Raw genomic sequence first — 56,176 nt, forward strand, 5'->3', positions numbered from 1 at the left:
CCGCACCGATGACCCGCCGCCCGTTGACCGTGGTGCCGTTGGTCGAACCGAGGTCGCGCAGCACCCACATGCCGCCCTGGCGGACGAGTTCGGCGTGCACGCGGGAGACCGTCTCGTGGGACAGCCGCAGCCCGTTCGCCGGGTCACGCCCTATGCGCAGCGGATGACCGGTGCCGGGGTGCGGCAGCAGCAGCTTGGGCAGCCGCTCGGCCTGCCAGGCCCGGCGCAGCCGGACGCCGAAACCGGACACCGCCTCGACGGTGCCGAACACCAGGCGCGAGACCCTGCCCTCCGTGGACAGGTCGGCGGTGAGCGCGGCGAGTTCGTGGGAGTGGTGGGCCACCAGCGCCAGTTCCATGCGGCGCATGAAGGTGTCGTGCGACAGGCGGCCCAGGGCGACGCCGTCCCGGAGCGCCTTCAACGCCTTGTCGCGCTCCGCGTCGGACAACCGCGCGGGGGGTGTGGGGAACTCGAAGGACGACGTCACGCAGGTGATTGTCGGTCAGCCGGGTCGGAGTGTCCAGAAAACCGGGAAAGGCCGCCGCACGGGCGCGGGTCGCACGACACCCGTCGCGAACGGTGGTGTTCCCCGGCGGATCGATCACTTTTGCAGGACCATGGACGGGCTACGTCACGGTGAGCAGACGAAGGGGAACCGTCCGTGCAGTTCGAGGTGTGGGCACCGCAGGCCGGCCGCGTGACACTGACGTGCGACGGCGTCACGCGCGCGATGGAGCGCGATCCGGAGCGGCGGGGGTGGTGGTGCGGCCGGGCCGAGGCGCGCGAGGGCTCGCGCTACGGCTTCGCGGTGGACGACGGGCCGGTGCTGCCGGACCCGCGCTCACGGCGTCAGCCGGACGGTCCGGACGGGCTGAGCGCGGTCGTCGACCACGGGCGCCACGCGTGGCGCGCCGAGTGGGCCGGACGCCCGCTGCCCGGCGCGGTGCTGTACGAGCTGCACGTGGGCACGTACACGCGCGAGGGCACCCTCGACGCCGCCGCCGAACGGCTCGACCACCTGGCGGAACTGGGCGTCACACACGTCGAGTTGATGCCGCTGTGCCCCTTCCCCGGCCGGCACGGCTGGGGGTACGAGGGCGTGTCGCCGTGGGCGGTGCACGAGCCGTACGGCGGACCGGACGCGCTGAAGCGGTTCGTCGACCGGGCCCACGGACTCGGCCTGGGTGTCGTCCTGGACGTGGTGCACAACCACCTGGGACCGTCCGGCAACCACCTGCCCGCCTTCGGCCCGTACTTCACGGACACCCACCACACGCCCTGGGGCGCCGCGATCAACCTGGACGCGCCCGGCTCCGACGAGGTGCGGGCGTATCTGGTGGACAGCGCGCTGGCCTGGCTGCGCGACTACCGGCTCGACGGCCTGCGCCTGGACGCGGTGCACGCCCTGGCCGACACGCGCGCGTGCCACTTCCTGGAGCAACTGTCGGCGGCGGTGGACGACCTGTCCGCCGACCTGGGCCGGCCGCTGTTCCTGATCGCCGAGTCCGACCTGAACGACCCGCGGATCATCACCCCGCGCGCGGAGGGCGGCCTCGGCGTGCACGCGCAGTGGAACGACGACTTCCACCACGCCGTGCACACCGCGCTGACCGGGGAGTCGCAGGGCTACTACGCCGACTTCGCGCGCGACCCGCTGGCGGCGCTCGCCAAGACGCTCACACGGGGTTACTTCCACGACGGCACCTACTCCAGCTTCCGGGGCCGCGGTCACGGCCGGCCCCTGGACCGGCAGCGCACGGCGGCGCACCGGCTGACCGGGTACAGCCAGACCCACGACCAGGTCGGCAACCGCGCCCGGGGGGACCGGCTGTCGTCCCTGGTCTCCCCCGGCCTGGCGGCCTGCGCGGCCACGCTGACGCTGACGGCGCCGTTCACGCCGATGCTGTTCATGGGCGAGGAGTGGGCGGCGGGTACGCCGTGGCAGTTCTTCACCGACCACACCGACCCCGACCTCGCGGAGGCGGTGCGCAGCGGCAGGCGGCGGGAGTTCGCCGCGCACGGCTGGAAGGAGGAGGACGTGCCCGACCCGCAGGACCCGGCGACGCGGGACCGCTCCTGCCTCGACTGGTCGGAGCCCGGGCGCGAGCCGCACGCGCGCGTGCTGGCCTGGTACCGCCGGCTGATCGCCCTGCGGCACGAGCAGCCGGACCTGACCGACCCCGACCTCGGCGACATCAGGGTGGCCCACGACCGCGAGGCGCGGTGGCTGGCCTTCCGGCGCGGCGACATCCGGGTGGCCGTCAACCTGGGCGCCGAAGAGGCGGCGATCCCGCTGGGCTCCCGTCCCGCGCGCGTGCTCGCGGCGTGGGAGCCCGTGCAGGGGCCGGGCGGGGACGGGGTACTGCGCGTGCCGGGCGAGTCGAGCGTGGTGCTCGTCCAGGAGTGACGTGCCGGCGGAGTCTCCTCAGACGGCGTCGCCCGTGTCTTCCGTGCCGTCCGGGCCGTCCTCGCGGAACTCCGTCACCCGTTCCAGCAGGATCGGCTCCCAGGCGCGGCGCAGCCGGGTGCGCAGCAGGGGCAGGGGCGTGTCCGACCGGCCGGCGAGGGCGTCGGCGAGCTGGACGACCGTGTCGCAGCGGGCCAGCCACAGGCCGCGCAGGCAGGGCCGGGCGCCGTAACCGGCGAGGGTGGCGGCGCGCACGGCGGCGGGAGAGCCGACGGAGAGCGCGAGTCCGGCGATGTCCTCGGCCGGATCGCCGAGGACCGCGTCGGTCCAGCCGAGGACCCCGCGCACCCGTCCGTCGGCGCCGACCACGAGGTGCTCGCCCGCCAGGCCGTGGTGGACGAGGACCGCGGCACCGGGCTGGGCGCCGAGCTGGGCCGTCGCCGCCGCCGTGAGCCGTTCCGGCCGGGCCGGGTCGAACTCGTCGGCCTCGGCGAGACGCCGGGCGGCGCGCTCGGCGGCCCGGCGCAGCGTCTCCAGGGGCCGCGGGGCGGTCCGCGGCACGCCGAGGGTCTCGGCCTGGCGGAGGGGCACTTCGCGCAGCCCGGTGAGCAGCGCCGCCAGGTCGGCCTCGCCGACGGCGGACACGGCGTGCTGCTCGCCCGACCCGCCGGGCACCTTGGCGTCCAGCGTGTACGTCAGCCCCGGCGCCCACTCGCCGTGCGCCACGCTCGTCGGCACCGCGACGGGCAGGTGCGGCCGGACCAGGTCGCGCAGGCGCAGCTCGCGGCGCTGGCGCACGGCGGCCCCGCGGTCGGGGGCCAGCCGCAGCACGTGGCGGGTGCCGACCCACCAGGTGGCGGGCTCGGCGCTCTCCTCGACGGGCCGGACGTCCGGTGCCGCGCCCTCGCTGAGCAGGGTACGGACCAGTCGGCGGACCGTGTCCGCGGTGGGTGTCGGTGCCTGGGCCATGGTCGCGCCGTCGTCTTCCGGGTCTTCGTCTTCCGGGTCTTCGTCTTCTGCGGTTTCGTCTTCTGCGGTTTCCAGGTCGTCCGGCGGAGCCCGGGGCCGTGCGGAGCGGCTCATTCCACCACGACCATCTCCCGGGTCGTGTCGTTGAGGCGCCGGCCGCCGTCCTCGGTGACCGTGACGATGTCCTCGATGCGCACCCCGAACCGGCCGGGCAGGTAGACACCGGGCTCGACGGAGAAGCACATGCCGGGCACGAGGGGCTGTTCCTCGCCCTCGATCATGTAGGGCGGCTCGTGCGTGGTGACGCCGATGCCGTGCCCGGTGCGGTGGATGAAGTACTCCCCGTACCCGGCGTCGGCGATGACGGAGCGCGCGGCCCGGTCGACGTCCTGGCAGGCCGCGCCGGGCCGTACCGCCCGGAAACCGGCCTCCTGCGCCTCGCGCACCAGGTCGTGCACCCGGCGCTCCTCGTCGGTGGGCTCGCCGACGTGGACGGTGCGGGAGGTGTCGGAGCCGTAGCCGTCCTTCAGCCCGCCGAAGTCGAGGACGACCATGTCGCCGTCCTCGATGACGCGGTCGCCGACCTCGTGGTGGGGGTTGGCGCCGTTCGGGCCGGAGGCGACGATCGTGAAGTCGACCTGGGAGTGGCCGAATCGCCGCAGCAGGGCGGCGAGGTCCGCAGCGACGTCGGACTCCCGGCGTCCGCCGAACCGGACCGTGCGGATCTCCTCGAACGCCGCGTCCGCCGCCGCGCCGGCCGCCGCGAGCAGCTCCAGCTCCGCCGCGTCCTTCACGGCGCGCAGCATCGGCAGCGCCTCGGTGAGGGAGGCGTACGAGGTGCCGGGCAGCGTCCTCTGGAGGCCGAGCAGGTGCATCGCCCAGGCGTTGTCGCTGACCCCGAACCGCCCCGAGTCGTCGAGGAGCGCGGCGGTGACGGCGTAGGGGTCCTTGCCGTCGGTCCAGTCGCGCAGGGTCAGGGCGGGCGCGCCGACGGCCTTCTCGGCGTCGGGGGCCTCCAGCGTCGGCACGACGAGGACGGGGTCCCGGTCCGCGGCGAGGACGAGCAGGGTGAGGCGTTCGGTGGCCGCGGTGGGCGCGTAGCCGGTGAGCCACACGAGGTCGGGGCCCGGCGCCACCAGCAGCCCGGCCAGTCCGGCGTCGGCGGCCGTCCGCGCGGCGCGCTCCATGCGGGCCCTGTAGTCGTCGGCGGTGAAGGAAGCAGCGGGCGTGGTGCCGGTCATCCGGGCCTCCTGGGCGGGCGAAGGGTACGGGCAGCATCCTGCCCGGGGCGCGGGGACGACGCGAGCCGGTCGGCGGGCCACTCCGGAGGGCTCGCCCCCCACCGGCACCGATCCTAGTCGCCACACACCGGCCGACCGTTGTTCCGGCCGCCTCCGGGTGGTCACGTGACGACCCCCGGCACGGCCGTCAGCTGCTGGTGGCCCCCGCTCTCGTGGCGCACGGTCAGCTCGACCTCCTCGCCCGGCCGGGCGCGGGCGACGGCGCGGGCGAGGTCGGCGGCCGAGTCGACGCGGGTGGTGCCGAACGCCAGGAGCACGTCGCCCCTGACCAGGCCCGCCGTGTATCCGGGGCCGGGCACGTGGACGCCCACGACCAAGGCGCCCGGCTCCTCGTGGTCCACGGCCTCCACGCCCAGGGTCGCGCCCGCCCGCGCCGGGGACGGGCCGGGGGTGGCCGCCGGGTGCGCGGGGGCGGTCCGGCTGCCGGGCGGTCCTGCCGCTCCCGGCGCGTCGGCCTGGCGTTGCGGGTCGGCGAGTCCGCTCATGCCGATCGCGGTGGCACCCACCGCGCCGAGCCCGATCCCCGCCAGGAGCAGGACCGCGGCGGCGAACAGACCGCACAGCAGGGTGGTGAGCCTCCGGCGGCGCCCGCGCGCGGCGTGCGGGCACCGTACCGGGCCGGGTGTGGTGCCGGCCCCGGGTTCCCGGCCGGGCATCGGCTTGGGTCGCAGCGCAGTCTGTTCCATGGTTCGCCTCCGGGCAGTGCTCTACCCGGCGCTCCGGCCCACGACGAGCCACGAACGAGTGAGACTGACCGGCGGCCGACGCACCCCCCGGTTTTTCTGTCGTGTCCCTGTCCAACATGAATGATCACCGCAGTGCAGGACCACACGGGGAGAACCTCATGCGCAACCGGCGAGCGCTCGCCATCGGCATCACCCTCGGCGCACTCGGCGCACTCGGCGCACTCGGCGCGTGCGGGAACGGCGACGGAGACGGCCACGACGCCCCCGCCGCTGGCAGCAGCAGCAGCAGCCATGATGCTGCCGGGAGCGGCGCGGCCGAGGGAGCCGAGGGGTCCGAGGGGACCGGAGGAGGGCAGCCGGCCGCGTTGAAGGACGGCCACGCCTCGTTCTACGTCGGCCAGGACTTCGCGGTCGTCCCGGTGGGCGACGAAACGGTCCGGGACCTCGAACCGTCCGACCTCGCGTTCCTGTCCTGCGACCCGGACTTCACCGTGCCGAGCGGCTACGGGACGAGGCCCTGGGCCGTCGAGGGCTGCGTGCTGACCGACTACGTGCCGTCCGACTGACCGCTCTCTCTCCCCCCCGGCCGGGTCAGCGGAGCGCGGGAAGCGCGGCGCTCCGCGGGACGGGCACGGCCGGGGGCCGGTCCGGCAGGAAGCCGTGGGTGCGTCCGGCCAGGTACTCCGCCTTGTAACGGTCGACGTTCCGGTGCCAGTTGAGGATGCCGGCCATCCAGTTCTGCAGGTCCGTCACATAGCCCCGCATGATGGCCCGCGCCTCGTCTGACAGCTGGAAGTCGTCGTAGACGACCGGTAGTTCGTGCGCGACGACGTGTTCGAACTGGCGCATCCGCTGGTTCATCAGGTCCTGCACGACGGGGAGCGCGGTCGGATAGTCGATGCCGAAGAAGTTCTGGACGACGAGGACCGCGTTGTGGATCTCCCCCTCGTACTCGATCTCCTTCTGGTACGAGAAGACGTCGTTGAGCAGGCAGGCGTAGTCGATCGCCGCGTTCTCCAGGGAGCGGACGGGACCGCTGCGGTAGACCTCGGGTGGAACCGCCGGTCCGTGTCCGGCGCGGCACAGGCCCAGGGTGAGGTCCGAGCCGAAGGTGGCGCGGCGCATCTCCAGGTAGTCCACCGGGTCGGGGACGCGGTGGTGGATCTGGTTGGCCAGCTCCCACACCCAGGCCTCGGTCATCTTGTCCACGGCCGACTTCAGCGGGCGCCGCTGCTCGGGCGTCATGCCGGCCGTGGTGCGAGCCCACAGGTCGATCAGGGAGCGCTCCATGGCGTTGGCGGGCGGCGGGACCGGTTCGCCGTCGAGCGGCATGCAGGCCGACAGCCGGGCCGTGGTCAGCCGGGCGGCGGCCAGGTCGCGGCGGTGGCCGTGGACGAGCGGGTAGTAGTCGTCGCCGTAGGTGCCGAAGGCCAGCCAGTCGGAGGCGAGGTCGAGCTGGTCCTGGGTGGCGTCCGGGTCCAGGCCCGCGGCGCACAGGGGGAGGTCGCAGCTCGCGAGCTTGTCCTCGTCCCAGACGCCCTCGCCGAGCATGCCCATCCGGTGCGACCACTCGAGGAGGTGCCGCCGGGAACCCTCCAGCGCGGGGCTCAGCTCCAGCGGGAACGGCATGCGGATGTCGGGGATGATCGAGGGCCCGACCTTCCGGAAGGGCACGTGCGTGTGGGGGCGGGTCCGCTCGGCGGCCGCGGCGGCTAGCAGCGCGCCGACGTCCGCGGCGGAGGTGCCGGGGCCGGCCAGTGCCTGCCAACCGGCGGCGGGCCGCGCGCCCTTGTTCATGTACCGGCTGGAGCGCATGTGCCACTCGTGGCCTCCGGACTGCCAGTCCTGGAGGCCCTTCGCGTACAGCCCGACGGCGGCGACCTCGGACGGGGTGAGCCCGTTCTCCAGGGCCACCGCGGGCACCTCGGTGAATGCGGTGTGCTCGAACTGGTGGAGCCGGGAGGTGAGGACGTCGTTGACCATGTCGGCGGCCTGCTGGGTGGTGCAGTCGAAGAACGTCTCCAGGACGAGCACGCCGTTGCTGAGTTCGCCCTCGTCCTCGACCTCCCGCTGGTACGAGAACAGGTCGTTGCGCAGGTGCACGGCGTCGGAGAACGTCTCCATCAGGACCCGCAGCGGCCTGGTCCCGGCGACGGCGGCGGGCACCTCGGCGGTCGCGTACTCCACCAGCCCGGCGGACCAGGGGGCGCCGCCCACCTTGCGGCGCATCTCGATGTACTCGACGGGGTTGGCGATCCGCCCCTCGTTGATGTTGGACAGCTCCCACAGCGACTCGTTGAGGAGGTGTTCGGTGGCGACGGCGAAACGGCGGCGCCAGTCGGCCGACATGGCGGGCACCGTGCGCGTCCACAGGTCGGCGAGGCCGGCCTCGACCGGATTCTCGGGCTCGGGCGTCCCGGCGGCCGGGTCGAGCGGCATGAACAGGGGCAGCCGGTCCAGGTGGGCCTTGCCGGCGACGCGGTCCTGGCTGCGCTTGAACTTCTCCAGGAAGTGGTCGTCGAAGAAGAAGACCCACACGTACCAGTCGGTGATGAGGGAGAGCGCGGGTCCGTCGCAGTCGGGGTGGGTGTAGGCGCAGAGCAGACCGTAGTCGTGAGCGTCGAGGTCGGACTGCTCCCAGACCCCGGAGCCCTCCAGCATGCCCATCTCGCGCGCCCACGCCGTCGAGTGGGCGCGGGCCTCGTCGAGATGCGGGTTGAGCCGCGCGGGATGCGGCATGTAGAAGTGCGGGAGTTCGAAGGGCTGTCGCGTCATGGCCGGGCCCTACCCAGGGGTCCGTGGAAGCATCCACGGGCCGGGACATGATCACACCATCGCGTGAACGGGGGCGGAACGGGGGACCTTCCGCCGCTGCCCTGTCCCGTGGCCGGCGTGCTGCGCCGACGCCCCGGGGGGCTCAGCTCCTGACCTGGATCAGCGCGTGCGTCCCGCTGGTCCGCCACCGCTGCCCCTCGCTCGCCGCCAGGGCGGCCTCCGTGTCCGCGTCCAGCCCGGTGACCACGTCGGACTTCAGGGTGCGCAGCGCGGCGACCGGGCCGGGGAAGTACGCGGTGACGTCCGCGAAGGGCGTCGTCGGGGGCCACCACCGGTCGCCCACCAGGCGGCGGTAGTTCAGGTCGCCCTTGAGGACGGTGACCGTGGCCGCGGCGAAGTCTGCGCGCAGGTCCTCGGGCATGTCCGCGTAGGGCAGCGGGGCGCCGGAGAACGGGTGGGCGCGGACGGTGACGCGGCCGTCGGTCAGCGCGGACCACAGGGTGCGGCCGTACTCCTCCGCCGCCCCGCCCGCCGTGATCAGCCGCCGCAGCGCGTCGAGCACGTCGGCGGTCGTGGCGTCGGAGACGTAGTACGGGTACGGCTTGACGTGCAGGACGGCCCGGCCGATGCGGCCGTGTCCGAGGAGGTGGGCGACGAGGAGCAGGTCGGGGACCAGCTCGCGGCCGGCGTTGTCGGCGACGAGGCAGAGGGTCGCCGCGCTCCCTCCGGTGGGCGGCAGCAGGGACAGGAGCGCGTCACCGTCGTCGGCGACCAGCGCCCGTACCGTGCCTCCGGCACCGGCGCCGGTCGTGGAGAGGCGGAAGCCGAGGTCGGCGCGGTTGCCCCAGAGGGAGCCGTGCAGCAGCGCCCGGAGCTGTTCGTCGGCGGGCCGGGCGGCGAGGCGGTCGAGGGCGGCGAGTTCCTCGGTCGTCCCGGGCGCGTCGAGCTCGGCGAGCTTGGCGGGTCGGAAGGGGTCGATGCCCTGCCAGGCGCCGGGGGCGAAGTAGCCGACGGCGTCGAGGAGCCGACGGTAGAAGTGGCTCTCGGCCCACAGCCAGGGCACGTCGAACCAGGAGCGGCCGACGTACTCGGTCAGGCCCCAGGCCGCCCAGCGGTCCCGGTCGTGGGCGTCGGCGGGCAGGGGCTCGATGACGCCACCGGTGCAGTTCGCCAGCAGCGCGTCCAGGGCACGGTGCCGGTCGGGGCCGTAGGGGAACGCCTCCCGGACCTGCCGGACGATGGCGGGATGCCGGTCGGCCAGCACACCGTGGGGGAAGGACCCGGGCTCGTCACCGAGGATGACGGGAGCGGTCTCGGAGGGGGTGTCGGGCATGCGCCTCACCGTAGCGTCCGGACCGGGCGGCTCCACCGGGACGCGGGCCGGGCCCGCGGGGGTGTCGCGCCGCGGGCGCCCGCTCCTCGCCGTTCACCGGTTCCCCCCGCCGCCCGGCGGGTCCGCGCCGCACGCGCCGTCCGCCCGGTGGGGTCACGTCGTGCTCGCCTCGCGTTCCAGGCGGGCGGCGAGGCTGAGGTAGCGGGCGCGGCGGGTCACCGGCACCATGCCGCGGATCAGGACGTGCCACATCTCCGCCATCCGGCGGGGCTGCCGGGCGGCCGGTTCGAGGGTGAGCCCGACGACACGGGACCCCACGAAGGAGCAGACGATGGTGTGGGCGACCGACTGGACGTCTATCTCCGGATGGAGGTCGCCCTGTCCGACCGCGTCGAGGAGCCGGGACGAGGCGATGTCCACCCACTCGGTGAAGGGGTGCGGCAGCGGCGGCCGTATCGGCGTTCCCGCGGTGGCGAGCCGCAGCCCGGCCCGCAGGACCGGCCCCTCGGCGGACAGCCGGGCCATGACGAACGTCAGGCGCATCAGGGCTTCCAGGGCGGTGTAGCCCCGGCCGTCCAGCTCCGTGGCGAGTCGGCGCCACATTTTGGACTGGAGTTCCATGATGGCGTGGGCCAGGTCTTCCTTCGCCGCGAAGTGGAAGTACAGGGCGCCTTTGGTGACGCCGGCGTGTTCGACGATCTCGGCCAGGCTGGTCGCTTCGTAACCGTGACGGTCGAACAGGTCGGCGGCGGCCTGGAGGATGGTCGCGCGGGTCTGTTCGGCGCGTAGCTGCCTCGCCATCGGTTGAACTCTCCTGGGCTGGAACTCGACGGGTCATGCCGTCTGCGTTAACCCCCAGTACACGATAACTCACGGGCCCGCGCCCGCTCTTCGCCCCCCGTGGAACGGGGCGCACCGCCGCACGGCGGCGGGCCGGCCGGCACACCCGGGCGCACCGGTCGGCCCGCCGCGTCACGGCGTGCGCCCGCTCAGTTGACGAAGACCGTCGCGCCCCCGTCGGTGACCGGGGCGTAGGTGGCGGTGAAGTACCCGTTGGCGAAGCAGAGGCCGGAACCGGACACCTTGGTGAAGTGCTGGTCGGTGAAGGCGATCGCGTTGTCCGCGTTGCTCGCCGTGCCGGACAGGCCGGGCGTCTCGTAGACGCAGTTGACGCTGCCGAGGAGGGTGCGCAGCGTGACCGTGGTGCGGACGGCGGAGCCGCTGGGCGGGGTGACGGAGACGGTTCCGTCGGAGGAGACGGTGGTGGTGTACGGCAGGTTGGCGACCTTGACGCCTGTGACGCCGAGGACGCCCACGACGTTGCTGGTGCAGCTGCCGCTGTCGAAGGTGTGGGCGGTGAGCGACTCGGTGGCCGTGCCGGGGGCGGTCGGGTTGTCGGTGACCGAGACGGTGAACTGCGAGGCCGTGCAGGAGACTCCGCTGCTGCCGGTGGCGCTGGAGTGGAACGTGGCGCTGGTGCCGCTCGCCAGCGAGGCGGTGAGGGTGTCGCCGACGGCGACGGGCGTACCGCCGGTGGCGCCCGTGGTCAGGACGGGCGTGTCGGCCGCGGCGGCGGGCAGCGCCGTGGGGAGGGTCAGCGCGGCGACGGCTGCGGTGAGCGTGAGCAGAGTACGAGTACGCATGCGGCTACCTCTTCTCGGAAGTGGGGTTCGGTGAAGCAGGGGTGGGCCGGCCGCGGGGACACGGCCGGGCCGATGCGACGAGATTCCGGGGCTGCGCCCGGGAGGTGCGGTGATGCCCTGTGAGGGCCGGGAACGCGGACGGTGCCGCGGGAACGGATCCGGCGCCACGGATCCGGGAAACACTTCCGTTTGTAGGGCTGATGCCTCGTCAGCGTCAAGTGTCCGTACGGCGTCCGGTTCCTGCGGAGACGACGGCACACGGTCTCCGCTCTTTACTCACAACGTGCTTGACCCCTGCGTGTAACCACCGGTAACTTCCCGAATGGCTACTGGTGCGTAACGTGAAGTCCCTTGCAGCCGCCGGGAGTTGCCGGGAGGCGTGCGCACCAGCCGCTGTCCGCGCCAGGACAACGTGCCGCTGGAGCCCGTTCCGCATTGACTATGCCTCTGGGAGCAGACATGGCCTCGTCCCCGGACGTCACCCCGTCCGCCGGCAACACCCCCGAACCCGACAGCAGACCGGAAGGCGGTTCCGCGCCCCGGGGCGCGGACGGCACGAGACGCGGACGGGTCAGGCTGCGCCGGGCCGCCGTGCTCGCGGTGCCGGCCGCGCTGGTCACCGCCGGGTTGGCGATCCTCACCGCCCAGGGCGCCCTGGGCGTGCAGTTCGCGATCTCCGGCATGCCCTTCACCGTCACCGCGACGGAGCTCGACGGCACCGGGTTCGCGCAGTTCGGCGGCCTCGACAACATGGCCGAGGGCAGCCCCAACGCGGGCGACACCGGCGGGCAGGTACTGGTCGTCACCTCCGTGATCAAGGACGCGACGCTCACCAAGCTGTGCCAGAGCGTCGACCTGGGCGGCACCAACCTGCTCATCACCGCCGGCGGCGGGGACACCAAGGTGGCCGCGAGCGACCTGACCACCGACTCGACGCTGCTGTCCGGTGACGCCGCCTTCGACAACATCGAGATCGGCAACGACGCCAGCACGCTGGACAAGGCCGGGCCGAAGGGCCGTGGCCCCATCGGCGTCTTCAGCCAGCAGGCCGACACCGTGCATATAAAGAACCTGCGGCAGACCAACTACGCGACGACGGCGGGCGTGTTCAAGCTGCCCGGGCTGAAGCTGCGCTTCAGCGACTCGGGCTGCTGATGCCCGGCGACCGGCACAGGGGCTTTCGGGCCGCGTTCCGCGACTGGCGGTCCGGCCGGCCGTTCTGGGGCGGGCTGCTGCTCGCCCTGGCCGGGGCGGAGGTCCTGCTCACCATGAAGGCGTCGCTGAAGGTCGTCCTGCACGTCGGCATGCAGGGTGTGGTCGGCTATCTCCTGCCGGTCGTCATGCTGCTGTGCGGACTGCTCACCCTCTTCGCCCCGGCCCAGCGGCTCTTCTACTCGCTCATCGGCGTGCTGGCCTCCCTGGGCACCTGGCTGACCTCCAACCTGGGCGGCTTCCTCCTCGGCCTTCTCCTCGGCTGCGTCGGCAGCTGCCTCGTCTTCGGGTGGCTGCCGGACCAGGAGTCCCGGCGCGAACGGCGGCGGCGCAGGAGACAGGCCCGCGCCGCGCGGTCCGCGCGGCCGCTGGAGCAGCGGGCCGGCGGACCGGTCTGAGAACGTCCGGGCGGACGACGCCGCGGCCGGAGCCGCGGCGTCGCGGGCGTCAGGCGAGGCCCACGGACTTCAGCCACTCCTGGGCCACGTCCAGGGGGTCCTTCTTGTCCAGCTGGACCCGCGCGTCCAGGTCGAGGAGGGTCTTGGTGTCCAGCTTGGCGGAGACCGCGTTCAACACGGCGACGCCTTCCTGGGGCAGTCCCTCCTTGTGGACCAGCGGGGTCACGTGGGCGAACCCGAAGAGGTTCTCCGGGTCCTTCAGGACGACGAACCCCTCCTTCACGATGGTCGGGTCCGTGGTGAAGACGTCCGCGGCCTGCACGGTGTTCTTGGCCAGCGCCGACTGGGTCAGCGGGCCGCCCGCGTCGAGGGCCTTGAAGGACTTGAACTTCAGCCCGTAGACGGACTCCAGGCCCTTGAGGCCCTGCTGCCGGGTCTGGAACTCGGGCGAGCCGCCGATCGTCAGCTCGGGGGCCGCCTTCTTCAGGTCGGCGAGGGTGGACGCGGCGGTGAGGCCGTACTTCTTCGCGGTCCCGGCGTTGAGGGCGACCGAGTCCTTGTCCTCGGCCGGCGACGACTCCAGCAGCGTGAGGCTCTTGTCGAGCTTGGCCTTCACCGCGGCGTTCACGGCGTCGGCGGACTTCTGTTCGGCCTCGGCGTCGAGGTAGGCCAACAGGGAGCCGTTGTACTCCGGCAGCACCGTGACCGAGCCGTTCTTCATCAGACCGTACGAGGTCTCGCGGCTGCCGATGTTGTGCTTGTAGGTGACCTCGAGGCCCTTGGCCTTGAGCGCCTCGCCGTAGATGTCGGCGAGCAGGGTGCTCTCGGCGAAGTTGTTCGAGCCGACGACGACGGTGCCGGCCTTCGCCTTCTCCCCGGCCAGCGGGTTGTCGGAGGTGTCGTCGGAGGAGGAACAGCCCGCGAGGAGCGCCGCCGCGGCGGTGAGCGCGACGGCCGCCGCGCCGGTGTGCCTCGTCCTGGACCTGCTGCTCTTCGCGGTAGAAGTCATCCACCGATCCAAACGAGCCGCTCGCCGGTCAGTCAACCACGGCCGGGTCACGGTTTCCCGTACGTCCGTGTCGGGCCGTCAGCGCCTGCGCACTCCCGGCGACACCGCGAACCGGCCCGCGGCCCAGAACAGGGCGAGCGTGGCCAGTGCCAGGAGGGCCACCAGGGTGGCGCCGCCGACCACCTTCTCGTAGTCGCGCTGGTAGAGCCCGTCGATGATGTACCGGCCGAGCCCGCCCAGGCTGACGTAGGCGGCGATGGTGGCCGTCGAGACGACCTGGATGGCCGCCGAGCGCAGCCCGCTGAGGACCAGCGGCAGGGCGACCGGCAGCTCGACCCGGAACAGGATGCCCGTCTCGCGCATGCCCAGGCCCCGCGCGGCGTCCACCGGGGCGGGGTCGACGGAGCGGACCGCCTCGTAGGTGGTGACCAGGATCGGCGGGACGGCGAGGACGACCAGCGGGATCATCACGGGCAGCAGGCCGATGCCCACCACGACGGCGATCAGCACCAGCAGGCCGAAGCTCGGCAGGGCCCGGGCCGCGGTGGCGACGAAGGCGACGGCGTTGCCGCCCCGCCCGGTGTGCCCGGTGAGCAGCCCGAGGGGCAGGCCGATCGCGGCGGCGAGGACGAGGGCCAGCAGGGTGTACCGGACGTGTTCCAGCAGGCGTTGCGGAATGCCGTCGTAGCCGTGCCAGTGGGCGCTGTCGCTGAAGAAGGCGTTGGCGAAGTCCAGTACGTTCACCGGGCGGTCTCCTTCGCCACGGGCTGCTCCTGCCGCTCGGCGGTGGTGTTCCTGGCGCGCGGGCGGGTGCCGCGCGGCATCCACGGGGTCAGCAGCGTGCGGGCCAGGACCAGCACGGCGTCGCACAGGACGGCCAGGACGGCCGTGGTGACCACGGAGTTGACCGCGAGCTCGGGCCGGTCGTACTTCTGGGCGTCCGCGAGCAGGTTGCCGAGGGCGCCCTGGTTGCCGATGAGGGCGCCGACGCTGACCAGGGAGATGCTGGAGGCGGTGGCCACCCGGAGTCCGGCGAGGATCGTGGGCACGGCGATCGGCAGCTGCACCTGCAGGTAGCGCCGTACGGGCCCGAAGCCCATGGCGGTCGCCGCGGCCAGCGTCTCCTGCGGCACCGACCGCACGCCGTCGACGATGGCGGGGACGAGCACCACCAGACTGTAGACGGCCAGCGGGATCATCACCGTCAGCTCGGTCTGGCCGGTGTAGTCGATGAGGACGACGAAGACGGCCAGCGACGGGACGGCGTAGAACACGGTCGTCACGCCGAGCACGGGCGGGTAGAGCCAGCGGAAGCGCACGCAGAGCTGGGCGACGGGCAGCGCGAGCAGCAGCCCGGCCAGGACCGGCAGCAGCGCCTCGCGCAGGTGCAGGCCGATCAGGCCGGAGTAGGTGTTCTGCAGGTCGCTCGGGATGTCGAAGAAGCCGCTCATGAGGCGACCTTGGCGTCGTCGGTGCGTCCGGCGGCGTGCGCGGTGCGGATGGCCTCGCCGATCGTCTGCTGGGAGACGACGCCGGTCACCCGGCCGTCGGCGTCCACGGCGACGGCCCAGCCGGTGGGCGAGAGCACCGCGCAGTCGAGGGCGGCCCGCAGCGAGTCGGTGCCGGGCACGAACGGCCGCCCGTACGGCAGGAGGGCCTCCGGCGTGATGTCCCCGGCGGTCAGGTCGCGCGGCTCGCCCCAGCCGAGGGGCCGGCCGTCGGTGTCGGTCACGAGGACGTAGGGGGTGTCCGGCGCGGCGAGGCGTTCGGCGCCGGCGTCGACCGGCACGACGGCGTCGGTCGTCAACTCCAGTGCGGCGGACGGGAAGAAGGACAGCCGCCGGATGCCGCGGTCGGCGCCGAGGAAGTCCTCGACGAAGGCGTCCGCGGGGTCGGAGAGCAGATCGGCGGGCGTCGCGAACTGGGCGAGCCGGCCGCCGGTGCGCATCACCGCGACCATGGTGCCGAGTTTGACGGCCTCGTCGATGTCGTGCGTGACGAAGACGATGGTCTTGCCCAACTCGTCCTGGATGCGCAGCAGTTCGTCCTGGAGGCCCTTGCGCACCACGGGGTCGACGGCCGAGAACGGCTCGTCCATGAGCAGCACCGGCGGGTCGGCGGCGAGGGCCCGTGCCACGCCGACGCGCTGTTGCTGTCCGCCGGAGAGCTGGTACGGGTACCGCTTGCCGAGGGAGGTGTCGAGTCCGACCCGTTCCATCAGTTCCGCCGCCCGGGCACGGGACTTCTGCCTGCCCCAGCCGAGCATGCGGGGCACGGTGGCGATGTTGTCGAGGATCGTCCGGTGCTGGAAGAGGCCGGCGTTCTGGATGACGTACCCCATGGACCGGCGCAGTTCGGTGACCGGCCGGTGCTGGATGTCCGCGCCGTCGAGGAGGATGGTGCCCTCGGTCGGCTCGACCATCCTGTTGAGCATGCGGAGGGTCGTCGTCTTGCCGCAGCCCGAGGGGCCGACGAGGACGGTGATCGATCCGTCGGGGATCTCCAGCGACAGCCGGTCGACCGCCACCGTGCCGTCCGGATATCGCTTGGTGACTGATTCCATCCGTATCACAGCGCCGAATGCCCTTCGGGTCTGGCAGAAGCTGCCCGCTCCGGCCGCGGTCGGTGGGGCCGTCGCCGGTCGAGTGTAGACGGCGGTCTCGCGGGGCCCTTCGGTCCGGGGCGACTCCTTCCCCCTGTCGGGGCGTTCACACCGGCGTTCTTCCCGGCCCCTCCCCCTGGACGGAGGAGGCGGGGCCCACGGAGTCCACCGTGAGCCCCGCCCGACCGGACGTTCCCCGCGGGCGGCGTCAGCCCCCGGTGGGTTCCAGCCGCAGCGCGATGCTGTTGATGCAGTACCGCTGGTCGGTCGGGGTCGGGTACCCCTCGCCCTCGAAGACGTGCCCGAGGTGGGAGCCGCAGCGGGCGCAGCGCACCTCGGTGCGCACCATCCCGTGGGACCGGTCCTCGATCAGCTCGACCGCGTCGGTGTCCTTCGGGTCGAAGAAGGACGGCCAGCCGCAGTGCGAGGCGAACTTCGTCTCCGAGGTGAACAGCTCGGCGCCGCAGGCGCGGCAGGAGTAGACGCCCTCGGTCTTCGTGTCGGTGTACTCACCGGTGAAGGCGGGTTCCGTGGCGGCCTGGCGCAGCACGGCGTACTCGGCCGGGTTCAGCTCCGCGCGCCACTGCTCGTCCGGCTTCTCGACGTCGTACGCCATGAGTCCTCAGCCCCTCACTCGCCCGTGTTCGACAGCTCTTCCAGGATGCGCGGTCCGAGGTCGGTGACGTCGCCCGCGCCCATGGTGAGAACGAGATCACCGGCCTTCGCCATTCCCGCGACCATCGCGGGCGCCGCGTCCTTGTCGTGGACCGGGGTGACGTCCGCGCCCGCCGCCCGCGCCGCCTCGACGATCAGCTCGCTGGTGACACCGGGGATCGGGTCCTCGCGGGCGGGGTAGATGTCGAGGACCACCGACGCGTCGGCCAGGGCGAGCGCCCGGCCCATCTCCTTGCCGAGCTCCTGGGTGCGGGAGAACAGGTGCGGCTGGAAGAGGACCAGGATGCGGGCGTCGCCGACCGCGGCGCGCATGGCCTCCAGGTCGGCCGTCATCTCGGTGGGGTGGTGCGCGTAGGAGTCGACGACCTGCACGCCGGCCGCCTCGCCCTTGAGCTGGAGGCGCCGCTTGACGCCCGTGTAGGCGGCCAGGGCGGGGGCCAGCTCGGCGGCGGGGACGCCCAGGGCGACGCCGGCGGCGAGGGCGGCGACCGCGTTGTGCGCGTAGTGGCGGCCCGGGACGGAGACCCCGAAGGTCAGCTCCGCGCCGTCCATCAGCACGGTGACCTCGCTCCTGAGGCCCTGCGGGACGACCGACAGGATGCGCACGTCGGCGTCCTCGGACTCGCCGTACGTCACCGTGCGCACCGTGCCGGCCAGCCGCCGGGTCAGTTCCCGGGCGCCCTCGTGGTCGGCCGCGATCACCAGGGTGCCGCCGGGGACGATCTTCCCGGCGAAGGTCTCGAAGGACTCGTAGATCTCGTCCATCGACGCGTAGTTGGCGTGGTGGTCCAGCTCGACGTTGAGGACGACGGCGACCTCGGGGGCGTACTTGTGGAAGCTGCGGTCGCTCTCGTCCGCCTCGGCGACGAAGATCTCGCCGTCGCCGTGCAGGGCGTTGGAACCGGGCGCGTCCAGGTCGCCGCCGATCGCGTACGACGGGCCGCGGCCCAGCGCGGACAGCGAGACCGCCAGCATCGAGGTGGTGGTGGTCTTGCCGTGGGTGCCGGCGACCGCGAGCGGGCGCAGGCCGTCCATCAGGGCGGCGAGGGCGTCGGAGCGGTGCACGACCGGGATGCCCAGCTCGGCCGCGCGGGCCAGCTCCGGGTTGTCCTCGCGGATCGCCGAGGACACGACGACGCAGCTCGCGTCGTCCGCGAGGTGCTCCGCCGCGTGCCCGATGTGCACGGTCGCGCCCAGCGCCCGCAGCGCCTCGGCGGTCGCCGAGTCCCTGGCGTCGCTGCCCGCCACCGCGGCCCCGCGCTGGGCGAGGATCTTGGCGATGCCCGACATCCCGGCGCCGCCGATGCCGATGAAGTGCGGTCGGTCCATGGCGGTAGGAAGGCCGGGTGCCATGCGCTGTTCTCCCCAGGGGTGTCACGGGTGGGTACGACGTGGGTGCCGGCGGGTGCCGGCGGCCGGTACGGCGGTGGGCGCGCCCCGGCGGGGCGCGGCCCCAGCCTATGCCTTGCTGTGGGAGAACAGTTTCAGGACCGGTACGCCGACCTTGTGCCGCGCCCGCGAGGCCCAGTCCCGGTGGAAGAACTCCTCCACGTAGTGCGGGTCGGTCAGGACGATCACCTCGTCGGCGCCGGTCTCCCGGACGAGTGATCCGAGCGTGTCCAGCGGGTGGTCCTCGATCAGGCTGCCCACGGCCTCGGCGCCGGACGCGCGCAGGGCCGCGAGGGACACCTCCAGCGCCCGCTGCCCGACGCTCAGCGCCTCCTCCCCCTCCGGGGTCTCGCCCTCGCGGACCGCTTCGTCGAGCTCGCCGAGGGCGATGTCGTCGATGGCCCGCAGCAGCCGGTCGGCCTGGTCGCCGCGCGGCTGGAGCAGTACGTGGAAGGCGACCGGTTCGTCCCCGTGCAAGGTGGTGACGAACTCCACGTCGGCGGACGTCAGGGCCTTCTCGATCATCAAAACGCTTGTGAACACCAGGCGCCCCTTCTCCTTCGAGGGCCCGCGGGCCCACCCTTCGCAGGCGTGCCGATCCTGCGGAAACCATCCTTCCCCGTGATCGCACGGGTACTGCCGGATCCAGTGTGCCCGGCACGGGCTGAGCGGAACGGTTGGTTCCACACACGGTCCCCGATTGCGCGCCGACGGACGGACCCCTGCCCGGGCCGTCGCCGCCCGGCTCAGTCGCGCCGGTACCGGCCGAAGAGGAAGCCCTCCTCCTCCAGGAGGGACGCCAGGAGGTACCGCCGCGGCACCTCGACCGGGGGCCCGCCCGCGATCCGCTGGGCGTCGCCCGCGGTGAGCATCGGGGAGACGGTCAGGCACAGCTCGTCGAGGACGCCGGCCGCGACGAACTGCCCCAGCAGCCGCGGGCCGCCCTCGGTCAGCAGCCGGGTGTGGCCGAGCCCGGCGAGCGCGCGGACGGCGCGGGCGGGGTCCACGCCGACGCCGTCGCCGGCGATCACCACCCGGGCGCCGGCCTTCTCGGCGGCCGCGACCCGCTCCGGGGCGGCCGCGGCGCCGGTGAGGACCAGGGTGGGCACCAGCGGCGAGGTGAACAGCGGCAGGGAGAAGTCCAGCTCCAGGCTCGCGCTGACCACCGCGATCACCGGCGCCGGGCCCTGTCCGGCCGCCTGCCGCAGCTCCGCGAACTCCGCACGCGCGCGTGCGGGGCGGTACCCCTCCCGGCGTACGGTCTCGGCGCCGGCGATCACCACGTCCGCGAGCGCCCGCAGGGTGCCGAAGATCCGCATGTCGGCCGCGCTGGAGATGGGCTGGGAGCGGCCGTCGTGCTGGGCGGCCCCGTCGAGGGTGGAGACCATGTTGGCCCGCAGCCAGGCCCCCTGCCGCGCGTCCGGCTCGGGGTACGCGTAGGCGGCGGCCAGCTCGGCGAGGCTCCACTCCCGGTCGGTCCCGGCGAGGTCGCGTTCTGCTGTCGGATCGGTCACGGGGAACAGACGTCGCATACGGTGCAGTGTTCCACGCCCCCTCACCTGCGCATCCCGACCGCCACCACCCCGGCCCGCCCCTCGGACGGTCGCGCCTCGGCCGCCGTGCCCCCGGCCGCGGGCAGGCGAGTCTCCCCCTGTGCCTGGACGGCCGGGAAGGCACCCCGGGGGGGCGGCACGGGCGGGCGGGCGCCGGGGGCACACCTCTCCGGGGGAGGCACCCCGCAGGCGCCGGGCCGCGCGCCCCACCCCCGGCCCGCTTCGGCGCCGGGCACCGGGAGACCGCCCGGCACCCGCCCCCGCCACACAGCCGCAGCCGCAGGCCACCCCACCGGGTCACCGCCGGGCAGGCCCTACCATTGACCACCGTGTCGTCCTTCTCCGCCGCCTCCGGTTCCGCCCCCTCCGGCTCCGCCCCGATAGCCGGGGTGACCCCGCTGTCCCTGTGCGCCCGCGAGCCGCACGTCCCGGCGGACCGCCTGGTCGCCGAGATGGTGCCGCCCCCGCGCTTCGACTCGGTCCGTTTCAGCACGTACCTCCCGGACCCGAACCAGCCCAGCCAGAGCGAGGCCGTCCAAGTCCTGGAGGGCTTCGCCGCCGGGCTGGGCGAGGCCCCCGGCACGGCCACCGGCAGGCGCGGCTTCCTCGGCTTCGGCCGGAGCAAGGCCCCCAAGCCCCCCGCCGGCCCCCGCGGCGTCTACCTCGACGGCGGCTACGGCGTCGGCAAGACCCACCTGCTGGCCTCCCTGTGGCACGCCACCCCCGCCGAGCCCTCCCGCAAGGCCTTCGGCACCTTCGTGGAGCTGACCAACCTCGTCGGCGCCCTCGGCTTCCAGCAGACCGTGCAGACCCTCTCCGGGCACCGCCTCCTGTGCATCGACGAGTTCGAACTCGACGACCCGGGCGACACCGTCCTCGTCTCCAGCCTGCTCGCCCGGCTCGTGGAGGCCGGCGTCGCGCTCGCCGCCACCTCCAACACACTGCCGGGCAAGCTCGGCGAGGGACGCTTCGCGGCGGCCGACTTCCTGCGCGAGATCCAGGGCCTGTCCGCGCACTTCCGCGCCCTGCGCATCGACGGCGAGGACTACCGCCACCGCGGCCTGCCCGAGGCCCCGGCACCGTACTCCGACGAGCAGGTGACCCGGGCGGCGCAGGAGACGGACGGCGCCTCCCTCGACGCGTTCCCCGCGCTCCTCGACCACCTGGCCCGCGTCCACCCCAGCCGCTACGGCGCGCTGACCGACGGCGTCTCGGCCGTGTGCCTCACCGGGGTCCGCCCCGTGCCGGACCAGTCGACGGCCCTGCGGCTCGTCGTCCTCGCCGACCGGCTCTACGACCGCGAGGTGCCCGTGCTGGCGTCGGGGCTGCCCTTCGACCGGCTGTTCGGCGAGGAGATGCTGAAGGGCGGCTACCGCAAGAAGTACTTCCGGGCGATCTCCCGCCTCACCGCCCTGGCCCGGGACGCCGCCCGCCTCGTCGACGCGGACTGACGAACCGTCCGTTTCACGCCGACCGACCTCGATTTTCAGGCTCTCTTCGGCTCGTAACGCCCCGTTAACCCTGCAAAGGCCTTTGCAGGGTTAACGTGTTTCTTGACCAAGCGTTGACCAAGCATTGGTGTGCACAAGAGACACGAACGGGCCGGAGGGGGGCGCATGTTCCGAGGTAAGGCGCCCCGGGCCCTGCTTCCGCTCCTCGCCGCCGCCCTGTTCGCCCTCCAGTTCTTCGCACCCGCGCCGTCCTTCGCATCCGCGCACACGAGCCGTGATGCCGTGGCCAAGGCACCGTCGGCGTTCGCGGGGTCCGCCCCCGCCGACGCGGCGCTGCACGACGAGACCGTCACCTGCCACGAGCCCGGCCGCTCCGGGAGCACGCACGGCCCGGTGCGCGTCCGCGACCGGCACCGCGCCGGCGCCTCACCGGAGCCCGAGGCTCCCGAGGGCCCGCCCGCCCGGCAGCGCACCACCTCCGTACCCGAGCCGGTACTGCCCGGCCGCGCGCACGAGCGTCGCTCGAGATCCGCCGCGGACCGTTCCCCCGCGGCCCTCCAGGTCTTCCGCTGCTGAGCCACGGAGCATCCCCACTCCGCCCCTACCGGTCCGACGCGCCCCCACTGCGCGCCAGGAGGAATGACCGCATCATGCAGCCCCTCATCGACAACGCCCGCACGTTCGGACAGCGCCCTGAGGAGTTCGCCGGGCACGCCGAAGGCCAATCGCCCGAAGTCCTGTTCATCACCTGTTCCGACTCCCGGGTCGTACCGGCCCTGATCACGGGCGCCCGCCCCGGCCAGCTCTTCGAGCTGCGCACCGCGGGCAACATCGTCCCGCCGTACGGTGCCGAGCACCCCAGCGGCGAGACGGCCACCGTCGAGTACGCCGTCGAGGTGCTCGGCGTCACCGACGTCGTGGTCTGCGGCCACTCGCACTGCGGCGCCGTGGGCGCGCTGGTGCGCGGCGACGACCTGACCGCCGTACCCGCCGTGCGCGACTGGCTGGCCCGGGCCGCGGACGAGCCGAAGCCCTGCGATCCCGCCGACCCCACGGTCGCCGACGCCGTGCAGCACCACGTCCTGGCCCAGTTGCTGCGGCTGCGCTCCTACCCGTGCGTCGAACGGCGGCTGGCCGACGGCCGGCTGCGCCTGCACGGCTGGTACTACGAGGTCCACACCGGAACCGTGCGCGAGCACCGCGCGGACACCGACGCGTTCGAGACCCTGTGAGCGGCGCCGTGGACGCGATATCCAAGTTCCCGCACTGGCGGCGGGACCTCACCGCCTCGCTCGTCGTGTTCCTGGTCGCCCTCCCGCTGTGCGTGGGCGTCGCCGTCGCCTCCGGCGTCCCGGCCGAACTCGGCCTCGTCACCGGCATCGTGGGCGGCCTGGTCACCGGATTCCTGCCGGGCAGCAGCCTCCAGGTGTCCGGCCCGGCAGCCGGTCTGACCGTGCTGGTCCTCGGCGCGGTCGACACCTACGGGCTGCCCGTGCTCGGCGTGATCGTGCTGGCCGCCGGGCTGCTCCAGCTCGGGATGGGCGCCCTCGGGCTCGGGCGCTGGTTCCGGGCGATCTCCCTGTCGGTCGTCGAGGGCATGCTGGCCGGCATCGGCCTGGTGCTCATCGCCGGCCAGCTCTACTCGACGGCCGGGCTGGAGGCGCCCGCCTCCGGCCTCGACAAGATCACCGGACTGCCCGGGGCGGCCGCCGACGTGCTGGGCAGCACCGAGGCGCTCACCTCGCTCGCGCTCGGCGCGGGCACGATCGTGGTGATGGTGCTGTGGAAGCGGCTGCCCGAGCGGATCCGGACCGTGCCGGGCGCGCTGGCCGCGGTCGGAGTGGCCACGGCGGTCACGGCGGTCCTCGGCCTGTCGGTGGCGACCGTCGAGGTGAACGGCCTGCTGGACTCGATCCAGCCGCCCGGCGCGGACGCCTTCGGCGAGCTGGCGGACGTGGGTCTGCTCGGCACGATCGTCGCCTTCACCCTGATCGCGTCGGCGGAGAGCCTGTTCAGCGCCGCCGCGGTGGACCGGCTGCACGACGGCCCGCGCACCGAGTACGACAAGGAGCTGATGGCGCAGGGTGTCGGCAACTCGGTGTGCGGCCTGCTCGGCGCGCTGCCGATGACCGCGGTCATCGTGCGCAGCTCCGCCAACGTCGGCGCCGGCGCGCGCACCAAGGCGTCCCGGGTGCTGCACGGCGTGTGGCTGCTGCTGTTCGCCGCGCTGCTGCCGTCCACGCTGGCACTGATCCCGCTGCCCGCGCTGGCCGGCATCCTGGTCCACGCGGGCTGGAAGCTGATCCCGTTCCGCGGCATCGTGTCGCTGTGGCGCGGGCACCGGGGCGAGGCGCTGATCCTGGCGGTCACGGCCGTGTCGATCGTCGTGGTGAACATGTTCGAGGGCGTGCTGATCGGCCTGGCCCTGTCGGTGGCCAAGACCGCCTGGGAGGCCTCGCACCTCAGGCTGGAGATCGTCGACAAGGGCGCCGGTCCGGTCCAGGCGCACCTGTCGGGCAACGCGACCTTCCTGCGGCTGCCGAAGCTGCTGGAGAGCCTGGAGGCGCTCCCGCAGGACCGCCCGGTCGAGCTGGACCTGTCCGGCCTGCACCACCTGGACCACGCCTGCCGCACCGCGCTGGAGAACTGGGCCGAGCGGCACAGCGCGGCCGGCACGGTGCCGGTGAAGGTCACGGCACCGGCCGAGGCCACGGCGTAACGCCCGCCCGGCGCCCGCTGCGGGCGTCGCCCGTGGGCATGGCCCCGGAGCGGGCGCCGGGCATATCGTTGCAGGACCAGACGAATCGGACCTCTGGGCGAGGAGGCCGTCATGCTCCAGGAGCTGCTGACCGCAGTGGCCGCCGTCGGAAGCGCCGGGGTCCTCTACGTCGCCTCGGCGGCGCGGGTCGTCAAGCAGTACGAGCGCGGGGTGGTCTTCCGGCTCGGGCGGCTCGCGGGGGACGTGCGTCCGCCCGGGTTCACGATGGTGGTCCCGTTCGTGGACCGGCTGCACAAGGTGAACATGCAGATCGTCACGCTGCCGGTGCCCGCGCAGGAGGGCATCACCCGCGACAACGTGACCGTGCGGGTCGACGCCGTCGTCTACTTCAAGGTGGTCGACGCGGCCAACGCCCTCGTCAAGGTCGAGGACTACCGGTTCGCCGTCTCCCAGATGGCGCAGACCTCGCTGCGGTCCATCATCGGCAAGAGCGAGCTGGACGACCTGCTCTCCGACCGGGAGAAGCTCAACCAGGGCCTGGAGCTGATGATCGACAGCCCGGCGGTCGGCTGGGGCGTGCAGATCGACCGGGTCGAGATCAAGGACGTCTCCCTGCCGGACACCATGAAGCGCTCCATGGCGCGGCAGGCCGAGGCCGACCGGGAGCGGCGGGCCCGGATCATCAACGCCGACGCCGAGCTCCAGGCGTCGAGGAAGCTCGCCGAGGCGGCGGAGCAGATGTCCGAGCAGCCCGCCGCCCTGCAGCTGCGCCTGCTGCAGACCGTGGTCGCGGTGGCCGCGGAGAAGAACTCGACGCTGGTCCTGCCCTTCCCGGTGGAGCTGCTGCGGTTCCTGGAGAAGGCCCAGGAGCGGCCCGTGGAACGGTGACGACCGGTGACACGTGGGACACGCGTGGTTCCCGGGACTCCCGGCAGGTGATAGACACGGCGGGGTCACAGTCCTGTCCGCCAGCAGGAAGGTTGCCCCATGTCCGCAACACGACGTCAGGTGCTCGCCCGCTCCGGTGCGCTCGGAGCCGGCATCGCCTTCACCGGAGCCCTCTCCGAACTCTTCGCGGGCACCGCCGCCGCACAGCCCCCGGGCCACTGCGGGTACGGCCCCCTGGTCCCGGACCCCGACGGCCTGCTCGACCTGCCGAAAGGTTTCCGCTACCGGGTCCTGTCCCGTGAGGGCGACCAGTTGCGCTCCGGAGAGGGGCCGGTCCCGTCCAACCACGACGGCATGTCCGCCTTCCCGGGCCGGCACGGCCGCACCCACCTGGTCCGCAACCACGAGAACCGCGCCAACGGCAGGGTCCCGGTGCCCACGGTGGAGGGCCTGACCTACGACCCGGCGGGCAAGGGCGGGTGTACGGCGCTGACCCTGGACTCCCGCAACCGCGTCCTGTCCGAGCGGGTGGCGATCGCCGGTACGGCCGTCAACTGCGCGGGCGGCCCCACCCCCTGGCACACCTGGCTGACCTGCGAGGAGACCGAGGACAAGGCGGGCACCAGCGGCTACACCAAGGACCACGGCTTCATCTTCGAGGTCGACCCGGTCGACCCGCACCGCACCGGCGCGGTGCCGCTGACCGCGATGGGCCGCTTCCAGCACGAGGCGATCGCCGTGGACCCGAAGCGGGGCGTCGTGTACGAGACGGAGGACGCCTTCGAGCGGCCCTTCGGGCTCTTCTACCGCTTCCTGCCCGAGAAGCCGCTGGGCGGCACGGGCTCGCTGCGCGCGGGCGGCAGGCTCCAGGCGATGCGCGTGCCCGGCGTGCCCGACCTGTCCTCGATCCAGGAGACGGGCGCCGAGTTCGACGGCATCGAGTGGGTCGACGTACCCGACCCGCTGGCCGCCACGACGCCGATCCGCCACCAGGACTTCGGCCGGGGCGGCATCACCCACGCGCAGAAGCTGGAGGGCTGCTACTGGGGCGGGCGCTGCGTGTACTTCGTGTCGTCCTTCGCCCACAGCTCCGAGGGTTCGGCGGCCGACCACTACGGCCAGATCTGGCGGTACGACCCGGACCGGCGCCGCCTGACCCTGGTGATCGTCTTCGGCCCGGACACCGACGTCCAGCTGCCCGGCGAGTCCCCGGACAACATCTGCCTGGCGCCGAGCGGCGGCCTCATGGTCTGCGAGGACGGCAACGGCGCCCAGCACGTCTTCGGGGTGACGCGCAAGGGCGAGGTGTACGCGATGGCCCGCGGCCGGCAGAACATCGGCACGGCCGAGGAGCCCGAGTGGGGCGAGTTCGCCGGGGTCACGTTCTCGCCCGACGGCGACACCATGTACGTCAACTGCTACACCCCGGGAACGACCTTCGCGGTGACCGGCCCCTGGCGCGGGTGAGAGCGGTGTGAACGGGGGTGCCCGGCGCCGCATGACGGAGGACGTACAGGTCAGCGGCTCGTACTGGCCGGAAACGGCGCCGGGTGCCCCTCGTTCGCCCCTGACGGCACGGTGCTCCAGGGTTCGGCGACCACACCGCTGGAGCAGCGGGACATCCGACCCGCCTGGCCCGGGAGGGTGACCCCTCGGGCACGACACGACACATAGTCATACAAACCGAACAACACACTCATACGTTCGTGCGGTGACCATTTCCGTACACCGCGCCACCGCCCTGTGCGCCGTCGCCGCCGCCTCCGTCGTCCTCGCCGCCTGCGGGACGACCGAATCCCGGCGGGCCCCCCACCCGGCACCGCCCGCCTCCTCCGCCGGCCCCTCGAAGGCCGTCCCCTCGAAGGCCGCCCCCTCCCGGCCGCCCGTCCTCGCGCCGGGGCCGGCGGGCCTCACCCCCGTCTTCGAGCACGGCCCGCGCACCGACGGCAGGACCGTCGCCCTCACCTTCGACGCCGACATGACCGCGGACGAGGGGCCCCGGGCGGCGGCGGGCGAACGGTTCGACAACCCCGGGCTGATCGCGACCCTGCGGAAGCTGAAGGTGCCGGCCACGGTGTTCATGACCGGACGATGGGCCGAGGAGTACCCGGACGAGGCCCGCTCCCTCGGCCGGGACCCGCAGTTCGAGATCGCCAACCACTCCTACAGCCACTACGCCTACACCGACGACTGCTACGGCCTGCCGACCGTGCCCCGGGAGCGGATGCGGTCGGACCTGGAGCGGGCGTACACGGCGTTCGCGAAGGCCGGGGTGCCGGACCCGATGCCCTACTTCCGTTTCCCCGGCGGCTGTTACGACAGGACGGCCCTGGAGGAACTGGCCCCCGCGGGCGTCACGGCCGTGCAGTGGGACGTGGTGAGCGGGGACGCGTTCGCCACGGACGCCGACGCGGTGGCCCGGCAGGTGCTGGACGGCGTACGGCCCGGTTCGGTGGTCGTCATGCACTGCACCCGCAGCGCCGCCCCGGTGACCGAGCGGGCGGTGCGCGCGGTCGTGCCCGAACTGCGCGAGCGGGGCTACCGCTTCGTGAAGGTGTCCGAGCTGATCGGCGCAGCGAACGGACGGCGCTGACCGTCCTACGCTGGAGGCATGAGCAGCGACGAGGATCCCTGTCCGACCGACGCGCCCCGCCCGCCCCGGGCCGGCGGACCGCCGTACGCCGAGTGCGTGCTGTGCCGGGAGCCGACGGAGTACCCGGAGTCGTACAAGGGGGTCACCCTGTGCCCCCGGTGCGAGTGGCAGGAGGCCCAGCGGACCGCCTGCTCGGGGTGACCGGCGGGCGGGTTGGCAGACTGGGGGCGTGAGCAATGAGCCGACGACGCCCGTCCCCGACAGTCCCTTCCGCACCGAGCCCGGCGACCGCGACCTCGCGCCGCAGTTCGTCCTGCCGCTGGTCGTCCGCATCGAGCGGGCGGCGCCACCGGCCCGTACGGACGCCCTGGAGACCGCGGCGCGCACGGTGCTGGTGATGCTCGGCGACGAGCGCTCGACCGGCGACGGCGCGTGGGCGCGGGCGATGCGCGACTGGCAGGACGCCCGCATCCGCAAGGTGGTGCGGCGGGCGCGGGGCGCCGAGTGGCGGCGGGCCGAGGCGCTGCCGGGCATCACGGTGTCCGGGAAGACGGCCGAGGTGCGGGTCTTCCCGCCGGTCCCGCTGGACGGCTGGCCGAAGGACCTGGCCCGCCTCCAGGTCTCCGGCACCGACCTCGACGACCCGGAGCCCCCGGCCGACGCCGACCCGTCGGCCCCCGTCCTGTGGCTGAACCCCGGCCTGGACATGTCGGCCGGCAAGGCGATGGCCCAGGTCGGCCACGGCGCCCAGCTCGCCTGGTGGGAGCTGTCCGACGGCGAGCGGGCCGCCTGGCGCGACGCGGGCTTCCCGCTGGCGGTGCGCACCGCGGACCCGGCCCGCTGGGACGGCCTCACCACCAGCGGCCTGCCGGTGGTCCGCGACGCCGGGTTCACGGAGATCGCGCCGGGCTCGTGCACGGTGGTGGCGGACCATCCGGCGCTGCGGTAGGGCGGTCGCCGGGGGCCGCGAACCTCAGATGTTGCTCTGAACATGCCCACCCCGGGGTTGGGGCCGGACGCCCCGGGCCATACCCCCGTCGAACCGACGGGGAGGGACGGACCATGGAGCGACTGGGAACCGGCATCGGATGGCGGCCGGAGATCGCGGACGTCGTGGAGCGGATGCCCGGCATCGACTGGGTCGAGGCCGTGGCCGAGAACCTCTGCCCCGGGCACCTGCCGGAATCCCTGCTGCGGCTGCGCGAGCGCGGCGTCACCGTCGTGCCGCACGGCGTCTCGCTCGGCCTCGGCGGCGCCGAGCGGCCCGACGCGGGCAGGCTGGCGGCGCTGGCCGAACGGGCCCGGGTGCTGGACTCGCCGCTGGTCACCGAGCACATCGCGTTCGTCCGGGCGGGCGGGCCGCTGTCCGCCTCCCCGCGCCTGGAGGCGGGGCACCTGCTGCCCGTGCCGCGCACCCGCGACGCCCTCGACGTGCTGTGCGAGAACGTGCGCGTCGCCCAGGACGCGCTGCCCGTGCCGCTCGCCGTGGAGAACATCGCCGCGCTGATCTCCTGGCCCGGCGAGGAGATGACGGAGGGACAGTTCCTGTACGAGCTGGTCGAACGGACCGGCGTACGGCTGCTGATCGACGTGGCGAACCTGTACACCAACCACGTCAACCGCGGCGAGGACCCCGCCGAGGCGCTGCGCGAACTGCCCGTGGAGGCCATCGCCTACGTCCACGTCGCGGGCGGCTTCGAGCGCGACGGCGTCTGGCACGACAGCCACGCCCACCCCGTGCCGCAACCGGTGCTGGACATCCTGACCGACCTCGCCTCGCGCGTCGCACCGCCCGGGGTGCTGCTGGAGCGCGACGAGAACTTCCCCGAGGGCGCCGAGCTGGAGGACGAGGTGGAGGCGATCCGGGCGGCGGTGGACAAGGGGCGGGCGTCCGGCACGGTTCCCACCGGCCCCGCGCCCGCGCCGCGCGGGGAGGAGGACCCCGCCGTCCCCGACGCCGTGCGCCAGCGCCTCGCCCTCGCGCAGACCGCGCTGCTGTCCTCCCTCGTCGCCGGCACGCCCGTGCCCGAGGGGTTCGACCGGGCGCGGCTCGCCGTGCAGGCGCGGGCGCTCGCCGGGAAGCGGGCGGACGTGGTCGCGAAGGTCGCGCCGGAACTGCCGGTGATCCTCGGTGCGGAGTACCGGCCCGCCTTCCTCGCGTACGCCCAGGGGCATCCGATGACCGCCGGGTACCGGCGGGACGCGCTGGAGTTCGCCGGAGGGCTGCTGCGGGACGGCCGGCCCCGGGACGCCGTCGCGCGGCGGGAGTTGCGGACGTGGTGGCTGGAGCGGTCGGGACCGGTGCCGCGACCGGACCGGCCCGGGGCCCGGTGGGCCCGCGCGACCCGGCGGGTGCTGCTGCGCCGCCGGGCGGAACCCGGACGCGGAACGTCACGCACCGGCCACACCACGTCCCGGAATGTGAAAAGGGCATGGCGCCGGCGTGATCCCCTGACATAGAAGTACGGCATGTTCTGGGTTCTTCTCCTGCTGCCGGCCTGGATCGTCGCGGGCCTGGCGTGCACCCGGCTGTGCCTGGCCGCCGTGCGCGCGGCCGACGCCGACACCGGGACCGGGGACCGTGCGCACGCCCTGACCCTGTACGAGGCGGCGTTCCTGTCCGGCGGCCCCCGGCGGGTCGCCGACCTGACGCTGGTGTCCATGGCCCGCCGGCGTCGCCTGCTGCTCGCGCACACCGGCTGGGTGACGGTCGTCGATCCGCGCGGCCGGGACGAGATGGAACGGTCGGTCATCGGGGCCATAGGGCCGCAGGGGCAGTCCCGGATAGCGCCGGTGCGGGCCGCCGCCGCCACCGCCGACGCGGTACGGGCCCTGGCGGACCGGCTGGTCGGCGCGGGCCTCGCCGTGCCGGACGGGACCCGCAGCATCGCGGCCGGGGTCCGGCGGGTGCGGCTCGCCGCGCTCACCGTGTGCGCGCTGGGCGCCGCCGCGCTGGCGCTGCCCGTACCGGCGGACGTGCCGCGCCACCTGATCGCCCTGTGGTTCGCGCTGCCGCTCGTCCTGACCCTGGGCTCCCTGGCGATCGCGCGGATGGAGGTCCACCCGTACGCGCGCTGGGCCTCGCCGGCGGGACAGCGGCTGCTCGGCACGCTCGCCCGGGAGGCCGGCGGCACGGCGGACGAGCGCACGTACCTCACGTCCGTCGCGGTGCACGGCGTCCACGCCATCGGCGAACCGGACCTGCGGGCGGCCTTCGCGCACCGGGAGGAGTACCTCGGGGAGCACCGCGCGCGGCAGGGCTGAGCCGGACGCCCGGCACGGCGTACGGCGCACCCGGCGCCGACACCCGCGGGCGGTGCTTGCCCCGCCCGGTCGCCGGGCGAAACATCCCTTCCGTCACCGCCGTGCACCGAAGGGACGTCCGATGCGAGCTGCCGCCCTCCTCCCGGCCGCCGGGTCCCTGCTGCTGAGCGCCCTCGCCGCCCCGGGACAGACGGTCCCGGGGACGCCCGTGACCTCCGAGGCGCGCGGCACGGCCGTGGCCGCCGCGCGCGCCGCCGAGGCCGGCATCGCGTTCGGCCGGTGCCCGGGGGCGGAGGACCTGCCGGCCGCCCTGCGCTGCGGCACCGTCTCCGTCCCCCTCGACTACGCGCACCCCGACGGCGAGCAGATCACGCTCACCGTCAGCCGGATGCGGGCCACGCACGAGGACCCGCGCGGCGGCGGGCGCGGGGTGCCGGGGCAGGGCGCCCTGGTCCACCGGACGGGCGGGCCGGGCACCGGCTCGCTGTACGTCCCGCTCACCGGCCTGATGCCGCAGTGGAGGCGGATCGCGGCGGCGTACGACCTGATCGGCTACGCCCCGCGCGGCGTCGCCCCCTCCGCGCCGCTGTCCTGCCAGGACCCGAAGAGCTTCTTCGAGGGGCCGCGGCCCGCACCGGCCCACCCCTCCGACGCCTTCAAGAAGGAACGCGCCGCCGAGGCCGAGGCGTACGCGCGCGGCTGCCACGAGCGGGCGGGCGACGCGCTGCGCCACTACCGCTCCCTCGACGACGCCCGCGACCTGGACGTCGTACGGGCCGCGCTGGGCGAGCGGAAGCTCACCTTCATGGGTACGTCGTACGGCGCGTACCTCGGGGCGCTGTACGCGGAGCTGTTCCCCTCGCACGTGCGGCGGATGGTGTTCGACTCGCCGGCGGACCCGGCTCCGGAACAGGTGGGGTACCGCAACGGCCTGGACCGCGCGGAGGCGTTCGAGGACCGCTGGAGGGACCTCAGGGAGTGGATCGCCGGGCACGACGACGTGTACGGGCTCGGCGGCACGCCGGGGCAGGTGCAGCGCAGCTACGACAGGGCGAGCGCGCGGCTCGCGCGGCGGCCCGCGGGCGGCACGGTGGGCCCGGCGCAGCTGCACGGGGCGTTCCTGAGGGCCGTGTACGACGACGTCTACTGGCCGTACCGCGCCGAGGCACTGTCGGCCTATCTGAAGGGGGACCCGCAGCCGCTGGTCGACCAGGCGGGGACGTACCCCGAGGAGGAGGCGGCCGAGGCGGAGAACGCGGACGCGGCCCGCACGGCCGTCGAGTGCAACGACGCGCCCTGGCCGACGGAGTTCCGGGTGTGGGACCGGGACCACACGCGGCTCGCGCGCCGGGCGCCGTTCGCGGCGTGGGACGACGTGTGGGCGCATCTGCCGTGCGCCTTCTGGCCGGCGCCCCGGCAGCGGCCGCTCGACGTGCGCACCGGGCCGGGCGAGCTGCCGCCGACGCTGGTGCTGGCCGCCGAACGGGACGCGGTCGCGCCGTACGACGGGGCGCTGGAGCTGCACCGGCGGCTGTCGGGCTCGGTGCTGGTGACCGAGCGGGGGGCCGGGACGCACGGCGTCGGGGGCGGCCCCGACGCCTGCGTCGACGGGCACCTGGAGGCGTACCTGCTGGAGGGACGCCTCCCGGCGCGGGACGCGTCCTGCCCCGGGAGACCGGAACCGGCACCGCGGCGGACCGCGACGGCTCCGGCGGCCTGAAGCCGGGTCAGGCCAGCCCGGCCACCAGCTCCGCGACGTCCTTGCGGCGCCCCGTGTAGAACGGGATCTCCTCGCGGACGTGCATGCGGGCCTCGGAGCCGCGCAGGTGGCGCATGAGGTCGACGATGCGGTGCAGCTCGTCGGCCTCGAAGGCGAGGATCCACTCGTAGTCGCCCAGCGAGAAGGAGGCGACCGTGTTGGCGCGCACGTCCGGGAACCCGCGGGCCATCTTGCCGTGGTCGGCGAGCATGCGGCGGCGGTCCTCGTCGGGCAGCAGGTACCAGTCGTACGAGCGCACGAACGGGTAGACGCTGACGTAGTCGCGCGGCGTCTCGTCGGCCAGGAACGCCGGGATGTGCGAGCGGTTGAACTCGGCGGGGCGGTGCAACGCCATGTTCGACCAGACCGGCTCCAGCGCGCGGCCGAGCTTCGTGCGGCGGAAGAGGTTGTACGCCTCCTGCAGCTGGTCCGCGGTCTCCGCGTGCCACCAGATCATCAGGTCGGCGTCGGCCCGCAGACCGGACAGGTCGTAGGTGCCGCGGATCGTCACGTCCTTCGCCGCGAGCTGGTCGAACAGCTCCTGGACCTCGTCGGCGTACCCGGCGCGGTCCTCGGGGAGGGCGTCCTTGAGCTTGAAGACGGACCAGAGGGTGTAGCGGATGACCTCGTTGAGGTCCTTGGCCAGCTTGCCCTTGTTGGGGATGCGCTCGGCCGCGGGGGTGGAGGCGTCGTCACTCATGGCCCTATTCTCCCGCTCCGCCGTGCAGGCTCTGCACCGGGTGGGCCGTGAGCTCCTCCACACCGCGCAGGTCACCCCGGAGCTGGTCGGCGGCCGCGTACGCGCTCGCGATGCTCGCCGGGATGCCGACGCCGTCGTAGGCGGCGCCGCACACCGCGAGGCCCGGCAGCTTCGCCACGTGCGCGCGGACGCGGGCCACGCGCGCGTGGTGGCCGACGGGGTACTGCGGCAGGCCGTCCTGCCAGCGGGTGACGCGGGTGGCGACCGGCGCGGCGGTCAGGCCGGTGGCCTCCTGGAGGTCGTGCCGGGACACGGCGACGAGCCCGTCGTCGTCGCGGCCGAGGATCTCCGTCTCGCCGTACCGGCCCACCGAGGTGCGCAGGACGACCAGGTCCGGGTCCTCGTCGCCGATCCAGCCCCACTTGCGGGAGGCGAAGGTGGACGCCTTGATGGTGCGCCCGTCGACGGGCGGCACGAGGAAGCCGCTGCCCTCGGGGAGCGCGGCGGCGTCGGAGCGGCGGTAGGCGAGGGTGATCAGGGCCATCGAGGCGTACTCCACCGCGGACAGCTCCGCCGCGGCCGCGGGGGCCTCGGCGCGCAGCAGCTCGGCGGCGGGCCGGGCGGGCACGGCGACGACGACCGCCCCGGGGTGCAGCACCCGGTCGCCGGCGACGACCCGCCAGCCGCCGTCCGGGGCGGTGCGGCGCAGCTCCGTCACGGGCGCCCCGGTGACGATCTCGCCGCCTTGCGCCCGCACCGACTCCGCGACCGCGAGCGGGAGGGTGCCGATGCCGCCCTCGATGCCCATGAACACCGGTCCGCTCGGCGGGGAGGTGGCCGTGCGGCCCTGGAGGGCGCGCACCGCCTCGGTGAGGGAGGCGTGGGCGCGGGCGGCCTCGAAGAGCTGGGGCACGGCCGAGCGCAGCGAGATGCGGTACGCGTCGCCCGCGTAGACCCCGCCCAGCAGCGGTTCGACGAGCCGGTCGACGACCTCGCGGCCCAGGCGCGCCGCGACGTACTCCCCCACGGCCACGTCGTCGCCGACCTCGGTGCGGGGCAGCTCGGCGTCGCGCTCGATGCGGGCGAGGCCCTCCGGCGACAGCACGCCGGCCAGGGCGGCGGCGGTGCCGGGGACGCCCATGACGTGGCCCTTGGGCATGGGGCGCAGCGCGCCGCGGGTCCACAGCGAGGCCGACGCGGTGGCCGGCGGCTGGAGCCGGCCGGCGAGACCGACCCGGCGGGCGAGGCCGACGGCCTCGGGGCGGCGGGCCAGCATCGACTCGGCGCCGAGGTCGACGCGGACGCCGGCGATCTCTCCGGGCAGCAGCTTGCCGCCGACGCGGTCCGAGGCCTCCAGCACGGTCACGCGGGCCCCGTGCTCCAGCAGCCGGTGGGCGGCGGCCAGTCCGGCGATGCCGGCCCCGATGACGACGACGTGCCCCGTGTCCGCGGGTGTCGTGCCCGCCGGGATCTCGCTTGCGCACATGCCCCAAGCCTCTCAGACCCCGCCGACGGCGCGGCCGGCAGGCCGGGTGCCGCGTGCTCGCGGGGCGAGTCCGGACCGTGACCTCTTCGGAACCGTTCCGCGCCGTCGCCCGCGCCCCTGACGACGTCCTAGGAACGACAGTCGACACCGACCCCGGGGGCCCTGTGCGTACACCACCTTCCCTGCGAGCCGTTCCGGCCGCGGCCGCCGTCCTGCTGGCCGCGGTCCTCGCGCTCACCGGATGCAGCGCCGGCGACGACTCCGCCGGCACGAGCGACGCCAAGGCGGCCGCCCCGACGGGCGTGGCCGACGGCGACGGCGCGACGGGCGCGGAGACGGGCCGTTCCGGGGCGACCGCGCCGCCGAAGGCCGCCGCGAGCCACATCATCCGCACCGTCTCCCTGACGGTCCAGGTCAAGGACGTCCCCAAGGCGCTCGAGGGGGCGCGCGCCGCTGCCGAGAACGCGGGCGGTTACGTCGGGGACGAGACCACCAACCGGGACGAGGACGGCCGCGAACGGTCCCGGCTCGTCCTGCGCGTGCCCGTCGACGCGTACCAGGACGTCCTGACCGAACTGGAGGGCGCCGGCAGACTCCTGGAGCGCGACGCGAAGGCGGAGGACGTCACCGACCAGGTCGTGGACGTGCAGAGCCGCATCACGTCGCAGCGCGCCAGCGTGGCCCGGGTGCGCGAGCTGATGGACCGCGCCACCAGTCTGAGCGACGTGGTGACGCTGGAGGGGGAGCTGAGTTCCCGTCAGGCCGAGCTGGAGGCGCTGCTCGCCCGGCAGGCGTCCCTGAAGGACCGCACGAGCCTGGCCACCATCACCCTCTCCCTGTCCGAGCCGCCGGTGCGGAAGGAGGTCGTCGAGGACGACGACGACCCGGGGTTCACGGACGCGCTGGCGGGCGGCTGGGACGCGTTCGTGACGGTGCTGCGCTGGGTGGCGATGGTGTTCGGCGCCGTTCTGCCGTTCGCCGCGGTGGCGGCGCTGCTGGTGCTGCTGTGGCTGCGGGTGGTACGGCCCCGGCTGCCGCGCCGCCCCGAGGCCCCGCCGGTGACGCCGGTGGTCGGCCCGCTGCCGACGGCCCGGCCGGCACCGGGGGACACGCCCGCCGGGGAGACGGGCGAGCGGAACTGAACCGCCGTGTCCGCGTAGCGTGTTCGCATGAGCATGAGCAGTGCGGGGAGTACGCGGGAGCGGCTGGTGGTGATCGGCGGCGACGCCGCGGGGATGTCCGCGGCGTCGCAGGCACGCCGGCTGAAGGGCCCGGACGAACTGGAGATCGTGGCGTTCGAGCGCGGTCACTTCAGCTCGTTCTCGGCGTGCGGCATCCCCTACTGGGTCGGCGGCGACGTCCCCGAACGGGACCGCCTGATCGCCCGTTCGCCCGAGGAGCACCGCTCGCGCGGCATCGACCTGCGGATGCGCACCGAGGTGACGGAGATCGACGTCGACGGCGGACGGGTGCGCGCGCGTGACGTCGATTCGGGCGCGCAGACCTGGACGTCGTACGACAAGCTCGTGATCGCGACCGGCGCCCGCCCGATCCGCCCCGACCTGCCGGGGGCCGACGCGCCCGGCGTGCACGGGGTGCAGACCCTCGACGACGGGCAGGCGCTGCTCGACACGCTGGCCCGCACGCGGGGACGGCGCGCGGTGGTCGTCGGGGCCGGGTACATCGGCGTGGAGATGGCCGAGGCGCTCATCAACCGCGGGTACGAGGTGACGGTCGTCAACCGCGGCCGGGAGCCGATGTCCACGCTCGACCCGGACATGGGCCGGATGGTGCACGAGGCGATGGAGGGCCTCGGCATCACCATGCTGAACGACGCCGAGGTCACCAAGGTGCTGACGGGCGACGACGGCCGGGTCCGCGCGGTGGCCACCGAGGAGGCCGAGTACCCGGCGGACGTGGTGGTGCTCGGCATCGGCGTGCGCCCCGAGACCTCGCTCGCCGCCGGGGCCGGCCTGCCGCTCGGCGCCCACGGCGGGCTGCTGACCGACCTGGCGATGCGCGTGCGCGGGCACGGGAACATCTGGGCCGGCGGCGACTGCGTGGAGGTGCTCGACCTGGTCTCCGGGCAGGAGCGGCACATTCCGCTGGGTACGCACGCCAACAAGCACGGGCAGGTCATCGGTACCAATGCGGGCGGGGGGTACGCCACCTTCCCGGGGGTGGTCGGCACGGCGGTCAGCAAGGTCTGCGACCTGGAGATCGCGCGGACCGGGCTGCGCGAGAAGGACGCGCTGCGGGCGGGGCTGCGGTTCGTGTCGGTCACCGTCGAGTCCACCAGCCGCGCCGGGTACTACCCGGGCGCCTCCCCCATGACGGTGAAGATGCTCGCCGAGCGGCGCACCGGCCGGCTGCTCGGTGTGCAGATCGTCGGCCGTGAGGGCGCGGGCAAACGGGTCGACATCGCCGCGGTGGCCCTCACGGCCGGGATGACGGTGGAACGGATGACGTCCCTGGACCTGGGGTACGCGCCGCCGTTCTCCCCGGTGTGGGACCCCGTGCTGGTGGCGGCCCGCAAGGCGGCGAAGGCGGTGGAACAGCACCGTTGACGGCCCCCCGGGGTCACACCGTGCCGTCGACGGCCCCCCGGGGTCACACCGTGCCGTTGATCCGGTCGATGGCCTGCCGAGCCTGCTCGGCCGGGGGCCGCGAGGGCAGGGACGACACGGACGCCGGGGTGGTCACCGGCGCCGGGGCGGAGACGGCGGGCGGCTGCTCACCGGCCGGTCTGGCGTGCGTGGCGGCGCGGGTGGAGCGCAGCCGGTGGCTCACCGCCTCGTCCAGTGTCACGGGCCGCCGCATCTGCGCGGCCAGCCGCCCGGCGTCCTGGCCGAGCCGGGCGACGTCCTCCCAGGGCAGGCGCAGCACGAGCACCACCTCCGCCTCTCCGTCGGGCAGGGCGTGCATCGCCGGAGCCGGTGTGACCCGTTCGTCCATCGCCTGATCCTCACGTCGTCCCCGCGCCCCGCCTTCCCCGGACCGCGGGCCGTTGACAGGACATACGCGCCCACGGACGGGGGTGTTCAGGTGACGCGCCGATTCACCGTCCGTCGAGCGGGCAGTAGTGACCCGTGGTCATCCCCGTCCATGACGTGAACCCGGCGCGCCGCACGCCCTGGGTGACGTACGCCCTGATCCTCGCGAACGTCCTGGTCTTCCTGTTCACCCCCGGCATGACCGGTTCGGTGACGGGCGAGGGCGGTCTCGCGCAGATGTGCCATCTCCAGGCGTTCCTGGACCACTACGCGGCGGTGCCCCAGGAGTTGCTGCAGCACCGGCTGCCCCGGCTGGTGCCGACCGGCGAGACCGGGGTGGGCCCGCGGGGGCCGGGCTGCGTGATCGGCCCGCCGGACTACGACAAGTCCCCCGAGCTGAGCGTCCTGACGGCGATGTTCCTGCACGGCGGCTGGCTGCACCTGCTGGGCAACATGCTCTTCCTGTGGATCTTCGGCAACAACGTCGAGGACCGGATGGGCCACCTGCGCTACCTGCTGTTCTACGGCGTGTGCGGCTACGCGTCCGCGTACGGATTCGCACTCACGAACCCCTCCTCCACCACTCCCCTGATCGGCGCCTCCGGGGCGATCGCCGGCGTCCTCGGCGCGTACCTGGTGCTGTACCCGAGGGCCCGCGTCTGGGTCCTCGTCCCCTTCCTGATCTTCCTGCCGCTACGCCTGCCCGCCTGGATCGTCCTGGGCCTGTGGTTCGTCCTCCAGGCGTTCTACTCCGCCGGCCAGGGCGTCTCCAGCGCCGGCACCGTCGCCTACGTCGCCCACGTGGTCGGTTTCGCGGTCGGCATGCTCCTCGCCTGGCCGCTCAAGCCCGGCACTCCCCCACCGCCGGAGCCCCGCGGCATCCTCTTCGGACGGCGGGCGCGACGGGCCCCATAGGAGCCTGCCAGGCAAGCGAGCAACACGGAGAGCAGTGGAGTCAGTTTGCAATTGCAGTGTTGCAATCCAATATCGGTTCGCCGTTCATTGAATGATTCAATCATCCGCATGTTTTGCCAGCACTTTGCCCCTATGGCAGGGCTTACGCTGACCAGATGCTGAGTTACCTGATGGGCCATCAGCTGCCGACGGGAGCCCATGAGGGCCCCTTGAAGCCCGGCTCGGGAGGCCCGGCGAGGAACCCCGCCGCTCGCGATCCTGCCTTCGCGCGCTTCCCCTCATTACATTAAGACCGTGTCCTACGTGGTGAGGCGTCGTTGAACTCGGCATGGGGCGGGGTACGTGGAGTTGGATTGTTCCGGACGGGTTGTAGGAGATCGCGAAGCCGCTGATCCCGCCGGCGAGGGTGCGGCCGCAGGGCGGTGGAACACAGAACGTCCCTGATGAGACGCTGTTCGCCGCGATCATCTACGTGCTGGTCAGCGGCTGCGCCTGGACGATGTCCCGTAAATGCTCTGGGACATGCTGGTTGACCTGCTTGTTTGCCTGTCATCCGGTGAGGGTGAGGTTGTGCAGGCGTGCGATGCCGAGCATGGCGTGGTGGACGCCGTCGCCTTTGAGGCGGCAGTCGCGGAGGATCTTCCAGCTCTTCATGCGGGCGAGGGTGTGCTCGACGCGGGCGCGGACCTTGCGGTGGGAGGCGTTGTGTTGCTCCTTCCAGGTCGGCAGTTCCTCGTCCTTGTGCCGGCGGTGGTGCGGGATGGTCAGGCCGGTGCCCCGGTAGCCGCCGTCGGCGATCACCGTGGGGGTGGTGCCGACGGCGGCCTTCGCGCCGGAGTCCTCCCGGGTCCGGCAGTCGTTGCGGTTGCCGGGCAGCGGCTTGCCGACGGCGACCACGAGGCGGGTGTCGGCGTCGATGACGACCTGGTGGTTGGTGGAGTAGCGGTGGTTCTTGCTGGAGGCGGCCACGGTCCGGTCGCGGGTGGGGACCAGTGTGCCGTCCACGATGAGCACGGTCTCCTTGCGGAACCGCCGCCGGGGCTGGAGGGCGAGAGCCGGTCCGAGGTGGTCGACGATCCGGTCGGCCGCCGACTTTGATATGCCGAACAGCGGGGCGAGCTGGCGCAGGGTGAGGTTGGTGCGCCAGTACGCGGCCACCAGCAGCACCCGGTCCTCCAACGGCAGCGACCACGGCCGGCCCTTGCGGACCGGATCGGCCCCCTCACGACGCAACGCGGTGATCAGCTTGTTGAACTGCCGCGGGCTCAGCCCGGTGAAAGGGCCTATCCAAGAGGGCTCCGACGCCGTGATCACACCAGCCACGGCAAGATCATCTCACCTCTGACCAGCAAATACGGGACAACCTCTGGCGCCAACTTCCGCCTTGCTTCGGCATATCGAAGTCGACCGCCCACCGTCGGTTCCTGATCAGGTCCAGAGCCGGCGTCTGGGGGCGGCTGCACAAGGCCGTACTGCATCGGCTCGACGACGCCGGCCTCGTCGACGTCACCCGCGTCGTTCTGGACACTGCCCACGTCCGCACTAAAAAAGGGGCGAACACACAGGTCCGAGCCCCGTGGACCGAGGTAAAGCCGGGTTCCAAGATGCACGTCCTGTCGGACGCGAACGGCCTGCCCCTCCTCGTCGGCATCTCCGCCGGCAACACCCACGACAGCGAAGGACTGAAGCCAATGGTCGAGGGTCACCAAACGAGACACGACCCCCACGACGGCCGCTACTTCAAGCCCCAGCGCCTGCATGCGGACAAAGCCTACGACCGGGCTGACCTGCGCAGATGGCTCCGTGGCAAGCGCATCGGCGTCCGCATCGCACGCAAAGGCATCGAGTCCAGCGAACGATCAGGACGACGCCGCTGGGTAATCGAGCGCACCATGTCGTGGCTGTCCGGCTACCGCAGACTCAGCCCCCGCTACGAACGCGATCCCCGCAACTACCTGGCCTTTCTCGGCCTCGCCGCCGCCCTGTGCTGCTACAAGCGACTCATCCGCCTCACCACGTAGGACACGGTCTAAGTGGAAGCCGGACTGCGAGACCGGCGCCACGAATGGCCCCTATCCTGCTGATTACTGGAGCCTCAACACGAGTCCTCGCGCTAAGGCGCGAGGTCACCTGGCAGGCTGCCATTTCGGCGGATCCGGTTCAGACCTACGGAATCTGGTCCCGCTACACAGAGATGCGAACTCCAATGTCATGAAAGGCGTCGAGACAAAGATCGCGAACCAGATAGTCGAAGGCCAGACAGTCCACTACGAGGTCACCCCTATCTATCCCGCAAGGGCGACTGGGATTCCCGACCAGATCCATATAAAGGCGCGGGGAAACCTAGCCTCGATCTTGCGTGACGGTCCACCGACAGAGTTGGTGGACCGTCACGCAAGATCGAGGCTAGGGATTCTCCACCCAGTGCGACAAAGCACCGTGGTGGTGTACACAGCATTGTGTCGCTCACATACCGCGTGCAGGACCTTCCCAACTGGTCAACGGTTCCGTCTCACTCATCGGCAGATTCTCGAAAACGATCGGCCCCGAATAGAAGACGCCACTGCCCGGACCGAACATGTCCTCACCGATCAGGTACCTGTAGAACCATTCAGAGAACGACATGTCGTATTCGTGGTACAACGCCTCATTTCCGTCACAGGAAAAGAGCCTCCATACCCCTGTGTCCGCCTCGACTTTCCCGAAGAGGTTCTCTCCACGGTCGGTTTCGAGTAGCGGAATTAGGCCGAAGGGAGCACCGAAGGGCGAACCGATGAAGCCGCGGCGCTCTAGGTCTTTCAGATCACTGCGGGAGAACGCCTGAATCGTCTCCTGCATCCATCGCCCCAAGTTCCAATGGCGAGTAGCGGGATGCTGCAGGAAGAGATGAACGTTCAATTGCACTGGGGCATATTTGCCGATGATTTCCTTGTAGTCATCAGGCAAACGAACCCCCAAATCATTTTCTAGTTCACCCCAAATCGCAGCAGGAACAGAGGCACCCCTACCCTCCCCTAGCATGCGGATTACCGATTCGGTGAAGTTGCGCGACATTGATATTCCCTGAGCTCATTTAGGACAGCTTGCGGACCCGGTGGTCGACCCACCTGCAGTAGTTGGGTGAATTACGCAGTGTTTGGCCACCCCCGTACTCAAGTCCCGGTAATTGTATTCAATTTGGGTGGGGATCCCAGAGTTCGCATTTCCGTAATGCGGGTTGATGTGCAGAGCCACTTTGTGACCCGCTTCGAGTGACACTCGTATATCGTTCTCCACTCCATCTCTGATATAAGGACTGTTGGTGCGCGCGTACTGGGGTACAAGGTTTCGAAGGTCTTTTCCGTCGCCGCCACCAAGCTTTGGCTGCAGGTGCCCGTTCTAGCGTCACTCATCCCGTAGGCGATCGACATGCCGTCACCGACCTGCATCCGCACCACAGGATCGGCATCAGCCGTCCCCGTGAACGCGATCGCCTCTTCGGTCGAAGCCGTCTCCCAGCCGTCCTCACCGACGCTCATCGTGCTCGGCCCGGCAGCGTCACGGCGCTTCAAAGTGGTGTCGATGGGCCGCCAAGCACCATCACTGCCCTGGTAGTTGACAGGCTCGTTGTAGAAGCGGGTGGTGTACGTACTGTCCGGATTGCGGTAGGTCCGCTGCTGCTCCTTGCGCGCAGACGCGACCTCCTTGCTCCCCTTGGCATCAAAACCCTGAGCTTCAGGCAGGGCAGGCGCCTCGGTGCTCACGGCCGGGCCCGGCTCCGGCATCGTCGCGGTACCGGGCAACCTGGTGATGCCGTACTCGTCCGCAGCAGGCAGTTCGCCTTGGCCGGCAAGCGCGCCAGTACGGCCTCCCGACGCCGTCGCCTCCGTGGCATCCGTGGGGGCGCTGTGCCGACGCCCGGCAGCAGAACCCCACCGCTGCTCCGGAGAACCGACGTCAGCACTCTCGCCACCGGCCCACTGATCCACCGCCAGAGCGGCCTGCTCAGTACCGGTCAGTACCGCCAGCACGAAGGCGACAGCAACAACAACCGAACGCGCTGGACGCACAGATACCCCCACAGGAACCAAACAAGAGGGGCCAGTTTTAAGTGATCTTCACCTGCCTACACAAGGTGTTCACGGGATTACAAGATGGCATCGTGACCATGATCACGTGGACTTTTCAGATAAACAACTCACTCCTGGATGAGTTACAAACCCATCCAGGCCCCACTGACATCCGGGCAATAGAGTGCTACCGGGGTGCACCCAAGCGTGAGCCATGGATCCTGCGTCAGCGGCCGGGAGCTGCATCCGTCTGGGAAGTGAGCCGGGCACGGCGGCACAGAGGCTGCTCTCCTCCGGTGTGCCGCGGGCAAAGGCTTGACCGGCCAGCGGCGCCCCGACCAAACCCTGCGCAGGTTTACCATCACCCGGCTGCCCGCGACCGTGTTCACGGACCACACCGGCGACGCAGCCGTGCTCGGCCGCGGCCTCGTCCACGAAGCCGCCCACAACTGGCTCAACGATGCTCTGGCCGCGCTCCAGGCCACCATCCCCGACGACGAGACTTTCTGCTCCCCGTGGCGCGGCACCGAGCGACCCGCGTACGGGTTCCTCCACGCCTGCTTCGCCTTTCCTCTCACCGTCATCTACGCCGTTCGGATCTTGTGCACCTCTGGGACCGGACACACTGCCCTCGCCGACCACGTCCGCCAACAGCGCACCCAACTGGTCGCTGTCAAGAATGACTTCGTCCGTGCCTCGAAGCTGATCACCGACCGCGTGCTGCGTGAGCAGCTCAACGCCGTCTTCCAGCACGCCTGCACGCTTTGAACCACTCACCGAGCCCCCGGCCCCTTCGCGAATCACCCGCGTACAACTCAGCCAGCCGTTACTGTCCAGCACGGCAGCCTCACCGCATCTGGAGTCCCACGATGGAGAACTTCTTCACGTCCAAGAAATCTGAGGTGACAGAGGTCCATTCCCGCACGTCCTCTTGCTGCTGAGCGAGGACGAAGAGTTCCGCGCGTAGGCCCGCGCCCACTACGACCTGCTCGCCGAGTACGGCGACAGGCTCGGCGTGGCCCCCGAGGAATGGCTCCACTCGACGGTCCAGGGCATCCACCACTCGAACAACACCGACCAGATACACCAGCTCCGTGACGAGCTGGCGGCATGAAGTCCTTCCGGGGCCAGCTGGTCCGGTGTTAAGGGCTTGCCGATCATCAAGGTGTTGCTTTCGGGGGTGGGGTCTCGTTGATGTCGTATGCGCATCCCGGACGAGACTCGTGACCAACTTGCTGTGAAATTCGCGGTGTTGTTCCCGCATCTGGATGAGCGGCAGCGGCGGTTGCTGGTGGCCGCGGAGGCCCGGAGCCTGGGCCATGGCGGCACCCGGGCCGTGGCCCGGGCGGCCGGGATGAGCGAGACAACGATCCGCAGGGGTATGTCCGACCTGGAGGCGGGCGAGCCCCTGGTGGAGCGGATACGGCGGCCGGGCGGTGGGCGCAAACGCGTCGCGGACCTCGATCCCGGACTGCGCTCTGCGCTGCTGGCGCTGGTCGAGCCGGACGAGCGCGGGATCCGATGTCGCCGTTGCGGTGGACGACCAAGTCGACCCGCACGCTGGCGGCCGAGCTGACCCGCCAGGGACACCGGGTCGGTGCCGACACCGTCGCCGGCCTGCTGCGCCAGGCGGGCTTCCGGCTGCAGGCCGACGCCAAGACGCTCGAGGGCAGTCAGCATGTGGACCGGGATGCCCAGTTCCGGTATCTCAACGAGCAGGCACGCGAACACCGGGACGCGGGCCAGCCTGTGATCAGCGTGGACACCAAGAAGAAGGAGCTGGTCGGCGACTTCCACAATCCGGGCCGCTCCTGGCGGCCGACGGGTGACCCGGTGCCGGTGCGCGTGCATGACTTCGCCGATCCGCAGCTGGGCAAGGCCATCCCTTACGGCATCTACGACCTGGCGGCCACCACCGGCTGGATCAATGTCGGCACCGACTATGACACCGCCGCGTTCGCGGTGGAGTCGATCCGCCGCTGGTGGCACGATCAGGGCCGGGCCGCTTATCCGCGGGCTTCCCGGTTGCTGATCACCGCCGATGCGGGCGGCTCCAATGGCCACCGCACCCGGGCCCGGAAACTCCACCTCGCCCGCCTGGCCGCCGAGACCGGCCTGACCATCACGGTCTGCCACCTGCCTCCGGGCACATCGAAGTGGAACAAGATCGAGCACCGGCTCTTCTCCCACATCACCATGAATTGGCGCGGCCGCCGCTGACCAGCCACGAAGTCGTCCTCGAATCGATCGCCGCGACCACCACCCGCACCGGACTGCGCGGGCAGGCCCGGCTGGACACCAACACCTACCCCATCGGCATCGGTGTCGGCGATGCGGAGATGGCGGCCCTGCCGCTGACCCGGCACACCTTCCACGGCGAGTGGAAGGTGTGCCCTGCACCCCCAGTCGGCCCCGGCCATCCCGGCAGCCCTCAGCAGCCGGCCACCGGCACCGCAGTGGGACCCGGCCATGCTGTCCGATCCCGCACTGACCGGCCTGGCCCCGCACCAGCTGCAGCAGCTCATCGAAACCCTGGCCGCGAAAGGGGACACCCGCCGCGGCCGCCCGCCCCGCCTCGCCTTCGCCGACCAGGTCCTGGCCGCCGTGCTCCACCTGCACGTCAACCTGGCCGCGGAACCCCTCGCCGTGCTCTTCAACAGCAGCCGCACCGCCATGCACCGCACCCTGCTGAAGATCAGACGCCTGCTCGAAGCACAGGGCATCACCATCGCGCCGGCCACCACCCCACCAGCCGCCCTGGCAGCCCTCCAAGCCCAAGTCGCCACCCGAAGCAACAACCCCAACAGCAAGATCAAGACGACAGGTTAATGATCGGCAAGCCCTGAGCCAAGGAGCGAGACCTTCCGAAGGGGCGGGTGAACCAGCGAACGCTGGCTCTGCTGTCACGTCCCACGGTCAGCGAGGCGGGGACTCCGACTCGCCACATGCTGGCTACTTGCTGACCTGGGGCTCACCCAGCATGCCTTTGACCTGCGGGGATGTCCACCCTTCGGATCTTCGGCAACAACGTCGAGGACCGCATGGGCCACCTGCGCTACCTGCTGTTCTACGGCGTGTGCGGCTACGCGTCCGCATACGGGTTCGCCCTCACGAACCCCTCCTCGACCACTCCCCTGATCGGTGCCTCCGGGGCGATCGCCGGCGTCCTCGGCGCGTACCTGGTGCTGTACCCGAGGGCCCGCGTCTGGGTCCTCGTCCCCTTCCTGATCTTCCTGCCGCTGCGCCTGCCCGCCTGGATCGTCCTGGGCCTGTGGTTCGTCCTCCAGGCGTTCTACTCCGCCGGCCAGGGCGTCTCCGACGCCGGCACCGTCGCCTACGTCGCCCACGTGGTGGGATTCGCGGTCGGCATGCTCCTCGCCTGGCCGCTCAAGCCCGGCACTCCCCCACCGCCGGAGCCCCGCGGCATCCTCTTCGGACGGCGGGCGCGACCGGGCTGGTAGCGGGACCGGGGCACCGTGAGGCGCCCCGCGCGGGTGGTGGGCGAGGGTCAGCGGGCGGTCTGCGTGTGGACGTACTCCACGAGGCGGGTCAGCGCGTCCGGGTCGGTGGCCGGCAGGACACCGTGGCCGAGGTTGAAGACGTGGCCCTCCAGGCCCGCCGCCGCGTCCAGGATCTCGCGGGTCTTGGTCTCGACCGCCTCCCGGCCGGCGAAGAGGACCGCCGGGTCCAGGTTGCCCTGGAGCGCCTTGCCGGGGCCGACGCGGCGGGCCGCCTCGTCCAGCGGGACGCGCCAGTCGACGCCGACGACGTCCGCGCCGGCCTCGCCGAGGAGGCCGAGCAGCTCGCCGGTGCCGACGCCGAAGTGGATGCGCGGCACGCCGGACCCGGCGACGGCCTCGAAGACCTTGCGGGAGGCGGGCAGCACCGAGCGGCGGTAGTCCGCGGGGGACAGCGCACCGACCCAGGAGTCGAAGAGCTGGACGGCGCTCGCGCCCGCGTCGATCTGCACCTGGAGGAAGGCGGCCGTGATGCCGGCGAGGCGGTCCAGCAGGTCGGCCCACAGCTGCGGGTCGCTGTACATGAGGGCCTTGGTGTGCTCGTGGTTGCGGGACGGGCCGCCCTCCACGAGGTAGCTGGCGAGGGTGAACGGCGCGCCCGCGAAGCCGATCAGCGGGGTGGCGCCGAGCTCGCGGGTGAGCAGGCCGAAGGCCTCGGTGACGTAGGTGACGTCCTCGGGGGTGAGGTCGCGCAGCTGTGCCAGGTCCGCGCGGGTGCGGATCGGGTTCGCGATGACGGGGCCGACACCCGGCTTGATGTCGAGGTCGATGCCGATGGCCTTGAGCGGGACCACGATGTCGCTGAAGAAGATCGCCGCGTCCACACCGTGCCGGCGCACCGGCTGGAGGGTGATCTCGGTGACCAGTTCCGGCCGCATGCAGGACTCGAGCATCGGGATGCCCTCGCGCACCTTCAGGTACTCCGGCAGCGAGCGGCCGGCCTGCCGCATGAACCACACGGGCGTGTGCGGCACCGGCTCACGCCGGCACGCCTTGAGGAAGGCGGAGTCGTACGTGGCGGTCGGCTGCTTGCCCGCGGGGCTCTGATTGGCACTCACAGCGGCAAGTCTCGCATGTCCGCGGGGCCGCGCCCGTCCCCGGGTGCCAGCACGCGGGGACGGGGCGCGCACACCCCCGCCGGGGTCCCGACGCGCCCCCGCGATACCACGTGATCCGGACATCGCGCCCGCACGCGGGTGTCCCTCCCTGCGCCGGGGCGCCGTTCCGCTTAATCTTCCCCGCATGGCTGCGGCTCAGGGACGACTGTCGGACGACGCTGGCGGAATGGACGAACCGAAGGACGCCGAGGGGGGCGTGCGGCAACCGGGCGGCGGGGCACCGCCGCCGTTCACGGCCGCCGTCGACGCGCTCAGGACCGCGCGGCTGCGGCCGCAGGTCGAGGTGGAGCCGACGCGCGCGCCGCAGCGGCTCGCGCCGTACGCGTACGCGCTGGAGGCCGCGGTCGTCGACGGTGACGAGGACCTGGCCGACGGGCGTCTGGTGCTGCTGCACGATCCGGCCGGCCACGACGCCTGGCGGGGCACCTTCCGGCTGGTCACCCTGGTGCGTGCCGAGCTGGAGCCGGAGATGGCCGCGGATCCGCTGCTGCCGGACGTGTGCTGGTCCTGGCTCACGGGGTCCCTCCAGGCGCGCGGCCTGGCCTACGGCGAGCCCAGCGGCACCGTCACGCGGGCGAGTTCCCACTACTTCGGCGGGCTGTCGGCGCGTCCGCCCGCCTCGCAGATCGAGATCCGGGCGTCCTGGACGCCCCGCGAGGGCCTGGGCGGGGTGCCGGACACCGCCGCCCACCTCGCGTCGTGGTGCGACCTGCTGGCCCAGGTCGCGGGGCTGCCGCCGGCCGGTCCGGGCGACGCGTCGGTCGTCACGCTGCCGCAGCGGCGCGGACCGCAGTCCCGCTAGGACCGCGGTCCCGCCAGGACCACGATCTCGCCGGGTCCGCGGTCCCCCCGGGTCCACGGTCCCCCCGGGTCCACGGACCCGGCCGGTCCGCGGACCCGTCGGGAGCGGATGCCGGCCGATCACGTCGTGGACGCGCGCCGAACCTTCGGTCACTTTGTCGATACGGCCACTTTCGGCCTCGTATCGACAGAGAGCGAAACCGTTCGATCTTCGAATGATCGACCGCGTGTCCGAATTGCTCGGATTGTTACTCACCAGATCGTGATCATTCTCTAAAGGCGGACGGGTTCGGTGCCGAAGACGACTGTGACCTTGAAAGCACGGTTCGTCCCGGCTTCGTCCCCCAGGAGCCGGTCCCGTCCCGCACCCCAGGAGGCCTGGTGTCCGTTCTCCTCGAGCAGCCCGCAAGCCTGGTCGCCTACCGCCCGAACAAGCCGACCGCCATGGTGGTCGTGGCCGACCCGCGCGTCCGTTCCACCGTCACCCGCCATCTCTGGGCGCTCGGTGTGCGCGATGTCATCGAGGCCTCGTCCGTCGCGGAGGCTCGTCCCCGCATCGGCAACCCCCGCGACATCTGCGTCGCAGACGTCCATCTCCCCGACGGCTCCGGCCTCACCCTGTTGTCCGAGACCCGCGCCGCGGGCTGGCCCAACGGGCTCGCCCTGTCCGCCGCCGACGACATCGGCGCCGTCCGCAACGCCCTCGCCGGCGGCGTCAAGGGCTACGTCGTCACCGGCACCCGTACCAACATCGGGCTCCCCACCCGGCCCGGTGCCGCCCCCATCGGCGGCGCCGCCGCCCGACTGCACCGCCGCCCCCCGGGCGCCCCGAGCCACCCGGGCGGCTACCGCGAGCTCTCCGGCCGCGAGGTCGAGGTGCTGCGACTGGTGGCGGAGGGCCAGTCGAACAAGGCGATCGGCGTCTCCATGGGCCTGTCCGCCCTGACCGTCAAGAGCCACTTGGCCCGCATCGCCCGCAAGCTCGGCACGGGCGACCGCGCCGGCATGGTGGCGGTGGCCCTGCGGACCGGCATCATCCACTGACCTTCCCGAATCCCGTCCACCCCCGACCGCTTCCCCGCGAGCCCGTCTTCTACCGACCTGACCGGTTCACGACCCACCCGGCGTCCGCCGACGGAACGTTCCGTCGGCGGACGCCGGGCATACACCGATACCCTTGACCGGTGACCGAGGCCCACGAAACCGCAGCAGACCGTTCCCTGCGAACCACCGGAGGCGCCCCTCCGGACGACGCCGGATCTTCTGCGGATCAGGCGCCGACCCCCTTGCTCGAACCACGCGAGGGCGTTCCGCCGGTGATCGCCGACGCGGCCGCCCTCGCCGAGGTGACCGCCGCCTTCGCCGCCGGCAGCGGCCCCGTCGCCGTCGACGCCGAGCGCGCCTCCGGCTACCGCTACGGCCAGCGCGCCTACCTGGTGCAGTTGCGCCGCCAGGGCGCGGGCACCGCGCTCATCGACCCCGTGGCCTGCCCCGACCTGTCGGAGCTGGGCGCGGCGATCTCCGGGGCCGAGTGGGTGCTGCACGCGGCCACCCAGGACCTGCCCTGCCTGCGGGACATAGGGATGGTCCCCACCCGCCTCTTCGACACCGAGCTGGCCGGACGGCTCGCCGGCTTCCCCCGGGTCGGCCTCGGCGCGATGGTCGAGAACGTGCTGGGCTTCGTCCTGGAGAAGGGCCACTCGGCCGTCGACTGGTCGACCCGCCCGCTGCCCGAGCCGTGGCTGCGCTACGCCGCCCTCGACGTCGAGCTCCTCGTCGACCTGCGCGACGCGCTGGAGAAGGAACTGGACCGGCAGGGCAAGCTGGAGTGGGCCCGGCAGGAGTTCGACGCGATCGCCTCGGCTCCGCCGGCCGAGCCCCGCAAGGACCCGTGGCGCCGTACGTCCGGCATGCACAAGGTGCGCCGGCGCCGGCAGCTCGCCGTCGTCCGGGAGCTGTGGCAGACCCGGGACCGGATCGCCCAGCGCCGGGACGTCTCCCCCGGCAAGGTGCTCGGGGACGCGGCCATCGTGGAGGCCGCGCTCGCCCTGCCGGCCAACACGCACGCGCTCGGGTCGCTCGGCGGTTTCGGGAGGATGAACCGCCGTCAGCTGGAGCAGTGGCAGGCCGCGGTCGACCGGGCCAAGGGCCTCGCGGAGTCGCAGCTGCCCCAGCCGGGCCAGTCGGTGACCGGTCCCCCGCCGCCGCGCGCCTGGGCCGACAAGGACCCGGCCGCCGCCGCCCGGCTGTCCGCGGCGCGGGCGGGGGTGACGGCGCTGGCCGAGGAGCTGAACATGCCGCAGGAGAACCTGATCACCCCGGACACCGTGCGCAGGGTCTGCTGGGAGCCGCCGAAGCCGGCCGACCGGGACTCCGTGGCCGCGGCCCTCACCGCGCACGGCGCCCGGCCGTGGCAGGTGGAACAGGTGACGCCGGTACTGGTGGCGGCCCTGGCCCGGGAGGCCGGGCAGGCCTGACGGACGGGGGCGGGGCGCGGGGCCGTTCCGGCGGCGCCCCGCCCCCGCCGGCACCGCCGACGGGGTGATGTCCGCCCGGCTGCGGGTGTGACCTTCACCGCTTGGGGCGGGGGGACTGGGCAGCTACGTTACTCATAAGTAGCATGAACCTGAGCGCGCGCTCAGCGCGCCGCAGCAGTGCAGTGCCATCCCGCACCCTGGAGGAGAGCCATCGTGCCTCGTACCGTCAGGGACGTCGTCTTCGTCGACGGCGTCCGCACCCCGTTCGGCAAGGCGGGCCCGAAGGGCATCTACCACGAGACCCGCGCCGACGACCTGGTCGTGAAGGCGATCCGGGAGCTGCTGCGCCGCAACCCCGGTCTCGACCCCAAGAAGATCGACGAGGTCGCCGTCGCCGCGACCACGCAGATCGGTGACCAGGGCCTGACCATCGGCCGCACCGCCGGCATCCTGGCGGGCCTGCCCACCTCGGTCCCGGGCTACTCGATCGACCGCATGTGCGCGGGCGCCCTGACCGCCGTCACCACGGTGGCCGGCTCGGTCGCCTTCGGCGCGTACGACGTCGCGATCGCGGGCGGTGTCGAGCACATGGGCCGCCACCCGATGGGCGAGGGCGTCGACCCGAACCCGCGGTTCGTCAGCGAGAAGCTGGTCGACGAGTCCGCCCTGTTCATGGGCATGACCGCCGAGAACCTGCACGACCGCTACCCGAGCATCACCAAGCTGCGCGCCGACGAGTACGCCGTGCGCTCCCAGGAGAAGGCCGCCAAGGCGTACGCCAACGGCCAGATCCAGGCCGACCTGGTGCCGATCTCGGTGCGCCGCACCAGCCCCGAGGGCGGCGAGACGGGCTGGGGCCTGGTCACCGCCGACGAGCCGATGCGCCCGGGCACCACGCTGGAGAACCTGGCGGGCCTGAAGACGCCGTTCCGCGTGCACGGCCGGGTCACCGCGGGCAACGCGGCCGGTCTGAACGACGGCGCGACCGCCTCCCTCATCGCGAGCGAGGACTTCGCCCGCGAGAACGGCCTGCCGGTCAAGATGCGCCTCGTCTCGTACGCCTTCGCGGGCGTCGAGCCGGAGGTCATGGGCTACGGCCCGATCCCGGCCACCGAGAAGGCCCTCGCCCAGGCGGGTCTGTCCATCTCGGACATCGGTCTGTTCGAGATCAACGAGGCCTTCGCCGTCCAGGTCCTCGCGTTCCTGGAGCACTACGGCATCGCCGACGACGACGCGCGCGTCAACCAGTACGGCGGCGCCATCGCCTTCGGCCACCCGCTGGCCTCCTCCGGCGTCCGCCTGATGACGCAGCTGGCCCGCCAGTTCGAGGAACAGCCGCACGTCCGCTACGGCCTGACCACCATGTGCGTCGGCTTCGGCATGGGCGCGACGGTCATCTGGGAGAACCCGCACTTCGAGGGGGACAAGTGAGCACCACCGCAGAGCTGCTGAAGGGTGCGGCCGAGCTGTTCCCCGGCGAGGTCGTCACGCAGGCGCACGTACGCCACTTCGACCTGCCCCTGGGCGCCGGGCGCTTCGCGCTCATCACCCTGGACAACGGTCACGACCACACCAAGCCGACCACCCTCGGCCCGCAGTCGCTGGCGAACATCGACGCCGCGATCGACCAGGTCGAGAAGGAGGCCGCGGACGGCGACATCGTCGGCGTCGGCGTCACCGGCAAGCCGTTCATCTTCGCGGTCGGCGCCGACCTCAAGGGCGTCGAGCTGCTGAAGCGGCACGAGGACGCGCTGGCCATCGGCAAGGGCGGCCACGACGTCTTCAAGCGCCTCGCGAAGCTGGCCGTGCCGACCTTCGCGTACTACAACGGCGCGGCCATGGGCGGCGGCGTCGAGATCGGCCTGCACTGCTCCTACCGCACGGTGTCGGCGGCGCTCCCGGCGTTCTCGCTCCCCGAGGTCTTCCTCGGCCTGGTCCCCGGCTGGGGCGGCTGCACGCTGCTGCCGAACCTGATCGGCGCCGACAAGGCCGTCTCGGTCATCATCGAGAACAGCCTCAACCAGAACAAGCAGCTCAAGGGCAAGCAGGTCTACGAGCTCGGGATCGCGGACGCGATCTTCGAGGGCGCGGACTTCCTGGAGCAGTCGCTGCTCTGGACGGCGTCCGTCCTCAAGGGCGAGATCGCCGTCGAGCGTCCGGCGATCGACCGCGGTGAGGCCTGGGACCAGGCCGTCGCACGCGGCCGGTTCGTCGCGGACTCCAAGGTGCACGGCGCGGCCCCGGCCGCCTACCGCGCCCTGGACATCATCGCCGCCGCCAAGAACGGTGACCTCCAGCAGGGTTACGACGCCGAGGACCAGGCCCTGGCCGACCTCATCATGGGCGGCGAACTGCGGGCCGGTATCTACGCCTTCAACCTGGTGCAGAAGCGCGGCAAGCGCCCCGCCGGCGCCCCGGACAAGTCGCTGGCCCGGCCGGTCACCAAGGTGGGCGTCGTCGGCGCCGGCCTGATGGCCAGCCAGCTGGCGCTGCTCTTCCTGCGCCGCCTGGAGGTGCCGGTCGTCCTCACGGACATCGACCAGGAGCGCGTCGACAAGGGCGTGGGCTACGTCCACGCCGAGATCGACAAGCTGCTCGGCAAGGGCCGTGTCAACCAGGACAAGGCCAACCGCCTGAAGGCCCTGGTGACCGGCGTCCTGGACAAGGCCGAGGGCTTCGCGGACGCCGACTTCATCATCGAAGCGGTCTTCGAGGAGATGGGCGTCAAGCAGAAGGTGTTCGCGGAGGTCGAGGCGGTCGCCCCGGCGCACGCGATCCTGGCGACGAACACGTCCTCCCTGTCGGTGTCGGAGATGGCGTCGAAGCTGCAGCACCCCGAGCGGGTCGTCGGCTTCCACTTCTTCAACCCGGTCGCGGTCCTGCCGCTGCTGGAGATCGTGCGCGGCGAGCGGACCGACGACGCCTCGCTGGCGACCGCGTTCGCGGTGGCCAAGAAGCTGAAGAAGACGGCCGTTCTCGTCAAGGACGCCCCGGCGTTCGTCGTGAACCGCATCCTGACCCGCTTCATGGGCGAGATCCAGAACGTCATCGACGAGGGCACGCCGGTCGAGGTGGCGGAGAAGGCGGTGGAGCCGCTCGGTCTGCCGATGTCCCCGCTGGTCCTGCTGGAGCTGGTCGGCCCGGCGATCGGCCTGCACGTCTCGGAGACGCTGCACGGCGCGTTCCCGGACCGCTTCACGGTCTCCCCGAACCTGAAGGCGGTCGTCGAGGCGGGCAAGCGCGGCTTCTACGTCTACGACAGCGGCAAGCCGGAGCTCGACCCCGAGGTCGCCGCGCTGCTGAAGCAGGGCGACACCGTCCTGACGGAGGAGCAGGTCCGGGCCCGCGTCCTGGACGCGGTGGCGCAGGAGATCGGCCTGATGCTCGACGAGGGCGTCGTCGCCGAGGCCCAGGACATCGACCTCTGCCTGATCACCGGCGCCGGCTGGCCCTTCCACCTGGGCGGCATCACGCCGTACCTGGACCGCGAGGGCGTCGCCGAGCGGGTGAACGGCAAGCGGTTCCTGGAGCCGGGCGTGGCGAGCGTTCCGGCGTAACGGGACATCCCTGGCACAAGGGGGTGGGCCGCACGGTGACGATCCGTGCGGCCCACCCCCTTCGGCCGTGTGGGCGCCGACAGGATCTCCTCGCCTCTCCGGCCCCTCGTTCGTACGGCTCTCCGCGCCCGGCCGTCGGGTCCGGCCGCGTGCGGTCGCCCTGTCGAGGAGTTCCCGGGGCGTCCGGCCGCCGCCCGCCCGGACGGGGACGTACGGTCCCCCACCGGTCCCGCCTGGCTCCGGCGCCCCGCCCTCTTCCCGGGGTTTCCCGGCCGGGAAGGCGGGGGCTCCGCTTCCGTCAGACCGCCTGCCACGCCGTGAGCGCCAGCCCCGGCTCGTCCTTGCGGCGGGCCAGCAGGAGCTGTCCCGTCGACGGTGAGAGGACCGCCGCCACCACCCGGTCGTCGGCGTCCAGGGCGAGGGAGACCTCGGCGTCGGCGGGCAGGTGCGGCCCGGACTCGGTCCACCAGGCGCCCGCCGACTCCTGCTCGGCGGGGTACGCCGCGAAGGCGACCCGGCCGGAGGGCGTGCACTGGGCCAGCAGCGTGCAGTCGTGGCCGTCGAGTTCGCAGCGGACGGCCGCGACCGGGCCGGGGCCCGCCGCGGGGAGCAGGGACACGGGGTCGGCGCCGGGGCGCCAGGCGCAGAGGGTGCCGGACGCGTCGGTGAAGAACAGCGTGGTGTTCTCGTCGGAGGTGGCCAGGGCGCGCAGGGTGCCCGGGCGGACCTCGGCGTCCACCGTGTCCGCCATCCGGGGGTCGGTCCCGGGTTCGTCCTGGCACCAGTGCACGATCTTTCCGGGGCGGGACGCGTACACCTCGATGCGTCCGGCCCTGCCCGCCACCGCGACGGGGGTGTCCTGGAGCTGGGCGCTCTTGAGGTCACGCCACGGGCCCCAGCCGCCCTTCTGTTTCTGGGCCCGCATGCTGAGTCCGCCGCCGTTGTTGCGTACGAAGAGGTGCGCGCGGCCCTGGTCGTCGACCGCGACGACGGGCTTGCTGGTGCGGTCCCCCTTGCCGTTCGGATGGCCGACGGGATCCCAGTCCAGGGCGGCCAGCAGCGGCCGGAAATGGGTGGAGTGCACCAGTCCGGACTCGCCGGGCGTCGTGGGACGCCAGGCGACCAGGTGTGCGTAGGAGTCGGCGCCCTGGCCGACCGCCAGGCCCGGGTGCAGCCGCTGGTCCCCGCCCATCCTGCGCGGGGCGGTCCAGGCACCGCCGGGTACCTGTTCCGCACGGCACAGGACAGCGTCCTGGGTCACCAGATAGACGCTGAGTCGGCCGTCCCGGCCGCGTATGAGCCACTCGCCGTTCACCTGATCATTTTATGACGCGGTCCGCCGGCCCGCTCCGGCCGGGTGGGTTTGCGTGCGACCCTGGCCCCATGAACGACAGCGGCCCCCTCCTCGTGATCGTCGACGGCGCGAACGTCGTGGGGTCCGTGCCCGACGGATGGTGGCGGGACCGGCGCGGGGCCGCGGAGCGGTTGCGCGACCGGCTGGCGGCGGACGGGGTCCCGGGCCGTCCCGGCCCGGTGGAGGTCGTCCTCGTCGTCGAGGGCGCGGCCCGCGGTGTGGACTCCGTACCGGGCGTACGGGTGGAGGCGGCGCCGGGCAGCGGGGACGATCACATGGTCGAGCTGGTCGCACGGGCCGGCGACCGTCCCGTCCTGCTGGTGACGGCGGACCGTGAGCTGCGCCGCCGGGTGACGGAGCTGGGCGCGGAGGTGGCGGGCCCCCGGACGCTCAGGCCGGCCTGACGACCGGCGCGGACGGCCGGCGCGGGCCGGGATACCGCGCGCAGGGCGTACGGCCGCGCGTGCACGGCGTGGTCACCGGGTGCTGCGGCCCGGTGGTTCGGCCGGGGCCTCCTCGCCGCGGGCCATGCGGCTGTGGGTGCGGCCGTAGAGGAAGTAGACGACGAAGCCGATCGCCATC

At 72.6% G+C, this 56,176-nt stretch carries 52 protein-coding genes and 3 pseudogenes (2 of these 55 cut by a window edge); 30 read left to right on the forward strand and 25 right to left on the reverse strand.

The window, feature by feature from the left end:
• On the reverse strand, positions 1-487 hold the 5' portion of the coding sequence (locus tag JHAT_RS10890; RefSeq protein ID WP_077797892.1) for a DUF1707 and FHA domain-containing protein. Its footprint begins 65 nt before the window's first position; 487 of the gene's 552 nt are visible here — the first part of the coding sequence; its start codon is at positions 485-487; the stop codon falls past the left edge of the window.
• 174 nt (positions 488-661) lie between these two features.
• On the opposite strand from JHAT_RS10890, the gene treZ reads away from it, so the two are divergent.
• Complete coding sequence (gene treZ, locus JHAT_RS10895; protein ID WP_077797893.1) at positions 662-2,407, forward strand: malto-oligosyltrehalose trehalohydrolase; 1,746 nt, start codon at positions 662-664, stop codon at positions 2,405-2,407.
• 18 nt (positions 2,408-2,425) lie between these two features.
• Here the strand turns inward: treZ and JHAT_RS10900 are convergent, their stop codons facing one another.
• The 3 genes from JHAT_RS10900 to JHAT_RS10910 form a co-directional block, all read right to left on the reverse strand.
• Positions 2,426-3,376 carry an aminoglycoside phosphotransferase family protein gene (locus JHAT_RS10900; protein WP_077797894.1) on the reverse strand — a complete coding sequence of 317 codons (951 nt, stop codon included), beginning with the start codon at positions 3,374-3,376 and terminating at the stop codon, positions 2,426-2,428.
• A gap of 110 nt (positions 3,377-3,486) precedes the next feature.
• Positions 3,487-4,617: an aminopeptidase P family protein gene (locus JHAT_RS10905; RefSeq protein WP_077797895.1), complete on the reverse strand. Its 1,131-nt coding sequence runs from the start codon at positions 4,615-4,617 to the stop codon at positions 3,487-3,489.
• A gap of 161 nt (positions 4,618-4,778) precedes the next feature.
• Complete coding sequence (locus tag JHAT_RS10910; protein WP_077797896.1) at positions 4,779-5,363, reverse strand: PDZ domain-containing protein; 585 nt, start codon at positions 5,361-5,363, stop codon at positions 4,779-4,781.
• Positions 5,364-5,521: 158 nt separating this feature from the next.
• Here JHAT_RS10910 and JHAT_RS10915 point away from each other — a divergent pair, with 158 nt between their 5' ends.
• Positions 5,522-5,929 (forward strand): hypothetical protein, encoded by a 408-nt coding sequence (locus JHAT_RS10915; protein WP_107481899.1) that lies wholly within the window; start codon positions 5,522-5,524, stop codon positions 5,927-5,929.
• A 25-nt stretch (positions 5,930-5,954) separates the two neighbouring features.
• Here the strand turns inward: JHAT_RS10915 and cyc2 are convergent, their stop codons facing one another.
• The 4 genes from cyc2 to JHAT_RS10935 all read right to left on the reverse strand — a co-directional run bounded on the left by cyc2 (position 5,955) and on the right by JHAT_RS10935 (position 11,114).
• Positions 5,955-8,138 carry a germacradienol/geosmin synthase Cyc2 gene (gene cyc2, locus JHAT_RS10920; protein WP_077797897.1) on the reverse strand — a complete coding sequence of 728 codons (2,184 nt, stop codon included), beginning with the start codon at positions 8,136-8,138 and terminating at the stop codon, positions 5,955-5,957.
• A gap of 142 nt (positions 8,139-8,280) precedes the next feature.
• Complete coding sequence (locus JHAT_RS10925; protein WP_077797898.1) at positions 8,281-9,471, reverse strand: damage-control phosphatase ARMT1 family protein; 1,191 nt, start codon at positions 9,469-9,471, stop codon at positions 8,281-8,283.
• Between the two features lie 153 nt (positions 9,472-9,624).
• The gene (locus JHAT_RS10930) at positions 9,625-10,272 is read right to left on the reverse strand and encodes a ScbR family autoregulator-binding transcription factor (protein WP_077797899.1); all 648 of its coding nucleotides are present in this window, start codon (positions 10,270-10,272) and stop codon (positions 9,625-9,627) included.
• Positions 10,273-10,460: 188 nt separating this feature from the next.
• Complete coding sequence (locus JHAT_RS10935; protein ID WP_077797900.1) at positions 10,461-11,114, reverse strand: Tat pathway signal sequence domain protein; 654 nt, start codon at positions 11,112-11,114, stop codon at positions 10,461-10,463.
• Positions 11,115-11,573: 459 nt separating this feature from the next.
• Here JHAT_RS10935 and JHAT_RS10940 point away from each other — a divergent pair, with 459 nt between their 5' ends.
• Positions 11,574-12,269 (forward strand): DUF6230 family protein, encoded by a 696-nt coding sequence (locus tag JHAT_RS10940; protein ID WP_077797901.1) that lies wholly within the window; start codon positions 11,574-11,576, stop codon positions 12,267-12,269.
• Positions 12,269-12,724 carry a DUF6114 domain-containing protein gene (locus JHAT_RS10945; RefSeq protein WP_077797902.1) on the forward strand — a complete coding sequence of 152 codons (456 nt, stop codon included), beginning with the start codon at positions 12,269-12,271 and terminating at the stop codon, positions 12,722-12,724. The genes JHAT_RS10940 and JHAT_RS10945 overlap by 1 nt, the downstream gene beginning before the upstream one ends.
• A gap of 49 nt (positions 12,725-12,773) precedes the next feature.
• Here JHAT_RS10945 and JHAT_RS10950 read toward each other — a convergent pair whose 3' ends face one another.
• From JHAT_RS10950 to JHAT_RS10985, 8 genes are all read right to left on the reverse strand, one after another.
• Positions 12,774-13,733, reverse strand: coding sequence for an ABC transporter substrate-binding protein (locus JHAT_RS10950; RefSeq protein WP_077797903.1), 960 nt, complete (start codon positions 13,731-13,733; stop codon positions 12,774-12,776).
• Between the two features lie 78 nt (positions 13,734-13,811).
• Positions 13,812-14,477: an ABC transporter permease gene (locus JHAT_RS10955; protein WP_077797904.1), complete on the reverse strand. Its 666-nt coding sequence runs from the start codon at positions 14,475-14,477 to the stop codon at positions 13,812-13,814.
• The gene (locus tag JHAT_RS10960) at positions 14,474-15,184 is read right to left on the reverse strand and encodes an ABC transporter permease (RefSeq protein WP_077797905.1); all 711 of its coding nucleotides are present in this window, start codon (positions 15,182-15,184) and stop codon (positions 14,474-14,476) included. The genes JHAT_RS10955 and JHAT_RS10960 overlap by 4 nt, the downstream gene beginning before the upstream one ends.
• Entirely contained in the window at positions 15,181-16,305 is a 1,125-nt protein-coding gene (locus tag JHAT_RS10965; protein WP_171990832.1) for an ABC transporter ATP-binding protein, read from the reverse strand. Before JHAT_RS10965 ends, JHAT_RS10960 begins: the two co-directional genes overlap by 4 nt.
• A 238-nt stretch (positions 16,306-16,543) precedes the next feature.
• Entirely contained in the window at positions 16,544-16,951 is a 408-nt protein-coding gene (gene msrB, locus JHAT_RS10970) for a peptide-methionine (R)-S-oxide reductase MsrB (RefSeq protein ID WP_077797907.1), read from the reverse strand.
• A gap of 14 nt (positions 16,952-16,965) precedes the next feature.
• Positions 16,966-18,363, reverse strand: a complete 1,398-nt coding sequence (gene murC / locus JHAT_RS10975; protein ID WP_077797908.1) for a UDP-N-acetylmuramate--L-alanine ligase — start codon at positions 18,361-18,363, stop codon at positions 16,966-16,968.
• A gap of 105 nt (positions 18,364-18,468) precedes the next feature.
• A complete protein-coding gene (locus tag JHAT_RS10980; RefSeq protein ID WP_171990833.1) occupies positions 18,469-18,942 on the reverse strand; it encodes an indole-3-glycerol phosphate synthase in 474 nt (157 codons plus the stop codon).
• Positions 18,943-19,145: 203 nt separating this feature from the next.
• Positions 19,146-19,931 (reverse strand): pyrimidine reductase family protein, encoded by a 786-nt coding sequence (locus JHAT_RS10985; protein WP_077797910.1) that lies wholly within the window; start codon positions 19,929-19,931, stop codon positions 19,146-19,148.
• A gap of 350 nt (positions 19,932-20,281) precedes the next feature.
• On the opposite strand from JHAT_RS10985, the gene zapE reads away from it, so the two are divergent.
• From zapE to JHAT_RS11045, 12 genes are all read left to right on the forward strand, one after another.
• Positions 20,282-21,403 (forward strand): cell division protein ZapE, encoded by a 1,122-nt coding sequence (zapE, locus tag JHAT_RS10990; RefSeq protein WP_171990834.1) that lies wholly within the window; start codon positions 20,282-20,284, stop codon positions 21,401-21,403.
• Between the two features lie 165 nt (positions 21,404-21,568).
• Complete coding sequence (locus JHAT_RS10995; RefSeq protein ID WP_077797911.1) at positions 21,569-21,979, forward strand: hypothetical protein; 411 nt, start codon at positions 21,569-21,571, stop codon at positions 21,977-21,979.
• 74 nt (positions 21,980-22,053) lie between these two features.
• Positions 22,054-22,635 carry a carbonic anhydrase gene (locus JHAT_RS11000; RefSeq protein ID WP_077797912.1) on the forward strand — a complete coding sequence of 194 codons (582 nt, stop codon included), beginning with the start codon at positions 22,054-22,056 and terminating at the stop codon, positions 22,633-22,635.
• An 8-nt stretch (positions 22,636-22,643) separates the two neighbouring features.
• Positions 22,644-24,122 carry a SulP family inorganic anion transporter gene (locus tag JHAT_RS11005; protein ID WP_171990835.1) on the forward strand — a complete coding sequence of 493 codons (1,479 nt, stop codon included), beginning with the start codon at positions 22,644-22,646 and terminating at the stop codon, positions 24,120-24,122.
• A 111-nt stretch (positions 24,123-24,233) separates the two neighbouring features.
• Positions 24,234-25,010 (forward strand): slipin family protein, encoded by a 777-nt coding sequence (locus JHAT_RS11010; RefSeq protein WP_077797914.1) that lies wholly within the window; start codon positions 24,234-24,236, stop codon positions 25,008-25,010.
• 99 nt (positions 25,011-25,109) lie between these two features.
• Entirely contained in the window at positions 25,110-26,477 is a 1,368-nt protein-coding gene (locus JHAT_RS11015; RefSeq protein WP_077797915.1) for a PhoX family protein, read from the forward strand.
• A gap of 244 nt (positions 26,478-26,721) precedes the next feature.
• Complete coding sequence (locus JHAT_RS11020) at positions 26,722-27,603, forward strand: polysaccharide deacetylase family protein (protein WP_077797916.1); 882 nt, start codon at positions 26,722-26,724, stop codon at positions 27,601-27,603.
• Between the two features lie 18 nt (positions 27,604-27,621).
• Positions 27,622-27,804: a hypothetical protein gene (locus JHAT_RS11025; RefSeq protein ID WP_077797917.1), complete on the forward strand. Its 183-nt coding sequence runs from the start codon at positions 27,622-27,624 to the stop codon at positions 27,802-27,804.
• Between the two features lie 28 nt (positions 27,805-27,832).
• Positions 27,833-28,552 (forward strand): peptidyl-tRNA hydrolase, encoded by a 720-nt coding sequence (locus tag JHAT_RS11030; protein ID WP_077797918.1) that lies wholly within the window; start codon positions 27,833-27,835, stop codon positions 28,550-28,552.
• Positions 28,553-28,665: 113 nt separating this feature from the next.
• Positions 28,666-30,063 carry a DUF692 domain-containing protein gene (locus JHAT_RS11035; protein ID WP_077797919.1) on the forward strand — a complete coding sequence of 466 codons (1,398 nt, stop codon included), beginning with the start codon at positions 28,666-28,668 and terminating at the stop codon, positions 30,061-30,063.
• A 9-nt stretch (positions 30,064-30,072) separates the two neighbouring features.
• Positions 30,073-30,867 (forward strand): TIGR04222 domain-containing membrane protein, encoded by a 795-nt coding sequence (locus JHAT_RS11040; protein WP_077797920.1) that lies wholly within the window; start codon positions 30,073-30,075, stop codon positions 30,865-30,867.
• Between the two features lie 121 nt (positions 30,868-30,988).
• On the forward strand, positions 30,989-32,587 hold the full coding sequence (locus tag JHAT_RS11045; RefSeq protein ID WP_077797921.1) for an alpha/beta hydrolase: 1,599 nt from the start codon (positions 30,989-30,991) through the stop codon (positions 32,585-32,587).
• Positions 32,588-32,594: 7 nt separating this feature from the next.
• Here JHAT_RS11045 and hemQ read toward each other — a convergent pair whose 3' ends face one another.
• Both hemQ and hemG read right to left on the reverse strand, forming a co-directional pair.
• Positions 32,595-33,326, reverse strand: a complete 732-nt coding sequence (gene hemQ / locus JHAT_RS11050) for a hydrogen peroxide-dependent heme synthase (RefSeq protein ID WP_077797922.1) — start codon at positions 33,324-33,326, stop codon at positions 32,595-32,597.
• Positions 33,327-33,330: 4 nt separating this feature from the next.
• Entirely contained in the window at positions 33,331-34,812 is a 1,482-nt protein-coding gene (gene hemG, locus JHAT_RS11055; RefSeq protein WP_077797923.1) for a protoporphyrinogen oxidase, read from the reverse strand.
• Positions 34,813-34,976: 164 nt separating this feature from the next.
• Here hemG and JHAT_RS11060 point away from each other — a divergent pair, with 164 nt between their 5' ends.
• Positions 34,977-35,954: a DUF4349 domain-containing protein gene (locus JHAT_RS11060; protein WP_077797924.1), complete on the forward strand. Its 978-nt coding sequence runs from the start codon at positions 34,977-34,979 to the stop codon at positions 35,952-35,954.
• 27 nt (positions 35,955-35,981) lie between these two features.
• Positions 35,982-37,379: an FAD-dependent oxidoreductase gene (locus tag JHAT_RS11065; protein WP_077797925.1), complete on the forward strand. Its 1,398-nt coding sequence runs from the start codon at positions 35,982-35,984 to the stop codon at positions 37,377-37,379.
• Between the two features lie 43 nt (positions 37,380-37,422).
• Here JHAT_RS11065 and JHAT_RS11070 read toward each other — a convergent pair whose 3' ends face one another.
• On the reverse strand, positions 37,423-37,767 hold the full coding sequence (locus tag JHAT_RS11070) for a hypothetical protein (protein WP_077797926.1): 345 nt from the start codon (positions 37,765-37,767) through the stop codon (positions 37,423-37,425).
• Positions 37,768-37,901: 134 nt separating this feature from the next.
• Between JHAT_RS11070 and JHAT_RS11075 the strand changes: the two genes are divergently transcribed.
• Positions 37,902-38,720: a rhomboid family intramembrane serine protease gene (locus tag JHAT_RS11075; protein WP_077797927.1), complete on the forward strand. Its 819-nt coding sequence runs from the start codon at positions 37,902-37,904 to the stop codon at positions 38,718-38,720.
• Positions 38,721-39,269: 549 nt separating this feature from the next.
• On the opposite strand, the gene JHAT_RS11085 is transcribed toward JHAT_RS11075, so the two are convergent.
• Entirely contained in the window at positions 39,270-40,043 is a 774-nt protein-coding gene (locus JHAT_RS11085; protein ID WP_077797928.1) for a transposase, read from the reverse strand.
• Positions 40,044-40,147: 104 nt separating this feature from the next.
• On the opposite strand from JHAT_RS11085, the gene JHAT_RS33850 reads away from it, so the two are divergent.
• Complete coding sequence (locus JHAT_RS33850; RefSeq protein ID WP_253195461.1) at positions 40,148-40,741, forward strand: IS5 family transposase; 594 nt, start codon at positions 40,148-40,150, stop codon at positions 40,739-40,741.
• Positions 40,662-41,039: pseudogene (locus JHAT_RS35935) on the forward strand (DNA/RNA non-specific endonuclease); the annotation flags it as partial. The gene JHAT_RS33850 and the pseudogene JHAT_RS35935, both read left to right, overlap by 80 nt.
• A 147-nt stretch (positions 41,040-41,186) precedes the next feature.
• Here the strand turns inward: JHAT_RS35935 and JHAT_RS34345 are convergent.
• Both JHAT_RS34345 and JHAT_RS35940 read right to left on the reverse strand, forming a co-directional pair.
• The gene (locus JHAT_RS34345) at positions 41,187-41,774 is read right to left on the reverse strand and encodes an SMI1/KNR4 family protein (protein ID WP_143660401.1); all 588 of its coding nucleotides are present in this window, start codon (positions 41,772-41,774) and stop codon (positions 41,187-41,189) included.
• Between the two features lie 15 nt (positions 41,775-41,789).
• Positions 41,790-42,089 (reverse strand): DNA/RNA non-specific endonuclease, encoded by a 300-nt coding sequence (locus tag JHAT_RS35940; protein ID WP_107481900.1) that lies wholly within the window; start codon positions 42,087-42,089, stop codon positions 41,790-41,792.
• 995 nt (positions 42,090-43,084) lie between these two features.
• On the opposite strand from JHAT_RS35940, the gene JHAT_RS11115 reads away from it, so the two are divergent.
• The 3 genes and pseudogenes from JHAT_RS11115 to JHAT_RS11130 form a co-directional block, all read left to right on the forward strand.
• The gene (locus JHAT_RS11115) at positions 43,085-43,537 is read left to right on the forward strand and encodes an HEXXH motif-containing putative peptide modification protein (RefSeq protein WP_077797931.1); all 453 of its coding nucleotides are present in this window, start codon (positions 43,085-43,087) and stop codon (positions 43,535-43,537) included.
• 433 nt (positions 43,538-43,970) lie between these two features.
• Positions 43,971-45,598 (forward strand): annotated as a pseudogene (locus JHAT_RS11125) (ISAzo13 family transposase).
• Between the two features lie 170 nt (positions 45,599-45,768).
• Positions 45,769-46,230, forward strand: a pseudogene (locus JHAT_RS11130) (rhomboid family intramembrane serine protease); the annotation flags it as partial.
• 47 nt (positions 46,231-46,277) lie between these two features.
• On the opposite strand, the gene hemE reads toward JHAT_RS11130, so the two are convergent.
• Positions 46,278-47,345, reverse strand: coding sequence for a uroporphyrinogen decarboxylase (gene hemE / locus JHAT_RS11135; RefSeq protein ID WP_077797933.1), 1,068 nt, complete (start codon positions 47,343-47,345; stop codon positions 46,278-46,280).
• A 184-nt stretch (positions 47,346-47,529) separates the two neighbouring features.
• On the opposite strand from hemE, the gene JHAT_RS11140 reads away from it, so the two are divergent.
• From JHAT_RS11140 to JHAT_RS11160, 5 genes are all read left to right on the forward strand, one after another.
• The gene (locus tag JHAT_RS11140) at positions 47,530-48,207 is read left to right on the forward strand and encodes a DUF3000 domain-containing protein (protein ID WP_077797934.1); all 678 of its coding nucleotides are present in this window, start codon (positions 47,530-47,532) and stop codon (positions 48,205-48,207) included.
• A 380-nt stretch (positions 48,208-48,587) separates the two neighbouring features.
• Positions 48,588-49,250: a response regulator transcription factor gene (locus JHAT_RS11145; RefSeq protein ID WP_077797935.1), complete on the forward strand. Its 663-nt coding sequence runs from the start codon at positions 48,588-48,590 to the stop codon at positions 49,248-49,250.
• A gap of 140 nt (positions 49,251-49,390) precedes the next feature.
• On the forward strand, positions 49,391-50,683 hold the full coding sequence (locus JHAT_RS11150; protein WP_171990836.1) for a ribonuclease D: 1,293 nt from the start codon (positions 49,391-49,393) through the stop codon (positions 50,681-50,683).
• Between the two features lie 213 nt (positions 50,684-50,896).
• Positions 50,897-52,114, forward strand: coding sequence for an acetyl-CoA C-acyltransferase (locus JHAT_RS11155; protein ID WP_077797937.1), 1,218 nt, complete (start codon positions 50,897-50,899; stop codon positions 52,112-52,114).
• Complete coding sequence (locus tag JHAT_RS11160) at positions 52,111-54,240, forward strand: 3-hydroxyacyl-CoA dehydrogenase NAD-binding domain-containing protein (protein WP_077797938.1); 2,130 nt, start codon at positions 52,111-52,113, stop codon at positions 54,238-54,240. Before JHAT_RS11155 ends, JHAT_RS11160 begins: the two co-directional genes overlap by 4 nt.
• 298 nt (positions 54,241-54,538) lie before the next feature.
• Here JHAT_RS11160 and JHAT_RS11165 read toward each other — a convergent pair whose 3' ends face one another.
• A complete protein-coding gene (locus JHAT_RS11165) occupies positions 54,539-55,555 on the reverse strand; it encodes a hypothetical protein (RefSeq protein ID WP_077797939.1) in 1,017 nt (338 codons plus the stop codon).
• Between the two features lie 68 nt (positions 55,556-55,623).
• On the opposite strand from JHAT_RS11165, the gene JHAT_RS11170 reads away from it, so the two are divergent.
• The gene (locus JHAT_RS11170; protein ID WP_077797940.1) at positions 55,624-55,998 is read left to right on the forward strand and encodes an NTP pyrophosphohydrolase; all 375 of its coding nucleotides are present in this window, start codon (positions 55,624-55,626) and stop codon (positions 55,996-55,998) included.
• A gap of 72 nt (positions 55,999-56,070) precedes the next feature.
• Here the strand turns inward: JHAT_RS11170 and JHAT_RS11175 are convergent, their stop codons facing one another.
• Positions 56,071-56,176 carry the 3' end of an amino acid permease gene (locus tag JHAT_RS11175; RefSeq protein WP_077797941.1) on the reverse strand. 1,406 nt of this gene lie beyond the right edge of the window, so 106 of the gene's 1,512 nt are visible here — the last part of the coding sequence; the start codon falls outside the window, past its right edge — the gene reads right to left on this strand; its stop codon occupies positions 56,071-56,073.

The sequence above is a fragment of the Streptomyces sp. JHA26 genome, from assembly GCF_002005565.1.
In the GTDB taxonomy this organism is placed as follows: domain Bacteria; phylum Actinomycetota; class Actinomycetes; order Streptomycetales; family Streptomycetaceae; genus Streptomyces.

What these genes read in the sequence shown, in the direction of transcription:
- JHAT_RS11000 (WP_077797912.1), top strand. Translation starts at nt 22,054, where the DNA reads ATGCAGCCCCTCATCGACAACGCCCGCACGTTCGGACAGCGCCCTGAG.
- JHAT_RS10995 (WP_077797911.1), top strand. Translation starts at nt 21,569, where the DNA reads ATGTTCCGAGGTAAGGCGCCCCGGGCCCTGCTTCCGCTCCTCGCCGCC.
- hemG (WP_077797923.1), bottom strand. Translation starts at nt 34,812, where the DNA reads ATGTGCGCAAGCGAGATCCCGGCGGGCACGACACCCGCGGACACGGGG.
- JHAT_RS10900 (WP_077797894.1), bottom strand. Translation starts at nt 3,376, where the DNA reads ATGGCCCAGGCACCGACACCCACCGCGGACACGGTCCGCCGACTGGTC.
- JHAT_RS34345 (WP_143660401.1), bottom strand. Translation starts at nt 41,774, where the DNA reads ATGTCGCGCAACTTCACCGAATCGGTAATCCGCATGCTAGGGGAGGGT.
- cyc2 (WP_077797897.1), bottom strand. Translation starts at nt 8,138, where the DNA reads ATGACGCGACAGCCCTTCGAACTCCCGCACTTCTACATGCCGCATCCC.
- JHAT_RS11010 (WP_077797914.1), top strand. Translation starts at nt 24,234, where the DNA reads ATGCTCCAGGAGCTGCTGACCGCAGTGGCCGCCGTCGGAAGCGCCGGG.
- JHAT_RS10985 (WP_077797910.1), bottom strand. Translation starts at nt 19,931, where the DNA reads ATGCGACGTCTGTTCCCCGTGACCGATCCGACAGCAGAACGCGACCTC.
- JHAT_RS10960 (WP_077797905.1), bottom strand. Translation starts at nt 15,184, where the DNA reads ATGAGCGGCTTCTTCGACATCCCGAGCGACCTGCAGAACACCTACTCC.
- JHAT_RS10930 (WP_077797899.1), bottom strand. Translation starts at nt 10,272, where the DNA reads ATGGCGAGGCAGCTACGCGCCGAACAGACCCGCGCGACCATCCTCCAG.
- JHAT_RS10905 (WP_077797895.1), bottom strand. Translation starts at nt 4,617, where the DNA reads ATGACCGGCACCACGCCCGCTGCTTCCTTCACCGCCGACGACTACAGG.
- JHAT_RS10910 (WP_077797896.1), bottom strand. Translation starts at nt 5,363, where the DNA reads ATGGAACAGACTGCGCTGCGACCCAAGCCGATGCCCGGCCGGGAACCC.
- JHAT_RS11015 (WP_077797915.1), top strand. Translation starts at nt 25,110, where the DNA reads ATGTCCGCAACACGACGTCAGGTGCTCGCCCGCTCCGGTGCGCTCGGA.
- JHAT_RS11070 (WP_077797926.1), bottom strand. Translation starts at nt 37,767, where the DNA reads ATGGACGAACGGGTCACACCGGCTCCGGCGATGCACGCCCTGCCCGAC.
- murC (WP_077797908.1), bottom strand. Translation starts at nt 18,363, where the DNA reads ATGGCACCCGGCCTTCCTACCGCCATGGACCGACCGCACTTCATCGGC.
- JHAT_RS11065 (WP_077797925.1), top strand. Translation starts at nt 35,982, where the DNA reads ATGAGCATGAGCAGTGCGGGGAGTACGCGGGAGCGGCTGGTGGTGATC.
- JHAT_RS10940 (WP_077797901.1), top strand. Translation starts at nt 11,574, where the DNA reads ATGGCCTCGTCCCCGGACGTCACCCCGTCCGCCGGCAACACCCCCGAA.
- JHAT_RS11170 (WP_077797940.1), top strand. Translation starts at nt 55,624, where the DNA reads ATGAACGACAGCGGCCCCCTCCTCGTGATCGTCGACGGCGCGAACGTC.
- hemQ (WP_077797922.1), bottom strand. Translation starts at nt 33,326, where the DNA reads ATGAGTGACGACGCCTCCACCCCCGCGGCCGAGCGCATCCCCAACAAG.
- JHAT_RS11035 (WP_077797919.1), top strand. Translation starts at nt 28,666, where the DNA reads ATGGAGCGACTGGGAACCGGCATCGGATGGCGGCCGGAGATCGCGGAC.
- JHAT_RS11025 (WP_077797917.1), top strand. Translation starts at nt 27,622, where the DNA reads ATGAGCAGCGACGAGGATCCCTGTCCGACCGACGCGCCCCGCCCGCCC.
- JHAT_RS10935 (WP_077797900.1), bottom strand. Translation starts at nt 11,114, where the DNA reads ATGCGTACTCGTACTCTGCTCACGCTCACCGCAGCCGTCGCCGCGCTG.
- msrB (WP_077797907.1), bottom strand. Translation starts at nt 16,951, where the DNA reads ATGGCGTACGACGTCGAGAAGCCGGACGAGCAGTGGCGCGCGGAGCTG.
- JHAT_RS10915 (WP_107481899.1), top strand. Translation starts at nt 5,522, where the DNA reads ATGCGCAACCGGCGAGCGCTCGCCATCGGCATCACCCTCGGCGCACTC.
- JHAT_RS11040 (WP_077797920.1), top strand. Translation starts at nt 30,073, where the DNA reads ATGTTCTGGGTTCTTCTCCTGCTGCCGGCCTGGATCGTCGCGGGCCTG.
- JHAT_RS10950 (WP_077797903.1), bottom strand. Translation starts at nt 13,733, where the DNA reads ATGACTTCTACCGCGAAGAGCAGCAGGTCCAGGACGAGGCACACCGGC.
- JHAT_RS10925 (WP_077797898.1), bottom strand. Translation starts at nt 9,471, where the DNA reads ATGCCCGACACCCCCTCCGAGACCGCTCCCGTCATCCTCGGTGACGAG.
- JHAT_RS11140 (WP_077797934.1), top strand. Translation starts at nt 47,530, where the DNA reads ATGGCTGCGGCTCAGGGACGACTGTCGGACGACGCTGGCGGAATGGAC.
- JHAT_RS11045 (WP_077797921.1), top strand. Translation starts at nt 30,989, where the DNA reads ATGCGAGCTGCCGCCCTCCTCCCGGCCGCCGGGTCCCTGCTGCTGAGC.
- JHAT_RS10945 (WP_077797902.1), top strand. Translation starts at nt 12,269, where the DNA reads ATGCCCGGCGACCGGCACAGGGGCTTTCGGGCCGCGTTCCGCGACTGG.